The sequence below is a fragment of the Streptomyces sp. NPDC059679 genome (genome assembly GCF_042734105.1).
Taxonomy (GTDB): Bacteria; Actinomycetota; Actinomycetes; order Streptomycetales; family Streptomycetaceae; genus Streptomyces.
On record NZ_JBHWES010000045.1, the window covers coordinates 1 to 54,256 of the forward strand.

The 54,256-nt window shown below is 71.5% G+C and carries 55 protein-coding genes, 2 tRNA genes and 1 riboswitch (1 of these 58 cut by a window edge); of the genes, 28 read left to right on the forward strand and 29 right to left on the reverse strand.

The window, feature by feature from the left end; translation table 11 throughout:
• The 3 genes from ACFV2X_RS35500 to ACFV2X_RS35510 all read left to right on the forward strand — a co-directional run.
• On the forward strand, window positions 1-1,107 hold a 1,107-nt coding region (locus tag ACFV2X_RS35500; RefSeq protein WP_385624682.1), incomplete at its 5' end, for an AIM24 family protein.
• A 10-nt stretch (window positions 1,108-1,117) separates the two neighbouring features.
• On the forward strand, window positions 1,118-1,801 hold the full coding sequence (locus ACFV2X_RS35505) for an AIM24 family protein (protein WP_089504942.1): 684 nt from the start codon (window positions 1,118-1,120) through the stop codon (window positions 1,799-1,801).
• A 17-nt stretch (window positions 1,802-1,818) separates the two neighbouring features.
• The gene (locus ACFV2X_RS35510) at window positions 1,819-2,577 is read left to right on the forward strand and encodes an AIM24 family protein (protein ID WP_385624685.1); all 759 of its coding nucleotides are present in this window, start codon (window positions 1,819-1,821) and stop codon (window positions 2,575-2,577) included.
• Between the two features lie 70 nt (window positions 2,578-2,647).
• On the opposite strand, the gene ACFV2X_RS35515 is transcribed toward ACFV2X_RS35510, so the two are convergent.
• Together ACFV2X_RS35515 and ACFV2X_RS35520 are read right to left on the reverse strand one after the other, a co-directional pair.
• A complete protein-coding gene (locus ACFV2X_RS35515; RefSeq protein WP_385624688.1) occupies window positions 2,648-3,175 on the reverse strand; it encodes an NUDIX hydrolase in 528 nt (175 codons plus the stop codon).
• Entirely contained in the window at window positions 3,172-4,629 is a 1,458-nt protein-coding gene (locus tag ACFV2X_RS35520) for a zinc-dependent metalloprotease (RefSeq protein ID WP_385624690.1), read from the reverse strand. Before ACFV2X_RS35520 ends, ACFV2X_RS35515 begins: the two co-directional genes overlap by 4 nt.
• A gap of 190 nt (window positions 4,630-4,819) precedes the next feature.
• On the opposite strand from ACFV2X_RS35520, the gene ACFV2X_RS35525 reads away from it, so the two are divergent.
• The 4 genes from ACFV2X_RS35525 to ACFV2X_RS35540 all read left to right on the forward strand — a co-directional run bounded on the left by ACFV2X_RS35525 (window position 4,820) and on the right by ACFV2X_RS35540 (window position 8,111).
• Complete coding sequence (locus ACFV2X_RS35525) at window positions 4,820-5,929, forward strand: SDR family oxidoreductase (protein WP_385624693.1); 1,110 nt, start codon at window positions 4,820-4,822, stop codon at window positions 5,927-5,929.
• Window positions 5,930-5,992: 63 nt separating this feature from the next.
• A complete protein-coding gene (locus tag ACFV2X_RS35530; RefSeq protein WP_385624695.1) occupies window positions 5,993-6,451 on the forward strand; it encodes a molybdenum cofactor biosynthesis protein MoaE in 459 nt (152 codons plus the stop codon).
• Window positions 6,452-6,786: 335 nt separating this feature from the next.
• Window positions 6,787-6,957 (forward strand): hypothetical protein, encoded by a 171-nt coding sequence (locus ACFV2X_RS35535; RefSeq protein WP_385624696.1) that lies wholly within the window; start codon window positions 6,787-6,789, stop codon window positions 6,955-6,957.
• Between the two features lie 65 nt (window positions 6,958-7,022).
• A complete protein-coding gene (locus tag ACFV2X_RS35540; protein WP_385624698.1) occupies window positions 7,023-8,111 on the forward strand; it encodes a PDZ domain-containing protein in 1,089 nt (362 codons plus the stop codon).
• 108 nt (window positions 8,112-8,219) lie between these two features.
• Here ACFV2X_RS35540 and ACFV2X_RS35545 read toward each other — a convergent pair whose 3' ends face one another.
• Entirely contained in the window at window positions 8,220-8,786 is a 567-nt protein-coding gene (locus ACFV2X_RS35545; RefSeq protein ID WP_385624699.1) for a PPA1309 family protein, read from the reverse strand.
• 133 nt (window positions 8,787-8,919) lie between these two features.
• On the opposite strand from ACFV2X_RS35545, the gene ACFV2X_RS35550 reads away from it, so the two are divergent.
• The 4 genes from ACFV2X_RS35550 (at window position 8,920) to ACFV2X_RS35565 (ending at window position 14,256) form a co-directional block, all read left to right on the forward strand.
• Window positions 8,920-11,916: a UPF0182 family protein gene (locus ACFV2X_RS35550; protein ID WP_385624883.1), complete on the forward strand. Its 2,997-nt coding sequence runs from the start codon at window positions 8,920-8,922 to the stop codon at window positions 11,914-11,916.
• Window positions 11,917-11,991: 75 nt separating this feature from the next.
• Window positions 11,992-12,065 (forward strand) — tRNA-Met (locus ACFV2X_RS35555).
• A gap of 183 nt (window positions 12,066-12,248) precedes the next feature.
• Window positions 12,249-14,054, forward strand: a complete 1,806-nt coding sequence (locus tag ACFV2X_RS35560) for a tetratricopeptide repeat protein (protein ID WP_385624700.1) — start codon at window positions 12,249-12,251, stop codon at window positions 14,052-14,054.
• Window positions 14,055-14,179: 125 nt separating this feature from the next.
• Window positions 14,180-14,256: transfer RNA gene (locus ACFV2X_RS35565), tRNA-Met, on the forward strand.
• Between the two features lie 81 nt (window positions 14,257-14,337).
• Here ACFV2X_RS35565 and ACFV2X_RS35570 read toward each other — a convergent pair.
• The 3 genes from ACFV2X_RS35570 to hisN all read right to left on the reverse strand — a co-directional run bounded on the left by ACFV2X_RS35570 (window position 14,338) and on the right by hisN (window position 16,529).
• Window positions 14,338-14,754: a Fur family transcriptional regulator gene (locus tag ACFV2X_RS35570; RefSeq protein WP_385624703.1), complete on the reverse strand. Its 417-nt coding sequence runs from the start codon at window positions 14,752-14,754 to the stop codon at window positions 14,338-14,340.
• Window positions 14,755-15,035: 281 nt separating this feature from the next.
• Window positions 15,036-15,437 carry a cyclic nucleotide-binding/CBS domain-containing protein gene (locus ACFV2X_RS35575; protein ID WP_385624886.1) on the reverse strand — a complete coding sequence of 134 codons (402 nt, stop codon included), beginning with the start codon at window positions 15,435-15,437 and terminating at the stop codon, window positions 15,036-15,038.
• A 297-nt stretch (window positions 15,438-15,734) separates the two neighbouring features.
• Window positions 15,735-16,529 carry a histidinol-phosphatase gene (gene hisN, locus ACFV2X_RS35580; protein WP_385624705.1) on the reverse strand — a complete coding sequence of 265 codons (795 nt, stop codon included), beginning with the start codon at window positions 16,527-16,529 and terminating at the stop codon, window positions 15,735-15,737.
• Window positions 16,530-16,685: 156 nt separating this feature from the next.
• On the opposite strand from hisN, the gene ACFV2X_RS35585 reads away from it, so the two are divergent.
• The gene (locus ACFV2X_RS35585) at window positions 16,686-17,309 is read left to right on the forward strand and encodes a TetR/AcrR family transcriptional regulator (RefSeq protein WP_385624708.1); all 624 of its coding nucleotides are present in this window, start codon (window positions 16,686-16,688) and stop codon (window positions 17,307-17,309) included.
• Here ACFV2X_RS35585 and ACFV2X_RS35590 read toward each other — a convergent pair.
• From ACFV2X_RS35590 to ACFV2X_RS35605, 4 genes are all read right to left on the reverse strand, one after another.
• Entirely contained in the window at window positions 17,306-17,629 is a 324-nt protein-coding gene (locus tag ACFV2X_RS35590; protein WP_319687125.1) for a multidrug efflux SMR transporter, read from the reverse strand. The two genes, ACFV2X_RS35585 and ACFV2X_RS35590, sit on opposite strands and share 4 nt — an antisense overlap.
• A gap of 111 nt (window positions 17,630-17,740) precedes the next feature.
• Entirely contained in the window at window positions 17,741-18,748 is a 1,008-nt protein-coding gene (gene rsgA, locus ACFV2X_RS35595; RefSeq protein WP_385624710.1) for a ribosome small subunit-dependent GTPase A, read from the reverse strand.
• Window positions 18,749-18,760: 12 nt separating this feature from the next.
• The gene (aroA, locus tag ACFV2X_RS35600; protein ID WP_385624712.1) at window positions 18,761-20,155 is read right to left on the reverse strand and encodes a 3-phosphoshikimate 1-carboxyvinyltransferase; all 1,395 of its coding nucleotides are present in this window, start codon (window positions 20,153-20,155) and stop codon (window positions 18,761-18,763) included.
• 121 nt (window positions 20,156-20,276) lie between these two features.
• Complete coding sequence (locus tag ACFV2X_RS35605) at window positions 20,277-20,990, reverse strand: M50 family metallopeptidase (RefSeq protein WP_385624714.1); 714 nt, start codon at window positions 20,988-20,990, stop codon at window positions 20,277-20,279.
• Window positions 20,991-21,109: 119 nt separating this feature from the next.
• Between ACFV2X_RS35605 and ACFV2X_RS35610 the strand changes: the two genes are divergently transcribed.
• From ACFV2X_RS35610 to def, 8 genes are all read left to right on the forward strand, one after another.
• A complete protein-coding gene (locus ACFV2X_RS35610; protein WP_385624717.1) occupies window positions 21,110-21,943 on the forward strand; it encodes an SOS response-associated peptidase in 834 nt (277 codons plus the stop codon).
• A 172-nt stretch (window positions 21,944-22,115) separates the two neighbouring features.
• Window positions 22,116-22,739, forward strand: a complete 624-nt coding sequence (locus tag ACFV2X_RS35615; RefSeq protein ID WP_385624889.1) for an alpha/beta family hydrolase — start codon at window positions 22,116-22,118, stop codon at window positions 22,737-22,739.
• Window positions 22,740-23,046: 307 nt separating this feature from the next.
• Window positions 23,047-23,736 (forward strand): sigma-70 family RNA polymerase sigma factor, encoded by a 690-nt coding sequence (locus tag ACFV2X_RS35620; protein WP_014176604.1) that lies wholly within the window; start codon window positions 23,047-23,049, stop codon window positions 23,734-23,736.
• Window positions 23,733-24,050: a mycothiol system anti-sigma-R factor gene (gene rsrA, locus ACFV2X_RS35625; protein ID WP_089504922.1), complete on the forward strand. Its 318-nt coding sequence runs from the start codon at window positions 23,733-23,735 to the stop codon at window positions 24,048-24,050. Before ACFV2X_RS35620 ends, rsrA begins: the two co-directional genes overlap by 4 nt.
• Before the next feature lie 189 nt (window positions 24,051-24,239).
• Window positions 24,240-25,760: an HD-GYP domain-containing protein gene (locus ACFV2X_RS35630; protein WP_385624720.1), complete on the forward strand. Its 1,521-nt coding sequence runs from the start codon at window positions 24,240-24,242 to the stop codon at window positions 25,758-25,760.
• Complete coding sequence (locus ACFV2X_RS35635) at window positions 25,757-27,244, forward strand: HD-GYP domain-containing protein (RefSeq protein ID WP_385624722.1); 1,488 nt, start codon at window positions 25,757-25,759, stop codon at window positions 27,242-27,244. Before ACFV2X_RS35630 ends, ACFV2X_RS35635 begins: the two co-directional genes overlap by 4 nt.
• A 233-nt stretch (window positions 27,245-27,477) precedes the next feature.
• Window positions 27,478-28,464: a tetratricopeptide repeat domain-containing protein gene (locus ACFV2X_RS35640; RefSeq protein ID WP_043486837.1), complete on the forward strand. Its 987-nt coding sequence runs from the start codon at window positions 27,478-27,480 to the stop codon at window positions 28,462-28,464.
• Window positions 28,465-28,594: 130 nt separating this feature from the next.
• The gene (def, locus tag ACFV2X_RS35645; RefSeq protein ID WP_089504921.1) at window positions 28,595-29,224 is read left to right on the forward strand and encodes a peptide deformylase; all 630 of its coding nucleotides are present in this window, start codon (window positions 28,595-28,597) and stop codon (window positions 29,222-29,224) included.
• Between the two features lie 88 nt (window positions 29,225-29,312).
• Here def and ACFV2X_RS35650 read toward each other — a convergent pair whose 3' ends face one another.
• From ACFV2X_RS35650 to ACFV2X_RS35665, 4 genes are all read right to left on the reverse strand, one after another.
• The gene (locus tag ACFV2X_RS35650) at window positions 29,313-30,335 is read right to left on the reverse strand and encodes a ribonucleotide-diphosphate reductase subunit beta (protein WP_385624724.1); all 1,023 of its coding nucleotides are present in this window, start codon (window positions 30,333-30,335) and stop codon (window positions 29,313-29,315) included.
• On the reverse strand, window positions 30,332-32,740 hold the full coding sequence (locus ACFV2X_RS35655) for a ribonucleoside-diphosphate reductase subunit alpha (RefSeq protein WP_385624726.1): 2,409 nt from the start codon (window positions 32,738-32,740) through the stop codon (window positions 30,332-30,334). The genes ACFV2X_RS35650 and ACFV2X_RS35655 overlap by 4 nt, the downstream gene beginning before the upstream one ends.
• 124 nt (window positions 32,741-32,864) lie before the next feature.
• Window positions 32,865-32,995: riboswitch (cobalamin riboswitch) on the reverse strand.
• A gap of 283 nt (window positions 32,996-33,278) precedes the next feature.
• On the reverse strand, window positions 33,279-34,757 hold the full coding sequence (locus tag ACFV2X_RS35660; RefSeq protein ID WP_385624729.1) for an FGGY family carbohydrate kinase: 1,479 nt from the start codon (window positions 34,755-34,757) through the stop codon (window positions 33,279-33,281).
• Window positions 34,758-34,808: 51 nt separating this feature from the next.
• Window positions 34,809-35,840, reverse strand: coding sequence for a 2-hydroxyacid dehydrogenase (locus ACFV2X_RS35665; protein WP_385624732.1), 1,032 nt, complete (start codon window positions 35,838-35,840; stop codon window positions 34,809-34,811).
• Window positions 35,841-35,950: 110 nt separating this feature from the next.
• Here ACFV2X_RS35665 and ACFV2X_RS35670 point away from each other — a divergent pair, with 110 nt between their 5' ends.
• The 3 genes from ACFV2X_RS35670 (at window position 35,951) to ACFV2X_RS35680 (ending at window position 38,992) form a co-directional block, all read left to right on the forward strand.
• Complete coding sequence (locus ACFV2X_RS35670; RefSeq protein ID WP_385624734.1) at window positions 35,951-36,580, forward strand: histidine phosphatase family protein; 630 nt, start codon at window positions 35,951-35,953, stop codon at window positions 36,578-36,580.
• The gene (locus tag ACFV2X_RS35675; protein WP_385624737.1) at window positions 36,577-37,413 is read left to right on the forward strand and encodes a DeoR/GlpR family DNA-binding transcription regulator; all 837 of its coding nucleotides are present in this window, start codon (window positions 36,577-36,579) and stop codon (window positions 37,411-37,413) included. The genes ACFV2X_RS35670 and ACFV2X_RS35675 overlap by 4 nt, the downstream gene beginning before the upstream one ends.
• 115 nt (window positions 37,414-37,528) lie before the next feature.
• Window positions 37,529-38,992 (forward strand): FGGY-family carbohydrate kinase, encoded by a 1,464-nt coding sequence (locus ACFV2X_RS35680; protein WP_385624740.1) that lies wholly within the window; start codon window positions 37,529-37,531, stop codon window positions 38,990-38,992.
• Window positions 38,993-39,027: 35 nt separating this feature from the next.
• Here ACFV2X_RS35680 and ACFV2X_RS35685 read toward each other — a convergent pair whose 3' ends face one another.
• Window positions 39,028-39,597, reverse strand: a complete 570-nt coding sequence (locus ACFV2X_RS35685; protein ID WP_385624743.1) for a hypothetical protein — start codon at window positions 39,595-39,597, stop codon at window positions 39,028-39,030.
• A gap of 190 nt (window positions 39,598-39,787) precedes the next feature.
• On the opposite strand from ACFV2X_RS35685, the gene ACFV2X_RS35690 reads away from it, so the two are divergent.
• Together ACFV2X_RS35690 and ACFV2X_RS35695 are read left to right on the forward strand one after the other, a co-directional pair.
• Window positions 39,788-41,023 (forward strand): alginate lyase family protein, encoded by a 1,236-nt coding sequence (locus ACFV2X_RS35690; RefSeq protein WP_385624746.1) that lies wholly within the window; start codon window positions 39,788-39,790, stop codon window positions 41,021-41,023.
• Between the two features lie 201 nt (window positions 41,024-41,224).
• Entirely contained in the window at window positions 41,225-41,620 is a 396-nt protein-coding gene (locus ACFV2X_RS35695; protein ID WP_385624748.1) for a hypothetical protein, read from the forward strand.
• Here ACFV2X_RS35695 and ACFV2X_RS35700 read toward each other — a convergent pair.
• The 7 genes from ACFV2X_RS35700 to ACFV2X_RS35730 form a co-directional block, all read right to left on the reverse strand.
• Complete coding sequence (locus ACFV2X_RS35700) at window positions 41,617-42,138, reverse strand: GNAT family N-acetyltransferase (protein WP_385624751.1); 522 nt, start codon at window positions 42,136-42,138, stop codon at window positions 41,617-41,619. The genes ACFV2X_RS35695 and ACFV2X_RS35700 overlap by 4 nt on opposite strands.
• Window positions 42,139-42,210: 72 nt before the next feature.
• Window positions 42,211-42,705, reverse strand: a complete 495-nt coding sequence (locus ACFV2X_RS35705; protein WP_385624753.1) for a hypothetical protein — start codon at window positions 42,703-42,705, stop codon at window positions 42,211-42,213.
• On the reverse strand, window positions 42,689-43,180 hold the full coding sequence (locus ACFV2X_RS35710; RefSeq protein WP_385624756.1) for an RNA polymerase sigma factor: 492 nt from the start codon (window positions 43,178-43,180) through the stop codon (window positions 42,689-42,691). Before ACFV2X_RS35710 ends, ACFV2X_RS35705 begins: the two co-directional genes overlap by 17 nt.
• A gap of 139 nt (window positions 43,181-43,319) precedes the next feature.
• Window positions 43,320-43,958, reverse strand: coding sequence for a class F sortase (locus tag ACFV2X_RS35715; protein ID WP_385624759.1), 639 nt, complete (start codon window positions 43,956-43,958; stop codon window positions 43,320-43,322).
• A complete protein-coding gene (locus ACFV2X_RS35720; protein WP_385624762.1) occupies window positions 43,955-44,341 on the reverse strand; it encodes a sortase-dependent protein in 387 nt (128 codons plus the stop codon). The genes ACFV2X_RS35715 and ACFV2X_RS35720 overlap by 4 nt, the downstream gene beginning before the upstream one ends.
• A gap of 139 nt (window positions 44,342-44,480) precedes the next feature.
• On the reverse strand, window positions 44,481-44,681 hold the full coding sequence (locus ACFV2X_RS35725) for a DUF397 domain-containing protein (RefSeq protein WP_385624764.1): 201 nt from the start codon (window positions 44,679-44,681) through the stop codon (window positions 44,481-44,483).
• A gap of 1 nt (window position 44,682) precedes the next feature.
• Window positions 44,683-45,543 (reverse strand): helix-turn-helix domain-containing protein, encoded by an 861-nt coding sequence (locus tag ACFV2X_RS35730; RefSeq protein WP_385624892.1) that lies wholly within the window; start codon window positions 45,541-45,543, stop codon window positions 44,683-44,685.
• Between the two features lie 151 nt (window positions 45,544-45,694).
• Between ACFV2X_RS35730 and ACFV2X_RS35735 the strand changes: the two genes are divergently transcribed.
• A complete protein-coding gene (locus ACFV2X_RS35735; protein ID WP_385624767.1) occupies window positions 45,695-46,195 on the forward strand; it encodes an ATP-binding protein in 501 nt (166 codons plus the stop codon).
• Window positions 46,196-47,052: 857 nt separating this feature from the next.
• Here the strand turns inward: ACFV2X_RS35735 and ACFV2X_RS35740 are convergent.
• Genes ACFV2X_RS35740 through ACFV2X_RS35750 form a run of 3 tightly spaced genes read right to left on the reverse strand, consistent with a single transcriptional unit; the run spans window position 47,053 to window position 48,491 of the window.
• On the reverse strand, window positions 47,053-47,820 hold the full coding sequence (locus tag ACFV2X_RS35740; protein ID WP_385624770.1) for an MBL fold metallo-hydrolase: 768 nt from the start codon (window positions 47,818-47,820) through the stop codon (window positions 47,053-47,055).
• A gap of 2 nt (window positions 47,821-47,822) precedes the next feature.
• Entirely contained in the window at window positions 47,823-48,023 is a 201-nt protein-coding gene (locus ACFV2X_RS35745) for a DUF397 domain-containing protein (RefSeq protein ID WP_385624773.1), read from the reverse strand.
• A 45-nt stretch (window positions 48,024-48,068) separates the two neighbouring features.
• A complete protein-coding gene (locus tag ACFV2X_RS35750; protein WP_385624776.1) occupies window positions 48,069-48,491 on the reverse strand; it encodes a winged helix-turn-helix transcriptional regulator in 423 nt (140 codons plus the stop codon).
• Window positions 48,492-48,577: 86 nt separating this feature from the next.
• Between ACFV2X_RS35750 and ACFV2X_RS35755 the strand changes: the two genes are divergently transcribed.
• The gene (locus ACFV2X_RS35755) at window positions 48,578-49,393 is read left to right on the forward strand and encodes an NAD(P)H-binding protein (RefSeq protein WP_385624779.1); all 816 of its coding nucleotides are present in this window, start codon (window positions 48,578-48,580) and stop codon (window positions 49,391-49,393) included.
• 143 nt (window positions 49,394-49,536) lie between these two features.
• On the opposite strand, the gene ACFV2X_RS35760 is transcribed toward ACFV2X_RS35755, so the two are convergent.
• The gene (locus tag ACFV2X_RS35760) at window positions 49,537-51,066 is read right to left on the reverse strand and encodes a DHA2 family efflux MFS transporter permease subunit (RefSeq protein WP_385624782.1); all 1,530 of its coding nucleotides are present in this window, start codon (window positions 51,064-51,066) and stop codon (window positions 49,537-49,539) included.
• Window positions 51,067-51,175: 109 nt separating this feature from the next.
• Here ACFV2X_RS35760 and ACFV2X_RS35765 point away from each other — a divergent pair, with 109 nt between their 5' ends.
• Entirely contained in the window at window positions 51,176-51,844 is a 669-nt protein-coding gene (locus ACFV2X_RS35765; protein WP_385624784.1) for a TetR/AcrR family transcriptional regulator, read from the forward strand.
• Window positions 51,845-51,943: 99 nt separating this feature from the next.
• Here ACFV2X_RS35765 and mctP read toward each other — a convergent pair whose 3' ends face one another.
• The 3 genes from mctP to ACFV2X_RS35780 all read right to left on the reverse strand — a co-directional run.
• Entirely contained in the window at window positions 51,944-53,572 is a 1,629-nt protein-coding gene (gene mctP, locus ACFV2X_RS35770) for a monocarboxylate uptake permease MctP (RefSeq protein ID WP_385624786.1), read from the reverse strand.
• A complete protein-coding gene (locus ACFV2X_RS35775; protein WP_385624789.1) occupies window positions 53,569-53,850 on the reverse strand; it encodes a DUF3311 domain-containing protein in 282 nt (93 codons plus the stop codon). The genes mctP and ACFV2X_RS35775 overlap by 4 nt, the downstream gene beginning before the upstream one ends.
• Before the next feature lie 202 nt (window positions 53,851-54,052).
• A protein-coding gene (locus ACFV2X_RS35780; RefSeq protein WP_385624895.1) for a GntR family transcriptional regulator crosses the window boundary here: on the reverse strand, window positions 54,053-54,256 show its 3' end. Its footprint extends 684 nt past the window's final position; the window shows 204 of its 888 coding nt (coding positions 685-888); its start codon lies off the right edge, out of view; the stop codon is at window positions 54,053-54,055.

Here is a 54,256-nt window from a genome sequence, read left to right on the forward strand (position 1 = left end):
GCCCCGGACTTCGGCCCGCCGCAGCCCGCGCCGCAGGCCCCGCAGCCCGCGCCCGCGCAGGGCTTCGCGCCGCCGCCCGGCAGTACGCCCCCTCCGTCGGCCCCCACCGCGCCCCAGGTGCACGCGGCGCCGACCATCGCCGCGCCGATCATGCCCCCCGGGCAGGTGCCGCCCCCAGGGCAGGTGCCGCCGCCCGGACAGGTGCCGCCTCCGGGCCAGCCCGCCCAGTTCCCCGGCCAGCAGCCGCAGTTCGGCCAGACCCCAGGCCAGGCGCCTCCCGCCCCGGCCCCGTACGGCCAGCCGGGCCAGCCCGCCCCGTATCCCGGCGCCCAGCCGGGCCAGCCGCCGATGAGCCCGTACGGCCAGCCGGGCCAGCCCGCCCCGTACCCCGGTGCCGCCCAGCCGGGCCAGCCCGGTCCGTACGGCCAGCCGCAAGGCGCCGCCGCACCCGGTGTCCAGGCGGCGCTCGCCAAGTACCGCGAGGCGCCCACCGGCCAGCGCTGGACGCCGCAGAACCCGCGGCTCATCCGGGCCGACCTCGGCGTCGGCGGTCAGCCGATCCTGGCCCGCCAGGGCACGATGGTGCTTTACCAGGGCAAGGTCGACTTCAGCTACAAGGGCGCCGGCTTCCGCGGCCGGATCGTCGGCAACGCGACCGGCCAGGAGATGCAGCTGATGCGCTGCTCCGGCCAGGGCCAGGTCTTCCTCGCGGAGAACGCCGCCGAACTTCACCCGATCGAGCTCCAGGGCGACGCCATCTGTGTGTCCGCCGAGAGCGTGCTCGCCTTCGACGAGGGGCTGCACCACGAGGTGCGCCGGATCGAGGGCCACGGAATCCCCGGCGGCGCGCTGTTCACCATGCAGTTCCAGGGCACCGGAACCGTCATCGTGAAGACCCTGGGCACGCCCGTCGTACTGCCGGTCACCCCCACGACCTTCGCCGACGCCAATGCCATCGTCGCCTGGTCCGCCGCCTCGCAGGTGATCATCTCCAGCCAGGTGCGGCTGCGCCGCAACGCCTACCCCGGCCACAGCGGGGAGACCGTGAACCTCCAGTTCCGCGGCGCGCCCGGCAACTTCATCGTCGTCCAGCCCTACGAGGTCTAAAGGGACCGCCATGGACCAGCAACTGATCACCGGTTACGCGCCGGCCCCGGTCTCCGCCCGGATGGAGAACCACGGCAGCAGCATGCTCAAGGTCGCCATGCAGAGCGGCCAGGACCTCTTCGCCCGCACCGGCTCGATGGTCGCCTACGAGGGCTTCGTCCAGTACGAGCCCAACCCGCCCGCGGTGCGCCAGATGGCCTCCCAGTGGCTCACCGGGGAGGGCGCCCCGCTCATGAAGTGCAGCGGCGACGGCCTGCTCTACCTCGCCGACTACGGCGCGGACGTCGTCTGCGTCAACCTCAACGGCGATTCGCTGTCGGTCAACGGGACCAATCTGCTCGCCTTCGACGCCCACCTCCAGTGGGGCGTCGAGCGGGTCAAGGGCATCGCCAAGTTCGCCGGGCAGGGCCTGTTCAACGTGGGCGTCTCCGGCACCGGCTGGGTCGCCCTGACCTCCCGGGGCACCCCCATCGTCGTCGACTGCGGCCGCGGCGAGGACGAGACGTACGTGGACCCGGACGCGCTCGTCGCCTGGTCCACCAACCTCAAGGTGAAGGGGAAGCGCAGCTTCAAGGCGTCGTCCCTGATCGGCCGGGGCAGCGGCGAGGCCTATCAGCTCGGCTTCTCCGGGCAGGGCTTCGTCGTCGTCCAGCCCAGCGAGGACAGCACTGACCGGCTCCGGGCGCGGGGCTGAGGGGGAGCGAAGACATCATGCAGAGCCCGCTTTTCGGCCTCACCGAGGCCCAGACCCAGGACCGCTACGCGCTGCAGAACCCGCAGCTGCTGCGGGTCACCCTCAGCGGCCACGAGGACGTACTGGCCCGCAAGGGCACCATGGTCGCCTACCAAGGGATGATCGAGTTCGACGGCGAATACCAGACGCAGGGGCAGCAGCGCGCCCGGGCCCGCACCGGGGAGGCGCTGGACCTGATGCGCTGCTCCGGGCAGGGCACGGTCTACCTGGCCAATCTGGCCCAGCACGTCCATGTCGTGGATGTGGACCACGAGGGGCTGACCGTCGACAGCTCCTATGTGCTCGCGCTCGACTCCACCCTGCACTGGGAGTCGATCGCGGTGGACAGCCAGTACGGCATCTCCGGCTCGGGGAAGTACAACCTCAACATCTCCGGCCGGGGCAAGGTGGCCCTGATGACCTCCGGCCAGCCGCTGATGATGCAGGTCACCCCCGACAAGTACGTCAACGTGGACGCGGACGCCATCGTCGCCTGGTCCACCTCGCTGCGGGTCCAGATGCAGGCGCAGACGCACTCCAGCGGGGTGTGGCGGCGCCGCGGCAACACGGGGGAGGGCTGGGAGCTCAGCTTCCTCGGCCAGGGCTATGCGCTGGTGCAGCCCAGCGAGCTGCTGCCACCGCAGAACGCGGTGATCGGCGGCGGGGCGGCCGCTCAGTTCGGCATGGGCCAGCAGGGCGCCCGCGGGCAGAACCAGGGCAACATCTTCAGCAACTGACGGCGGCGGCCGACGCCCCGGGCACGACGGCCCGGGGCGGCCCCGGGCGTACCGTACCCGCGCGCCTCCCTCACACCAGCGCGCGGGTACGGGTCACCAGGCGGCGCACCGACTCGTCGGCCACGCCCGCCACCTCGTCATAGCCGAACCAGCGCAGGTCCAGCGACTCCTCGCTGATCGCCGCCACCGCGTCCCGCGGGGCCAGCGCCGCGTACTGCACGTCGAGGTGCCAGGCGCACGGCGTCAGATGGCGGTCGAGGTTCACCGGGCCGGCCGGCAGCAGCGTCAGCCCCTCGATGCCCGACTCCTCGGTGGCCTCGCGCAGCGCCGCGTCCGCCAACGTGGTGTCCCCGGGCTCGCAGTGGCCGCCCATCTGGAGCCACATCTTCAGCTTGCGGTGGAGCGTCAGCAGAACGCGCCCCTGGGACGGGTCGATCACCAGCGCGCTGGCGGTGATGTGCCCGTCCTGGCACGCCTTCCACATCCCGTCCGGATACGCGGCCAGATGGTCGCCGTAATCCAGCCGCAGCCGCTCCTGCCCGTCGTCCGGCGCGGACCACTCGCGCAGCACCCGCGCCGCGTCCTCGTGCAGGCTCACCGGCCGCTGTCGCCCTTCCCGCCGTCTTCCCCGCTGTCCTTGTCGTCGTCCTTAAGGTCGCTGTCGTCGTCCTTACGGTCGCTCTTGGCGTCCTCTTCGCCGCCCGCGGCCTCGCCGAGCATCTTGTCCAGCTCGGAGAAGTCCAGCTGCTCGCGGTGGACGAAGCCGTCCGGGTCGTCCAGGTCCTCGGCCGTCGGCAGCATGTCGGGGTGGGCCCACAGCCCGTCGCGCCCGTCCAGGCCGCGGGCGTCGGTCAGCGAGGCCCACAGCCGCGAGGCGTCGCGCAGCCGGCGCGGCCGCAGCTCCAGGCCGATCAGCGTGGCGAAGGTCTGCTCGGCGGGGCCACCGCTCGCCCGGCGCCGCCGCAGCGTCTCGCGCAGGGCGTCGGCCGACGGCAGATGGGGCGCCGCGGCGGCGTGCACCACCGCGTCCACCCAGCCCTCGACCAGCGCCAGAGCGGTCTCCAGACGGGCCAGCGCGGCCTTCTGGGCCGGGGTGTCCTCCGGCTGGAACATGCCCTGCTGCAGGGCCTCCTGCAGCTGCTCGGGGTGGGTCGGGTCGAGCTGGCCGACCGCGTCCTCCAGCTTCGCGGTGTCGACCTTGATGCCCCGGGCGTACCCCTCGACCGCGCCGAACAGATGCGAGCGCAGCCACGGCACATGCGAGAACAGCCGCTGATGGGCGGCCTCGCGCAGCGCCAGGTACAGCCGGACCTCGTCCTCGGGGACGCCGAGGCCCGAGCCGAACGCCGCGATGTTGATCGGGAGCAGCGCCGCCTTGCCCACGGGCCCCAGCGGCAGCCCGATGTCCGTGGAGCCGACGACCTCGCCGGCCAGCACGCCCACCGCCTGCCCGATCTGGGTGCCGAACATCGCGCCGCCCATGGAGCGCATCATCCCGAGCAGCGGGCCCGCCATGGCCTGCATCTCCTCGGGGAGCACATCGCCCATGGCCGCGCCGACCCGCTCGGCGACCGGGTCCACCAGGTCCTTCCACACCGGCAGTGTGGCCTCGACCCACTCGGCGCGACTCCAGGCCACCGCGCTGCCCGAGCCCGAGGGCAGCGAGGTGACGCCGTCCAGCCACAGGTCGGCCAGGCGCAGGGCCTCCTGGACCGCCGCGCGCTCGGCCGGGCCGACGCTCGCGTCCTTGGTGCCGTCCGCGGTGCCGCGCGCCACCGTCTGCCGGGCGATGTCCTTGGCCATGTCCCAGTTCACCGGGCCGCCCTCATAGGACAGCATCTGGCCCAGCTGCTGGAAGGCCGCGCCCAGGTCGCCCGGGTTCAGCGACCCGAACATCGCGGCGAACGGGTTCTCCCCGCCGCCACCGCCCGCGCCGAACCCGAACGGATTCGCGGGGCCCTGACTGCCGCCGTGGCCGCCCTTCTGCTTGCCGTCGTCGCCGTCCTCCGGCTCCTCCGGCGGGAGGCCGAATCCGAATGGGGTGTCACTCACGGGTTCCCTCGGCTCGTAGGGCCGCCGGCCTGGCCGGCGGCGAATGCCCTTGCATCACCACCCAGCCTAGACACCTCGCCGGTTTGCGGGCTCAGTGCTTCGCTGATAGCGGGCCTGCGGCAGGATGGACGTCACCTGGTACGTATGCGTCAGTGCGCTGCGTACTGAAGACAACCGCTGGAGACGCCCGGTGAGTTCCCCAGACCGAGAAGTTCGCGCAGCGCGAAACGATCCGCCGCGCACCGCACGACGCCCTGTCGTCGCGGTCACCGGCGCCGCGTCGGGCGCCGGAGCCCTGCTCACGCAGAGGCTCGCCGAATCCGACGAGACCAAGCACGTCCTGGCCATCGACGAGCGCCGCGGCGATGTGACCGAGGCGCAGTGGCACGTCCTGGACGTGCGCGACCCGGCCATCGCCGACAAGCTGCGGGGCGTCGACGTCGTCGTCCACCTCGCCGTCGACCTCGACCTGGGCACCGACCCGGCCGCCCGTACGGCCTACAACGTGCGCGGCACCCAGACCGTCCTGACCGCCGCCGCGGCCGCCGGGGTGCGCCGCGTGGTGCTGTGCACCTCCGCGATGGTCTACGGGGCGCTGCCCGACAACGACGTGCCGCTCGCCGAGGACGCGGAGCTGCGCGCCACGGCGGAGGCCACCGGCGTCGGGGACCTGCTGGAGATCGAACGGCTCGCCCAGCGCGCCCCCAGGGCCCACCCCGGCCTGAACGTCACCGTCGTACGCCCGGCCATCCTGGTCGGCGGCACGGACACCGCGCTCACCCGCTACTTCGAGTCGCCGCGCCTCCTGGTGGTCGCCGGCTCCCGCCCCACCTGGCAGTTCTGCCATGTCGAGGACCTGGTCGGCGCGCTGGAGTACGCCGCCCTGGAGAAGGTCGAGGGCGAGCTGTCGGTCGGCTGTGACGGGTGGCTCGAACAGGAGGAGGTCGAGGAGCTGTCCGGCATCCGGCGCATGGAGCTGCCGTCGGCGGTCGCCCTGGGCGCTGCCTCCCGGCTGCACCGGCTGGGCCTGACCCCGTCCCCGGCGGGCGACCTGGCGTACACCATGCACCCCTGGGCGGTCAGCGGCAGCAGACTGCACGAGGCGGGCTGGCGCCCGCGATGGACGAACGAGGAGGTCCTTGCCGAGCTGCTGGAGGAGGTCTCCGGCCGCCGTACGGTCGCGGGGCGTCGGCTCGGCCGCAAGGACGCCACGACGCTGGGCGCCGCGGGGGCGACGGTGGCCCTGGTGGGCACCGCGGCGATCGTCCGCCGCGCCCGTAAGGCGCGCCGTAGGGCCTGAGCGGAAACGGGGTTCCGCCATCCGGCATTCCACGGAGTGAGCGCGTGGGGCACGATGGGGCGCATGGGACGTAGGTACGACCATCCGGGTGAGCTGGCGGCCGCCGATCCGATCCGCCTGCTCGCCATCCGTGACACCCCCCTGTCCGTCGACGAGGTGTTCGGGGCCGTCGGCGACCCCGCCGCGGGGGGCACCGCGCTGTTCGTCGGCACCGTGCGGGACCACGACGGAGGCACCGACGTGGGCGCCCTCGGCTATTCGGCCCACCCCACCGCCGAGGCGGAGCTGCGCCGGGTGGCCGAGAAGGTCGCGGCGGACTTCCCGGTGCGGGCGCTCGCCGCGGTGCACCGGGTCGGCGACCTCGCGGTCGGGGATCTGGCCGTGGTCGTGGCTGTGGCCTGCCCGCACCGCGCCGAGGCGTTCGCGGCCTGCCGCCGCCTGATCGACGACCTCAAGAGCGAGGTCCCCATCTGGAAGCACCAGACCTTCGCGGACGGTACAGAGGAATGGGTGGGCGCGTAGCGCCTCGTTGAGGGGTGGTGGTCGGGTGACGGGTGGGCGGGTGGGCGCGTAGCGCCTCGTTGAGGGGTGGTGGTCGGGTGACGGGTGGGCGGGTGGGCGCGTAGCGCCTCGTTGAGGGGTGGTGGTCGGGCGACGGGAGGGCGGGTGGGCGCGTAGGCGGGCGCATAGCACCTCGGGCGCCTGGCGCAAGGTGAGCGAGGCACGCCCGGGGGAGATGCCATGCGGACGGGTGTCCTCCGATTGCGTAACCCGCACCCTGCCCTGAGCGTTGAGCTGGCGGAGGATTAATCTGCTCATCTGTCAGTCGCGGTTGTGTCAGGGGACGGGAGGCCGCCGTGGGTGTGCTTCTGTGGTTGCTTATTCCGGTTCTCGCCGCGTTGGCCGCCGCGCTCTATACGGCATGGGCCTCGCGCACCCGTAAGACCGGGGATGTCGCCGAGCTGGCCGGGTACGCGCGGTTCCGTGCCGCGATGGAGCGCGCACATTCCGATTCGGATGCCGCCTAGCGGTCGTCGGCTCGTACGGACGGCCCGGGCGGTGGACTGACGGGCGTGTCCCGTACTGTCGTTCCATGCCACGCCGCACCGCGACGATGCTCGCTTCCCTTCTGATGTTGATCGCGCTGCTGTGCACGGGGGCGCTGCTTCCGGCGCCGTACGCGGAGATGTCGCCGGGCCCGACGTACAACACCCTGGGCTCGCACAAGGGCGAGTGCGTGCTGCAGATCTCCGGGCACAAGGGCTGTGCGACCACCGGCGGGCACCTGAACATGACGACGGTGAGCGTCACCGGCTCCGAGTACAAGATGAACCTCTTCGAGGCCGTCTACGGCTGGCTGGCCCACGACGACGTGGTGGTGCCGCACAGCACCCTCTACCCGGACGACAAGACGCCGGACGAGGTGAACCAGGAGAACGCCGAGGAGTTCACCCAGTCCCAGGAGGACGCCAAGGTGGCGGCGCTCAGGCAGTTGGGCAAGCGGGTCGACACCCACGTCATCGTGGGCGTCGTACAGCGGGACAAGCCGGCCCAGGGCCGGCTGCACGCGGGCGATGTGATCAAGGAGGTCGACGGCTCGGCGGTGCGCGCCCCGGAGGACGTCGCCAAGCTGATCACGAAGCACAAGCCCGGTGAGAAGGTGACCTTCTCGATCATCCCGGCCAAGGACGCGGCCTCCGCGGAGAAGAAGAACCAGGAAGCCACGGCCCGGAAGTCGGTCACCGTCACCACCGAGAAGGCGGAGGACGGCCGGGCCATCGTCGGCATCCAGGCCGGGGTCGACTACACCTTCCCGCTGAAGATCGACATCAAGCTGGCCGATGTGGGCGGGCCGAGCGCCGGGCTGATGTTCGCGCTGGGGATCGTGGACAAGCTGTCGGCGGGCGATCTGACCGGCGGGAAGTTCATCGCCGGCACGGGCACCATCGACGACAAGGGCACCGTCGGCCCGATCGGCGGGATCCAGCTGAAGACCATCGGGGCGCGGGATGCGGGCGCGGAGTACTTCCTCACGCCCCAGGAGAACTGCGCGGCGGCCGCGGCGGACAAGCCCGACGGCCTCACCCTGGTCAAGGTGCACACCCTCAAGGGGGCGATGAAGGCCCTGAAGCAGATCCGCGACGGGGACACCGCCGCGCTGCCCAAGTGCACCAAGAGCTGAACCGAGCGGAGAGCTGAACCGCACCAAGAGCTGAGCGGCGGCCCCCGCCCCGGCCACCCCGCGGAGGCGGGCCGGGGGCCCACAACGGTCACCCGACAAACACAGCCATCACTCGGCGAAGGTGGCGGACAGCGCCTCGGCAAGGCCCGGCACCAGGCCGGCGCCGGTGAGCACCTCGGTGGGCGAGTCCTTCTCGCGCAGCCGCACCGCCGCCTCGCGCCCCCCGTCCCGCAGCACCGCGACCGTCATACGGACCTCCTGGCGCTCCGGGTGCTTCGCGACCCACGCCGCCAGCTGCTTCTCGTTCAGGCCCTCGGGCATGGAGCCCTCGGCGGACGGCGGCAGCATCAGCCGCTCGACGGTCAGCGCGCAGCCGGCCACCGCGTCGGGCCAGGCGATGGTGGCCAGGAACTCGTCCAGGGGGGTGTTGGCGGGCAGCTCGTCCTGCTCGATGGGGGTGAGCGTGGCGGCGGGGGCGCTTTCGGCCTCCTCGTCGAGCCCGAGCTGAGCGGCGAGGCCCGGCTCCTGGGTGCGCAGCCGCGCGGTGTCGACGAGGGCGAAGAGACGGGCCGGGCGGTCCCAGCCGAGCCCGGCGGCGTACTCGTCGATTTCGAGGACGGCACGGGTCAGCGGATTGGCGGAGAGCGGCCCGGAGGCGGGGGGAACGTTCGACATGGGTCATATCGTGCCCTGATCGGACCCGGAAACGGGAACTGAGTAAAGCCTGAGTAAGTTGCTCCATTGGGTCCTACTGCCCGGACCCGCTCAGTCGACAGCGAACTTCGAGGTGCGCACCTTGGCTTTCCAGATGCCGGACCGCGGCGGAGGCCCGACAGGGCCGCGGATCAGAGTCGGCCGACCGTCCCGGCGAGTCCGGACCCTGCTCATGACCCTGGGTGTGCTGGCCGTGCTGGCCATGCTCTTCGTCATGTTCGCGGGGTACTGGACCGACTGGCTCTGGTATCGCTCGGTCCATTACTCCTCGGTCTTCACCACCACCCTGTGGACCAAGATCGGGCTGTTCTTCGTCTTCGGCTTCCTGATGGCCCTGGCCGTCGGGATCAACATCTGGCTGGCGCACCGGCTACGGCCGCCGCTGAGCGCGATGTCGCTGGAGCAGCAGAGCCTGGACCGTTACCGCATGGGTATCGCCCCCTACAAGAAGTGGGTGCTGCTGGCGGTCACCGTGCTGGTCGGGCTGATCGCGGGCGCGTCCGCGTCCGGTCAGTGGCGGACCTGGCTGCTGTGGGTCAACGGGGTGCCGTTCCACCAGTACGATCCGCAGTTCCACAAGGACGTGTCGTTCTACGCCTTCGATCTGCCCTGGTACCGCTTCCTGCTGAGCTTCGGCTTCGCGGCGACGGTGCTCTCGCTGGTCGCCGCCGCGCTGGTGCACTACCTCTACGGGGGGCTGCGCGTCACCAGCCCGGGCGCCCGCGCGACGGGCGCGGCCACCGGCCATCTGTCGGTGCTGCTGGGCATTTTCGTCTCCCTCAAGGCCGTGGCGTACTGGCTCGACCGGTACGGCCTGGCGGTGAAGTCGAGCGACTTCAAGGCGACGAGCAACTGGACGGGCCTGCGCTATGTGGACGCCCACGCCTATTTGCCCGCGAAGACGATCCTCTTCTGCATCGCGGCGATCTGCGCGGTGCTTTTCTTCGCGACGCTGTGGCGGCGCACCTGGCAGCTGCCGGTCATCGGCTTCGGCCTGATGGTGCTGTCGGCGATCCTGATCGGCGGGCTCTACCCGGCGATCGTGCAGAAGTTCCAGGTCCAGCCCAACGAGCAGGCCAAGGAAGCGCCGTACATCGAGAAGAACATCGAGGCCACGCGCAAGGCGTACGGCCTCGACGAATCCGAGGTGTCGCCCTACGAGGGCGAGGCGTCCAAGGACGCGGACCGCAAGCAGCTGCGCGCCGAGGCCGACAACACGGCGAGCCTGCGGCTGCTCGACCCGAATGTGGTGTCCCCGACCTTCCAGCAGCTTCAGAAGGTCAAGGACTACTACAGCTTCCCCCACACCTTGGACGTGGACCGCTACAAGACCCCGGACGGCAAGGAGCAGGACACCGTCATCGGTCTGCGCGAGCTGAACGCGGACGGTATCCCCGAGCACAACTGGATCAACGACCACTTCAAGTACACCCATGGGTACGGCGCGGTCGCGGCCAAGGGCACCACGACGTCCACGACACGGCGCGGCGCCCCGGACTTCATCGAGGACGACCTGCCCGCCAGGGGCCAGCTCCCGGATTACGAGCAGCGGATCTACTACGGCGAGAAGACCACCCAGTACTCGATCGTCGGCGGTCCGCAGAAGGAGCTGGACTACTCCAGCCGCGATGGTGAGAAGACCTACCGGTACCAGGGCGACAGCGGCGTCAAGCTGTCCAACCCGATCACCCGTGCCGCGTACGCGCTGACCTTCAGTGAGCCCCAGATCCTCTACTCCGGGGCCATAGGGGACGGTTCGCGGATCCTCTACAACCGCACGCCCAAGGAGCGCGTCGAGGCGGTCGCCCCGTGGCTGACCATCGACGGCGACGCCTATCCGGCGGTGGTCGACGGCCGGATCAAGTGGATAGTCGACGCCTACACGACGACGGACGGCTATCCGTACGCGTCCCGTACGACATTGGGCGACACGACCGCGGACTCGCTCAACGACCAGGACGGCGAGCGTTCGGTCGTCGCCCAGCAGAACAACGTCAACTACATCCGGAACTCGGTCAAGGCGACCGTCGACGCCTACGACGGCAAGGTCACGCTGTACGAGTGGGACACCAAGGACCCGGTGCTGAAGACCTGGAAGAAGGCGTTTCCGGGGACGGTCAAGCCGAAGAGCGCGATCAGCGACAGCCTGATGGAGCATCTGCGCTATCCGCAGGACCTGTTCAAGGTGCAGCGCGAACTGCTCACCCGCTACCACGTCACCAACCCGGTGACGTTCTACAGCGGCAGTGAGGTGTGGCAGGTGCCGGACGACCCGACCAACAAGGGCAACTCGGTGCCGCCGTACTACCTGAGCATGAAGATGCCGGACCAGAAGAAGCAGACGTTCTCCCTGACGACGACGCTCACCCCCAAGGGCCGGGACAACCTCGGCGCGTTCGTGGCGGTGGACGCGGACTCGGAGAGCGACAGCTACGGCAAGATCAGAATCCTGAAGCTGCCATCCGATACCGGTGTGCCAGGTCCACAGTTGGTGCAGGCCAACTTCAACTCCGATGACAAGATCGCCAATACGCTCAACATCCTCAAGAGAGGCGATTCGGAGATCGAGTACGGCAATCTGCTGACGGTCCCGCTCGGGGGCGGCCTGCTGTACGTCGAGCCGGTCTATCTGCGCGGCGCCAGTACCGACCTTCCGCTGTTGCGGCAGGTGCTGGTCAGCTACGGGAACAAGACCGCCCTCGAGAGCTCGCTCAGCAAGGCGCTGGACGTGGTCTTCGGCCAGAGCGAACCAACGGACTCCACGGACGACGGCCAGGACAACGGTGGCGGAGGCGGTGACGGTGGCGGCACGACCAAGCCACCGACAGATGACGCCACGGTCGCGCAGGCCCTGAAGGACGCCGCGGAGGCCTATCAGGACGCCCAGGACGCGCTCAAGAAGGACCCGCAGGACTGGACGGCCTACGGCAAGGCCCAGAAGGCCCTGAAGGACGCGCTGGACCGGGCCGCCAAGGCCGAGGCGGAGGCCGCCAAGAAGAAGGGCCAGAGCCAGGGCGCCGGGCAGCAGGACCAGAAGCAGAGTCAATCCGCCGACAAGGCCGACGACAAGGCCAGAAGAGAAGACACCTGAGGAAGCCCAGGCACCGCTCGGGCGAACACCCGAGCGGTGGCCACTCCGCGCCGTGGTAACGTAGAGGCACAACGACGCGGGGTGGAGCAGCTCGGTAGCTCGCTGGGCTCATAACCCAGAGGTCGCAGGTTCAAATCCTGTCCCCGCTACTGACAGACGAGGCCCGGATCCGAAAGGATCCGGGCCTCGTCGTGCGTCCACCGGGATGTCCACTCAAAGAATCGCGATACAAGCGTTTGGGTTGTCTCTCTGTGGGCATGTCGACAAAACGCTGAAGTGACCTCACCGGCTGCGGTATACCAAGGTGTACCCGGGTTGCAGGTGATGACACGATGGAATTTATGGGGGACAGGGTCAGTCTGTTGGAGACAGGGCGTTTTGCGCATCCGCACGACGGTGCCGAGGACGAGGAGGAGACCCGGCACCGCCGGGCCGCCGAGTCCGGCGACGTCGGGTCGATGAGCGCCCTGGGCTCGCTGCTGCTGCGCCGCGGCGACCTCGACGGCGCCGAGCCGCAGCTACGCGCGGCCACCGCGGCGGGCGACCGCGCCGCGGCCAACAACCTCGGCGTCCTCCTGCACCAGCGCGGCTACGCCGACGAGGCGGCCGGCTGGTGGCGCATCGCCGCCGTCGCCGGGTCCGCCGCCGCGGCCCACGCCCTCGGCCGCCACCACCGCGAGCGCGGGGACGAGCCCGCCGCCGAGTACTGGCTGCGCCAGTCCGCCGAGTCGGGGCATGCCCTGGGCGCGTACGCCCTCGCCGACCTGCTCGAGCACCGCAGCGACATCGGCGCCGAGCGCTGGTTCCGGTCCGCCGCCGAGCGCGGCCACCGCGAGGCCTCGTACCGGCTCGCCCGCATCCTCGACAAGCGCGAGGACGAGGCCGCCAGAGGGCGCGCCGGTCCCGGCGCCGAGTCGGAGGCCGAGAAGTGGTACCGGCAGGCCGCCGCGCGCGGCCACCGCCGGGCCGCCCTCCACCTCGGCACGCTCCTGGAGAAGCGCGGCGAGATCAAAGAGGCCGGCCGCTGGTATCTGACGGCCGCCAAGGACGGCGAGGCCCGCGCCGCCTGTGCGCTCGGCTTCCTGCTGCGCGACGCGGGCGACACCGACAGCGCCGCGGTCTGGTGGCACCGCGCCGCCCAGGACGGCGACGGCAACGCGGCCAACGCGCTGGGCGCCCTGCACGCCGACCGCGGCGAGACCCAGACCGCCGAGCGCTGGTACCGCAGCGCCCTCGACGCCGGGGACATCAACGGCGCATACAACCTGGGGCTGCTCTGCGCCGAGCAGGGCCGCACCGCGCAGGCCGAGCAGTGGTACCGCCGCGCCGCCTACGCCGGGCACCGCGAGGCCGCCAACGCCGTGGCCGTCATGCTGCTGCAGCGCGGCGACGCGGCCGGCGCCGAGCCGTGGTTCTCCAAGGCCGCCGAGGCCGGCAGCGTGGACGCCGCGTTCAACCTGGGCATCCTGCACGCCGGGCGGGGCGAGGAGCGGGCCGCCCAGCAGTGGTACGAGCGGGCCGCCGCCGCCGGGCACACCGACGCCGCGCTCCAGGTCGGCATCGCGCTGCTGCGGGAGGGCGACGGCCGCGAGGCCGAGCGCCATCTGCGCTGCGCCGCCGGGGGCGGCAGCGCGGAGGCCGCCTTCCGGCTGGGCGCGCTGCTGGACCGGCCGTCCGCCGACGGGGACGCGCCGCGCGGGTCCCTGGGGCGCGCCGAGCGCCCCGAGATGGAGCCGGCCGTGCCCGAGTACGAGGAGTGGTACGAGCGCGCCGCCCGCCAGGGCCACCGGCGCGCCCAGGTGCGCATGGGCATGCTCGCGGCGGCCCGGGGCGATGTGGTGGAGGCCGCCCGCTGGTACCGCGAGGCCGCCGAGGCGGGCAGCAGCAACGGCGCCTTCAACCTGGGTCTGCTGCTCGCCCGCGAGGGCAGCGAGCCGGAGGCCGCCCTGTGGTGGACCCGCGCCGCCGAGGCCGGCCACGGACGCGCCGCGCTGCGCCTGGCCCTGCTCTCGGCCCGCCGCGGCGCCCTGTCCGAGGGCCAGCGCTGGTGCGCCCGCGCGGTCGAGCTGGGCCCGGCGGAGGTGGCCGAGCGCGCGGCCCGGCTGCGGGACGCCCTGCAGCAGGAGCTCACGGCGTAGCTCCGGCGCATACGCGATACGCGCAGCTCCGCCGCGGAGACGTGGGCGGCGTCGCCCTCCCTGCGCCCCCTCTCCCCTCGATTTGCCCCAGCCGTCGCCGTGTGGTTACCATTGCGTCACATCGACGCGGGGTGGAGCAGCTCGGTAGCTCGCTGGGCTCATAACCCAGAGGTCGCAGGTTCAAATCCTGTCCCCGCTACCAAGGCGAAGGGCCCGGATCCACAAGGATCCGGGCCCTTCGTGTTGCGCCCGCGCGCCCCGGACGGGGCGGCCGCCCGAGGGCTCAGGCGGCCGCGCAGTCGGGGCAGAGTCCGCGGTAGGTGACCTCGACCTCCGAGACCGCGAAGCCGAAGCGCTCCTCCGCCGGGAGGTCGGCCAGCGGGTTGCCGGAGGGGTGGACATCGCGGATGGTGCCGCACCGCGCGCAGATCAGGTGCTGATGCGCGTGGTGGGCGTTCGGGTCGTAGCGCTTGGCCCGGCCGTCCGTGCTGACCTCGAGCACCTCGCCGAGCGAGACCAGCTCCCCGAGGGTGTTGTACACGGTCGCGCGCGAGATCTCCGGCAGACGGGCGGCCGCGAGGGCGTGCACCTCATCGGCGGTGTAGTGCACATGGTCCCCGTCGAGGACCTCGGCGACGACACGTCGCTGGGCAGTCAGTCGCCAGCCGCGTCCCCGGAGCCGTTCCAGCAGGTCACTCATGCCATTCACCTATCAGTCAGATAAGGCAAGAGTAGCAGCGGACCGGTCCATGACCAGACCTCGTATCACTCTCCAGTAGTTCTTGACTTAGACATTGTCCAATATGGGATCCGTTTTCGCCGAGGTCGAGCAGTCGATCTTCTCGTCCATTCCAGGCCCTGCGCGGCTGACGGACGCTTGCCGTACCGGCCCGAAGAGGCCGGATGCCGAAAGGCTCCGGCCTCTTCGGGCGCCCGGGGCCGAGGGCATCTCGCCTCCTCGCGCGCCCCGTTGCCCGGCTCTTACCCGGCCATCGCGGGCGCCGGCCGACGTGCGCCGGTCCAGCAGCGGATGATGTCGCGTACCGACACCACGCCCACCGGATCGCCCGACTCCAGGACGATCAGATGGCGGAAGCCACCGTGGGACATCGCGCGCGCCGCCTCGTCGAGCGTCCACTGAGGGGCGGCGAAGACGACGTCGGAGGTGGTGTGGGCATGGGCCCGCTCACGGTCCGGGTCCTGGCCCGCGCCCAGTGAGTTGAGGACGTCGCGCTCGGTCAGGATGCCGAGCCCGCTGGTATCGGGGTCCAGCACGATCGCCGAGCCGACGCGTCGGTCGGACATCAGCCGGGCGGCTTGGCGCAGGGTGTGGGCGGGGCCGATGGTGAGGACCACCGAACTCATGGCGTCGCGGACGAGCATGGGCGGGGACATGGTCGTGCCACCTCCTTGGCGAATCCTTACTGCGGGGGCCGCGCGCACTGCGGAACGGCGTGCGCCGCGGAAACTGCGTGCAATGCGGGACCGCGTGCATTGCGAACACCGCGGCGCCGCGCGGCGCCGCGCGACAGTACACGGCTGCACAAGTTCACAAGCGCGCGGATTCACATGTTCACATGGGGGCGCGGACGCCTACAAGAGGCGTGCGGAAGCCGATCTACCGCCTTACGCGCCCCCGTACCCCCTGATGCATGAGCCGGTCCGGGGACCGGACGGGCCCTAGCCGCCCAGGTAGCTCAGCAGTTCGCCGTGCAGCAGCCCGTTCGACGCCGCCGCGTTCCCGCTGAGCGGCCCCGGCACCCCGTCGAGCCCGGTGAAGCGGCCGCCCGCCTCCTGGACGATGATCGCGTTCGCAGCCATGTCCCACAGCGACAGTTCGGGCTCGGCACAGATGTCCACCGACCCCTCGGCGACCATCATGTACGGCCAGAAGTCGCCGTAGCCGCGCGTCCGCCAGCAGGCCCGGGTCAGATCGAGGAAACGGTTCAGCCTGCCGCGCTCCTCCCAGCCGCTGAGCGAGGCGTACCCGAACGACGCGTCCTCCAGCCGCGCCACCTGCGACACCGCCAGCCGGCTCGCGGACGACAGGCTCCGGCCGGTGTACGCCCCCAGCCCCTCGGCCGCCCACCAGCGGCGGCCGAGCGCCGGTGCCGACACCACCCCGACGACCGGCCGGTCGCCGCCCTTGCCGCGCTCCATGAGCGCGATCAGCGTGGCCCAGACCGGCACCCCGCGCACATAGTTCTTGGTGCCGTCGATCGGGTCCACGACCCAGCGGCGCGGACCGCTGCCCTCGCTGCCGAACTCCTCGCCCAGGACGGCGTCCCGCGGCCGGGCGCGCTGGAGCGAGGTGCGGATCAGCTCCTCGGCCGCCTTGTCGGCTTCGCTGACCGGCGTCATATCGGGTTTCGTCTCGACCTTGAGGTCGAGGGCCTTGAATCGCTCCATGGTGGTGGCGTCGGCCGCATCGGCGAGTACATGGGCGAGGCGCAGGTCATCGTGGTAGTCGGGCATGGCCGAACAGTATCGACACGGAATCGGCCGATCCACACGACCACGGCCGGACGGGGGCGCCGGGGGCGTACGCCGTGGCTATTGACACTACCTGGCGGTGCGTCAATTCTGTCCGCACGTGCCGCTGAATAGGGACGCATGGCCTGGGAGGCGACGATGCCCGCAGCACGTGAATCCTTACTCGACGCGGCCTTCACCGCGCTCGCCGACCGCCCCTGGGCGGTGGTCCGCATGGTCGATGTGGCCGTGGCGGCCGGAGTCTCGCGGCAGACGCTCTACAACGAGTTCGGCAGCAAGGACGGTCTCGCGCGCGCTCTGGTGCGCCGCGAGGCCGAGGCGTATCTGATCGGGGTGGAGCGGGCGCTGTCCGGAGCGACCGGTGCCGCAGGCCCGAACGAGCGGCTGGTGGCCGCGGCGGGCTGGACCGTACGGGCGGCGGCCGCGAACCCCCTGGTGCGGGCGGTGCTCACCGGCTGCTGGAGCGAACGGCTGCCCTCGCCCGTACGCCTGGGAAGCCCAGGAACCCTTTCGCGGCGCCCTGGCATCCCGGATCCGCTGCCCTCGCCCGTCGATCTCCTGGCGCAGATCCGGGACCGGGCGGTGCGCCTGCTGGCCGGGGAGTGGCCGCGGGGCGGGGCGGCGGATCTGGGTCAGGCCTGCGAGACGGCCGCGCGCCTGGCGCTGTCGTACGTGGTCGCGCCCGTGTCCGAGCCTGTGTCCGAGGAGGAGGTGGAGGGCCTGGTGCGCGGGGCGTTGGCCCAGGGCCCTGGTCGTGCCTAGTGCGCCGAGCCGGAGAGCTGGAGCCCGATCACGCCGACGATCACCAGCGAGATGGAGATGAGCTTGAGCGTGGAGACCAGGTCGCCGAGGAAGACCATGCCGTAGATCGCGGTCCCGGCCGCCCCGATGCCCGTCCACACCGCGTACGCCGGGCCCACGTCCAGCTTCTTCAGAGAGAGCGTCAGCAGGCCGAAGCTGCCCAGCGCGAAGGCGCAGAAGGCGATGGTGGGCCAGAGTCGGGTGAAACCGTGCGAGAGCTTGAGGCAGACGGCGAAGCCCGTTTCGAGTAGCCCGGCGACCACGACCAGCAGCCACGCCATACAAGTCCTCCCGTGCCGGTGTCGGCTGCTTCCGCCTCGCTCGTGTGATTATCCATTTACCGCACGTGGCGGGTGGCAAACGTCACCGTCGGCGGGCGGGTCGGTCGCGGGTCAGTCACCCTCTCGCCGCTCCCGCGTGGCCAGCAGCCGCCGCAGGGAGTAGAGCCGGGCCGGATCGGCGTGGCCGTCGGCGACCCACTGGTCCAGCGCGCAGTCCGGCTCGTCGTGGCTGCAGGCGCGCGGGCAGCCCTCGGTGCCCGGCTCCAGGTCAGGGAAGGCGTGGATGACCCGCGCGGGGTCCACATGGTGCAGTCCGAAGGACCGTACGCCCGGGGTGTCGATCACCCAGCCGTCGCCGTCGGGCAGCGGCAGCGCGAGTGCGGAGGTGGTGGTGTGGCGGCCGCGGCCGGTGACCGCGTTGACCCGGCCCGTGGCCCGTTTGCGCTCCGGCACCAGGGCGTTGACCAGGGTCGTCTTGCCGACGCCCGAGTGCCCGACGAAGACCGTGACCTGGTCCGCGAGACGTTCGCGCACCCGGTCGGCCGCGCCGCCGTCGGTCAACTCCTCGCGGTTGGTGACGACATAGGGGACGCCCAGCGGCTCGTAGGTCTCCAGCATGGGGGCCGCCGGGGCCAGGTCGGACTTGGTGAGGACCAGCAGCGGGGAGAGACCGGCATCGAAGGCGGCGACCAGACAGCGGTCGATCAGCCGCGGGCGCGGCTCGGGGTCGGCGAGCGCGGTGACGATGGCCAGTTGGTCGGCATTGGCGACGACCACCCGCTCGAACGGGTCGTCGTCATCCGCGGTACGGCGCAGCACCGACGAGCGCTCCTCGACCCGTACGATCCGCGCGAGGGTGTCCTTATCGCCCGACAGATCCCCGACCACCGCGACCCGGTCCCCGACCACCACGCCCTTGCGGCCCAGTTCGCGGGCCTTCATGGCGATGATCGTGCGCTCCTCGACCAGGACCGTCAGCCGGCCGCGGTCGACGGTCAGCACAAAGCCTTCGGCGGCGTCCTCGTGCTTGGGGCGGATGCTGGTGCGAGGGCGGTTGCCCTTGCGGTTGGGGCGGACCCGGACGTCGTCCTCGTCGGTGTGCTTGCCGTAGCGGCGCATGGCGGCGGCGCCTCAGGCTCTCCGCGCGGGGGCCGTCGCCGCGTCGAGCATGCCGGTCCACAGCCCGGGGAAGTCGGGCAGGGTCTTGGCCGTGGTGGCCACGTTCTCGATCTGTACGCCCTCGACGACCAGGCCGATGACCGCGCCCGCGGTGGCCAGCCGGTGGTCCTCGTAGGTGTGGAAGACCCCGCCGTGCAGCGGGCGGGGGCGGATCCGCAGCCCGTCGGCGGTCTCGGTGACATCGCCGCCGAGCTCGTTGATCTCCTTGGCCAGGGCCGCGAGCCGGTCGGTCTCGTGCAGCCGCAGATGCGCGATGCCGTGCAGCGAGGACTCGGAGTCGGCCAGCGCCGCCACCGCAGCGATCACCGGGGTGAGCTCGCCCACCTCGTGCAGATCGGCGTCGATGCCGGTGATCCGGCCGGTGCCGGTGAAGGTCAGACCGGCGTCGGTGAGCTCGCAGGTCCCGCCCATGTCGGTGAAGATCCGGCGCAGCGAGTCGCCGGGCTGGGTGGTGCGCTCCGGCCAGTCCGGGATCGTCACCCGGCCCCCGGTGACCAGCGCGGCCGCCAGGAACGGCGCCGCGTTGGACAGGTCGGGCTCGACCACCAGGTCGCGGCCCAGCAGGGCGCTGGGCGACACCCGCCATACGTTCGGCTCGCCGCCCGCCTCCGGGGCGTCCACGGCCGCGCCCGCGGCCCGCAGCATGTCGACGGTCATCCGGATGTGCGGCAGCGAGGGCAGCGCGGCGCCCACATGGCGCACCTCGACGCCCTGGTTGAAGCGCGGCGCGGACAGCAGCAGCGCGCTGACGAACTGCGACGAGGACGAGGCGTCGACGCGCACCGGGCCGCCGTCCAGCGCCCCGCCGCCGTGCACGGTCATCGGCAGTGAACCGCGGCCGTCGTCGTCGATCCGGGCGCCGAGCGTGCGCAGCGCGTCGATCACCCCGTGCAGCGGACGCTCGTGCGAGCGCTTGTCGCCGTCGAACCGCACCGGGCCGTCGGCCAGCGCCGCGACCGGCGGCAGGAAGCGCATCACCGTGCCGGCGTTGCCGACGTCGACCGTGGCCGGGCCGTGCAGGCCCGCCGGGATGACCCGCCATGCCTCGCCGCCGCCCGCGGAGCCCGGCGCGCCGTGGGAGCCCTGGGCGCCGGGGGAGTGGTCGGGCACCGTTTCCTCGATGCCCACGCCCAGGGCGCGCAGTGCCTCGGCCATCAGAAGGGTGTCGCGGGAGCGCAGCGGGCGGCGCAGCCAGCCCGGCTCGGCGGCGAGCGCGGCCAGGATCAGGCCGCGGTTGGTGACCGACTTCGATCCGGGCACGGTGACGGTCGCGTCGACCGCTCCGTCGGCGAGCGGAGCGGGCCAGAGGGCGGTGTGCGCGCCCGAGGGGGTCTCAATGCCGGTCATGGCTCTCACTTTAGTGGCTCGCCGAGAGTGAGATTCTTGATCAAAAACGGCGAAACCCAGTCGAAACACGCCGCTGGTATGGACACCTTACGGGTGGCTCATGGCCCGAGGGGGCAGTGGATCACAGCCCCAGCAGCCAGCGACCGCCGCCGATCAGCGAGCTCAGCGAGACCACGTGGAAGAGCAGCAGCCAGATCGTGGCCGGGACGTTGGTCAGGCGCGCGAGCTGGTCGGGGTCGGAGTCGTGCGCCCCCGAGTAACGGCGCTTGCGCTGCAGCTCGAACGGGGGGCGTACGCCGCCCAGGAGCAGAAACCACACCACGACGTACGCGAAGGCCGCCTGCACGTCCGGCTCGGTCAGCCAGGAGACGAGGAAGAAGGCGGCCCCGGAGACGACCACGGTGAGCACGCCGTACGCATTGCGGATCATGACGAGCATCAGCGCCAGCAGCGCCGTCGTCCCCCACAGCAGCGCGGTGATATGGCCCGCGGCCAGCAGCCACGCGCCCGCCAGCCCGAGCAGGGACGGCGCGGTGTAGCCGGCGGCCGCGGTGAGGATCATGCCGAGGCCGGTGGGCTTGCCGCGCGAGACGGTCAGCCCCGAGGTGTCCGAGTGCAGCCGTATGCCCTCCAGCCGCCGGCCGCTGACCAGCGCCACCAGGCCGTGGCCGCCCTCGTGGGCGATGGTGATCGCGTTACGGGCGATCCGCCAGGCGATCTGGGAGACGACCACCGAGAGCGCGACCAGCCCGGTGGCGGCGACCAGCCAGGTGGTGGGGTCCGGCTGGGTGCCGACGACGCGGTCCCACAGATCGGCGGCGTTCGTGCTGTCCATGTGCGGGAGACTCCTCGCGTCCGTCTTCGGTGCTTCTGCTCTTCAGTACGTCGTTCATGGCCGCTCGGTTTCGACGGCCTCGCGTCACCGGCCGTGGGCGTCGTGGCAGTGTGGCACCTATGTGCGGTCGATACGCAGCGAGCCGGAAGCCCGAGGACCTCGTCGGCATCTTCGGGGTGCAGCAGTGGGAGCCGGAGGAGACGCTGGCCCCGGACTGGAACGTCGCGCCCACCAAGGGCGTGTACGCGGTGCTCGAACGCCCCGTCAAGGACGCCGACGATCCGAGCCCGGTCCGCCAGCTGAGGGCGCTCAAGTGGGGACTGGTGCCGTCCTGGGCCAAGTCACCGGACACCGGCGTGAAGATGATCAACGCACGGGCGGAGACGGTGCACGAGAAGCCCTCCTACCGCCGCCCCTTCGCCTCGCGCCGCTGTCTGCTGCCCGCCGACGGCTACTACGAGTGGGTCACCGGCTCGGGGGAGCGGCAGCTGGAGGAGCAGGGGAAGCGGAAGCGGCCGCGTAAGCAGCCCTACTTCGTGACCCCGGTGGACGGCTCGGTGATGGCCATGGCCGGGCTGTACGAGTTCTGGCGCGACCGGACGCTGCCGGACGACCACCCGCGGGCCTGGTGGGTGACCTGCACCGTCATCACGACCGAGGCGGAGAAGGAGCCGTTTCCCCTGCTGGGCAAGGGCGGGGACGAGGGTGGCGCGGGGCCGCGGTCGCTGGCCGACATCCATCCGCGGATGCCGCTGGTGCTCACCGAGGACCGCTGGGCGGACTGGCTCGACCCCTCCCGCACCGACCCCGACGAGCTGCGCCCGCTGCTCGCCCCGCCGCCCGCGGGGCTGCTGCGCGCCTACCCGGTGGCCACGGCCGTCAGTGACGTACGTAACAACGGCCCGGAGCTGGTGACCGAGCTGGAGGCACCCGAGACGAGCACGCTCTTCTGAGGTTCTGGCTTCTGAACTTCTGAGCGGCCTTCCGGGCGCGGTGGCCCGTAAGCGGCAGGATGGGCATGTGAGCGCCGAGCAGACCGAGCAATCAGCCAAGAGCGAAACGACCGAGAGCGGCACAACCGGAAAGACCGGAAAGACCGGAAAGACCGGAAAGACCGGGGAGACCGTGCCGACCCCCGCCGGGGACGCCAGGATCATCTGGCACCGCGCCCCCCGAGCCCGCGCCGTGCTGGCCGTGAGCCACGGCGCCGGGGGCGGGATCGAGGCACGGGACCTACAGGCGCTGGCCGCCGCGCTGCCGCCGCTGGGCGTCAGCGTCGCGCTGGTCGAGCAGCCGTGGCGGGTGGCGGGCAAGAAGGTCGCGCCCGCGCCGAAGACCCTGGACATCGGCTGGCGCGCGCTGTGGCCCGCGCTGGAGAAGCCCGCGCTGCCGGTCGTCGCGGGCGGCCGCAGCGCCGGGGCGCGGGTGGCCTGCCGTACGGCGCGCGAGCTGGGCGCGAGCGCCGTGCTGGCGCTGTCCTTCCCGCTGCACCCGCCGGGCAAGCCGGAGCGGTCCCGGGCCGACGAGCTGCTGGGCGCCGGTCTGCCGACGCTGGTGGTCCAGGGCGGCCGCGATCCGTTCGGCCGCCCCGAGGAGTTCCCCGAGCTGCCCGCCGGGACGGAACTGGTCGGGATCCCGCACGGCGACCACAGCTTCGTCGTGCCCAAGAAGGCGGACATCGGCCAGCAGGAGGCGCTGGCGCGGATCACCGGCGCTGTGGCCGAATGGCTGGCCCGCGTACCGCTCTGAGCTGCGCGGATGCGCCGTATAGGGGTGGCGGGGACGCTCGGGAATGCGGCGGGGCCGCGATCTGTTGTAGCGGGCGTATATGGATCAGGAACACCAGGAACAGGCTCAGGTACCCGCACCAGCAGAAGGAGTCCCCAGTATGGGTTCGCTCGCTTGCCCGGCCCGTCCGCGCGCCGCTGACCTGGACTGGTCGCAGCCGCAGACGGGGTGGACTGCCCGGAACGAAGCGGCGGGCGGACCGGATCGTCGTCTATTCTCCGATTCGAGCGGGTCCGCATTCGGCGGCCTCGCCACGAAGGCGGAGGAGGTGGGTCAGGTCACTGGCACCGACGCGGGGACCGACGGCGTGACTGAGGGCCGGCCGGTCGGGCAGCCGCAGGAGACGGACGTCGAGCGCAATGCGCGCTTCGAACGGGATGCCCTTACCTTCCTCGACCAGATGTACTCCGCCGCATTGCGTATGACGCGCAATCCGGCCGACGCCGAGGACCTGGTGCAGGAGACGTACGCGAAGGCGTACGGGTCCTTCCACCAGTTCCGTGAGGGCACCAACCTCAAGGCGTGGCTGTACCGCATCCTGACCAACACCTTCATCAACTCGTACCGCAAGAAGCAGCGGGAGCCCCAGCGCAGCGCGGCCGAGGAGATCGAGGACTGGCAGCTGGCGCGCGCCGAGTCGCATATGTCGACCGGTCTGCGCTCCGCGGAGTCGCAGGCGCTCGACCACCTGCCGGACTCGGACGTCAAGGAAGCGCTCCAGGCCATTCCCGAGGAGTTCCGCATCGCGGTCTATCTCGCGGACGTCGAGGGGTTTGCCTACAAGGAGATCGCAGACATCATGGGGACACCCATCGGTACGGTGATGTCGCGGCTGCACCGTGGGCGCCGCCAGCTGCGCGGTCTGCTCGAGGACTACGCCCGTGGGCGCGGACTGGTCCCGGCCGGCGCGCCCGCCGCGGCGGACGAGTCGAACGATCGGAAAGGCGCGGACTCATGAGCTGCGGAGAGCCGCACGAGACGGATTGCTCCGAGGTCCTCGACCACCTCTACGAGTTCCTCGATCGGGAGATGCCCGACGTCGACCGCGCCAAGCTCGAGGTGCACTTCCACGAGTGCTCCCCCTGCCTGGAGAAGTACGGCCTGGAGCAGGCCGTGAAGAAGCTGGTCAAGCGGTGCTGCGGCCATGACGACGTGCCCAGCGACCTGCGCTCGAAGGTCATGAACCGCATCGAGCTGATCCGCTCCGGCGAGGTCGCGCCGGAGCGGGAGGTCGTCGCGGAGGCGAACGCGCCGACGCCCGCGCAGGACTGACCCCTTGCCTCGTGCGGGACTGACCTCTCGCCTCGTGCAGGGCCGGCGCCGCCCGTCGTAACCCGCCCGATCATCACCCGAAGGTGTGGAATCGGGCGGAGCATACGGACGAACCCCGCGTGCCGGGCTCTATCCTCCCCAATCTGACGGCCCCGACCGGGGCCGTTCGACGGACGGGGAGGAGGGGGTATGCGGGCGGTTCCTCTGGCGGCGCGCGTCTACGTGGTGAGCGCCGCGCTCCTGGTCGCGGTGTGCGCCGCCCCGGCCCTGACGCCTGCGGCGGACGTCCCATGGGCCACGGCCGCGCTGCTCGCCGCGCTCTACGCGGCGGGGGCCCGCAGGCCCCCTTCCCACGCCTGTCCACCCCTGTCACCCCCGCCGCCCGCCGTCGCGCCTGCTGTGACGGCGTCGCCGGACTGGTGCGGCCCCGCGCTTCTGGCCGGGGCTTTTCTGCTGCCCGCGCCCGCCGCCGCGCTCGTCGCGGTGCCCGGCGCGCTGCTCGGCGCCGTGGAGCGGCGCCCCGCCGGGGTGCGGCGGCTGTGGCGCGCCGCGCGGCTCGCCCTCGCCGCGTACGCCGCCTCGCTCGTCTTCGGGCTCTGCGGCGGCGGGGAGGCCCTTGCCGCCACCCTCGCCGACCCCGCCACCGCCGGTGAGCCGGGCTTCTTTCCGTACGCCCTGGTGCCCGCGGCCGTCGCCGCGCTCGCCCTCGGCCTGACCGCCGCCGCCCTGGAAGGCGGCGTGCTGATGGCGGCCGAGGGCCGCTCGCCCCGCGCCGCCTGGCGCGGCCGGGTGCTCTGCTCGCTCGTGCCCCACCTGGTGCACGGCCTGGCCGGGCTGGCCATGGCGGTGCTGTGGCGCAGCCCGTACGGGCCGCCCGCCGCGCTTCTCGTACTGCCGCCGATGTACGTCTGCGCCCGCGTCTTCGCGCTGTGCCACCGGGAGCGCGCCGCTCATCAGGCCACCGTGCGCGCCCTCGTCCAGGCCGTCGACATCAAGGACCGGTACACCCGCGGCCACAGCGAGCGCGTCGGCCGCGCCTCCGCCATGATCGCCCGCGAGCTGGGGATGAACGGCGACCGGCTCGAGGCGTTGCGCATCGCGGGCGTCCTGCACGACGTCGGCAAGCTCGGCGTCCCCACCCGGCTGCTGCGCAAAAACGGTCCGCTGACCCCCGAGGAGCGCCGCGCCATCGAGCTCCACCCCGAGTACGGGCACGAGATGGTGCGCGGCATCGGCTTCCTGAGCGAGGCGCGGGAGGCCGTCCTCCACCACCACGAGCGGCTGGACGGGAGCGGCTATCCCTATGGGCTCGCGGGAGCGGACATCCCGGAGGCGGCGAGGGTGGTGGCGGTCGCCGACGCCTTCGACGCGATGACCTCGACCCGGACCTACCGACGGGCCCGGCCGGTGCCCGCGGCGGTGGAAGAGCTCGAACGGTGCGCGGGGGCGCAGTTCGACCCACGGATGGTGGTCGCCCTGGCCCGCGCCCTGGACCGCCACGGCTGGCCCGCCACGCCCCAGGAAGAGGCCCGCCCGGTCCGGGACCATGTACGGGGCCGTACAGCGGGCCACGCACCGGACCGAGTGCCTGCCCACGCACCGGACAGCGGCCCGGACCGCGCAGCGGACCAGCGCGGAAACGTCCCGTCTGGGCGGGCTTCCGCGCGACCGCCGGAGGCCGCGCGGCCCGGCCGGGGTGGTGGCGCATGAGCCTGTGGCGGTGTGCCGTGCCGTGGCCCGGCGCGGGCCGGCCTCGGGTACGGCGCTGGGCGCCCTCTGGTGCGCCCAGCGGGCGGGGAGGGTTCACCTTTGTCGCGGTGTACGGGGCGGCGGGAGCGCTGGTCGTGGCCGCTCTCGTATGGACGCAGCGGGTGGGCGTGCGCCAGCCAGGGGTGGCACTCGCGTTTGGGGCGCTTGTCGCGCTGGGGGAGGCCATGCGGTGGGACGGGCGCCCGGCCGTGCGCGCGGGCGCGGGCGCGGACAGGGGCGCGGCCGGGGCGCGCGGGCGGCCCGGCGAGCCGGAGGCCGGGGAGCGCGAGCCCGCGCCCGTCGCCGCCGCGGCGGCCCTCGGCTATGCCGCGCTGGGACCGCCGGCCGGTGCGCCGACCACGAACGGCGTCCTCCAGACCGTCGCCGTCGTCGGGGCGGCATCCCTCCTCGCCCTGGTGATGCGCGCGGCCCTCGGACACCCGGCCGACCTCGACCGTGCCGCGCGCCGGGTGCTCACCGTCGCCTTCGTCGCGATCTGCTGCCAACCGCTTCACCACACCGGCCGGTTGTCCTCCTGGTTCGGCCGGCCCGGTCACGGTCCGTGCCTCGTCGCGGCCTTGTTGCTCGTCCTGGCGCTGGCCGCGCTCGGCGACGCGGCCCTGGCCGCGGCGCTGGCCCGGGCGGGTACGGGCCGCCCCTGCGCGCCCCTGCTGCGCGACGAGCCGCGCGCGCTGCCCGGCGTGGGGGCCGCGGTCTGCGCGACGGCGGCGGTGACGGCCCCGGCGGTCGCCGTGGCCGGGCTGTGGGTGCTGCCGGCGCTCTGTGTGCCGCTGCTGCTCGTCCAGTACTCCTTCCGCCGCTGTGCCGGGATACGGGCCACCTGCCGCCAGACCGTCGCCTCGCTGGCGAGGACCACGGAGATAGCGGGCTACACCCCCGCGGGCCACGCCCGCCAGGTCGCCGGCCTCAGCCGCGCCGTCGGCCGTGAGCTGCGGCTGTCCGCTCCGTCGCTGACCGTGCTCGAGTACGCGGCGCTGATGCACGACGTCGGGCAGCTGTCGCTGCTCGACCCGGTGCCGGCCGGGGCCACCGAGCCGCTGCCGGAGGCCGAGCAGCGGCGGATAGCGCTGCTGGGCGGCGCTGTCGTACGGCAGACCGGGGTGCCGGAGGAGGTCGCGGAGATCGTGGAGCGGCAGGCGGACCCGTATCGGGAACAGCCGCTTCCGGCCCGTATCGTGCGGGCGGTAAACGCCTACACCGAATTGGTGGGAGGTTCCTCGGGCACCTCACTGGGAAACCCTCAGAAGGGCCGGGGCGCGGTCGGGCCCGGGGCTCTGGAGCGGTTGCGGCGGGGCACGGCCCGTGACTTCGACCCGGCGGTGGTGGAGGCCCTGGCCACGGTCGTGTCGCGGCCGGAGCACGACCCGGAGCACGATCCGGCGCATGACCTGGTGCACGACGAGGTCCGTGGTCACCCGAAGTGAGAACTCGCGGGTAATGAGCGGCTGCCCCGAGGGGCATGGTTGGATGCGAAGAGAGGGGGTGTCGGGCCTATGGCCGGCGGCAAGGAGGAGTGGTGGGCATCGTCCCCAGGCCGAACCGTGAGGGGCCGGGCTGAGATGTCCGCGAATGTGTGGCAGGTTGTCGTCGAGGGAGGGCTACGCCGTCCGCGAGGACATCTGGTTCGGTACTACTTCGATACCGGCAGGCGGGAATGGTGAAGATCTTCGGCAAGGTGCGGCACCGGCCGTCCGCGTCATGGCGGCAGGCCACGGACCGCGCGTTCACGCTCATCGGTGACGGCCGGTACGAGGACGCGGGCGCGTTGCTGACCCGCGCCGCCGACCTGGAGCCGTGGCTGTCGGAGTCCTGGTTCAACCTGGCGCTGCTGCACAAGTTCCGGCACGACTGGGAGCAGGCGCGCGCGGCCGGGCTGCGCGCGGTCGCGCTGCTGGACCGCGAGACCGGCGCCCCTGACTGGTGGAACGTGGGGATCGCCGCGACCGCCCTGCAGGACTGGCCGCTGGCGCGCCGCGCCTGGCAGGCGTACGGCCTGAAGGTGCCCGGTGAGGCATCCGCGTCCGGTGAGCCGTTGGGCATGGAGCTGGGCAGCGCGGCGGTGCGGCTGTCGCCGGAGGGCGAGTCGGAGGTCGTCTGGGGCCGCCGCCTGGACCCGGCCCGGATCGAGGTGCTGTCCATCCCGCTGCCGTCCTCCGGGCGGCGCTGGGGCGAGGTGGTGCTGCACGACGGCGTTCCGCACGGCGAGCGCGTCACCTCCGCCGGTCCTGCCTACCCGGTCTTCGACGAGATCGAGCTGTGGGCGCCGTCCCCGGTGCCGACCTGGGTGGTGCTGCTGGAGGCCGCGACGGAGGCCGACCGGGACGCGCTGGAGCGGCTGGCGGCGGACGCGGGCTTCGCCGCCGAGGACTGGTCGTCCTCGGTGCGGCTGCTGTGCCGCTCCTGTTCGGAGAGCCGGATGCCCAGCGACGAGGGCGAGGGCGAGCACCTGGACCCGCATGACCACAGCGAGCCCGGCCAGCCCGGCCCGCTGGGGCACCGGATGGCGGGCTCGGGTTCGCTGTGGGTGGCGGAGCGGGAGTGCGGGATCGCCGCGCCGAGCGGGCTGGTGCGCGGGCTGCTGGACGGCTGGGTCGCGGACAGCCCGGACACCCGCGAGTGGCGGGACCTGGAAGAGGTCTGCTGACATTCCCGCCAGAGGTCTCTGACATACCCGCCAGAGGTCTCCAGAGGTCTGCTGACATACCCGCCCATCCCGCGCGGGCCTTACCCTGTAGGGCGACGAGTCTGGTTTTGAGGAAGGCGTGCGGCGGACGATGGCGCAGCAAGGGACTGAGCAGCGGGTGGACGACGAGTTCATCGTGGACACGGAGGACTGTGAGGAGCGCGAGCGTGCGTACCGCGAGCGCGGCACGGCCCGTCCGATCACGGTCGTCGGCAATCCGGTGCTGCACAAGGAGTGCCAGGACGTCACGGAGTTCGACGACAAGCTCGCCGCGTTGATCGACGACATGTTCGCCAGCCAGAAGGCGGCCGAGGGCGTGGGCCTGGCCGCCAACCAGATCGGCGTCGGCCTGAAGGTCTTCGTCTACGACTGCCCGGACGACGACGGCGTCCGCCACGTCGGCGTGGTCTGCAATCCGGTGCTGGACGAGCTGCCGGCCGACCGCCGGGTGCTGGACGACTCCAATGAGGGCTGTCTGTCGGTGCCCACCGCGTACGCCTCGCTGGCCCGCCCCGACTACGCGGTGGTGCGCGGCCAGGACGCCGAGGGCAAGCCGATCGCGGTCCAGGGCACCGGCTACTTCGCCCGCTGCCTGCAGCACGAGACCGACCACCTCTACGGCCGTCTCTACATCGACCGCCTCTCCAAGCGCGACCGTAAGGACGCGCTGCGGCAGATGGCGGAGGGCACGCCGCGCTACGAGACGGTGCCCAACGACTGACGCCTGCCACGTAACGAAGCGCGGCGCGGCGCCCCCGGGAGATCCCAGGGGCGCCGCGCGCGCATGTCGGGTTTGAATCAGAAACGGCTCAGAAGTCGTCGTCGAAGGAGACCGAGCCCTCGACCGCCACCTGGTACGCGGAGGCGCGGCGCTCGAAGAAGTTGGTCAGCTCCTGGACGTTCTGCAGCTCCATGAAGGAGAACGGGTTCTCCGAGCCGTAGACCGGGGCGAAGCCCAGGCGGGCGAGCCGCTGGTCGGCGACGCACTCCAGGTACTGGCGCATCGACTCGGTGTTCATCCCCGGCAGCCCGTCGCCGCACAGGTCGCGGGCGAACTGCAGCTCGGCCTCGACGGCCTCCCGCAGCATGTCGGTGACCTGCTGCTGGAGTTCGTCGTCGAAGAGCTCGGGCTCCTCCTCGCGGACCGTGTCGACCACCTGGAACGCGAAGTTCATATGCATGGTCTCGTCGCGGAACACCCAGTTGGTGCCCGTCGCCAGGCCGTGCAGCAGGCCGCGGGAGCGGAACCAGTAGACGTACGCGAAGGCGCCGTAGAAGAACAGGCCCTCGATGCACGCCGCGAAGCAGATCAGGTTGAGGAGGAAGCGGCGGCGCTCCTCCTTGGTCTCCAGCCGGTCGATCTTGTCGACCGAGTCGATCCAGCGGAAGCAGAATTCCGCCTTCTCCCGGATGGACGGGATGTTCTCCACCGCGGCGAACGCGGCGGCCCGGTCGTCCGGGTCGGGGAGGTAGGTGTCCAGCAGCGTCAGATAGAACTGGACGTGCACGGCCTCCTCGAAGAGCTGCCGGGACAGATACAGCCGCGCCTCGGGCGAGTTGATGTGCTTGTAGAGGGTGAGCACCAGGTTGTTCGCGACGATCGAGTCGCCGGTCGCGAAGAAGGCGACCAGGCGGCCGATCAGGTGCTGCTCGCCGGGGGAGAGCTTGGCGAGGTCGGCGACGTCCGAGTGGAGGTCGACCTCCTCCACGGTCCAGGTGTTCTTGATCGCGTCGCGGTAGCGGTCGTAGAAGTCCGGGTACCGCATCGGCCGCAGGGTCAGCTCGAACCCGGGGTCCAGGAGGTTCTTGACGCGGTCGGGGGCGGTGGTCACTGGCAGGCCTCGCAGGACTCGGGGTTTTCCAGGGAGCAGGCGATGACCTCGGGATCGGCGGGCGCCTGCTGTACGGGGATGGTGGCGGGAGCGGCGGCGCGCGCGGACTGGGCGATCCGGGTCGCCGGGCGCGAGCGCAGGTAGTACGTGGTCTTGATGCCGCGCTTCCAGGCGTACGCGTACATCGAGCTGAGCTTGCCGATGGTCGGCGAGGCCATGAAGAGGTTCAGCGACTGGCTCTGGTCGAGGTACGGGGTGCGGGCGGCGGCCATGTCGATCAGGGCGCGCTGCGGGACCTCCCACGCGGTCCGGTACAGCTGCCGTACGTCCGCGGGCACCCAGGAGAAGTCCTGGACCGAGCCGTTGGACTCGCGCAGCGCCTCGCGGCTCTGGGCGTCCCAGACGCCGAGCTTCTTCAGGTCGTTCACCAGGTAGGAGTTGACCTGAAGGAACTCACCGCTGAGCGTTTCGCGCTTGAAGAGGTTGGAGACCTGCGGCTCGATGCACTCGTACACGCCCGCGATCGAGGCGATCGTCGCGGTCGGGGCGATGGCCAGCAGGAGCGAGTTCCGCATGCCGGACTTGGCCATCCGCTCGCGCAGCGCCGCCCACCGCTCGGGCCAGGTCGCCACCGCGTCCGTGTAGTGGTCCGGGTGCAGCACACCGCGCGCGGTGCGGGTGGCGGACCAGGCCGGGTGCGGGCCGTGGCGCTCGGCGAGCGCGCAGGACGCCTCGTACGCCGCGAGCATGATGCGCTCGGAGATCTGGGTGGACAGCCGCTGCGCCTCGGGCGAGTCGAAGGGCAGCCGCAGCCGGAAGAAGACGTCCTGGAGGCCCATCAGGCCCAGACCCACCGGCCGCCAGCGGGAGTTGGACGCCCCGGCTTCCTGGGTGGGGTAGAAGTTGATGTCCACCACACGGTCGAGGAAGGTGACGGCGGTACGGACGGTCGCGTCCAGCCGCTCCCAGTCCATTACTTCTTCCCCGGCGCCGCCGTCTTTGCCCAGGTGCGCGGCCAGGTTGACCGACCCCAGGTTGCAGACGGCCGTCTCGCCGTCGTCCGTGACCTCCAGGATCTCGGTGCACAGGTTGGAGGAGTGCACGACCCGGCCGGACTCGGCGGTCTGGTTGGCGGTGCGGTTGGCGGCGTCCTTGAAGGTCATCCAGCCGTTGCCGGTCTGCGCGAGGGTGCGCATCATCCGGGCGTACAGCTGGCGCGCCGGAACGGTCTTGACGGCAAGACCCTCCGCCTCGGCCTTCCGGTACGCGGCGTCGAACTCCTCGCCCCACAGGTCGACCAGCGCGGGCGCGTCGACCGGCGAGAACAGCGACCAGTCGGCGTCGGCCTCGACCCGGCGCATGAACTCGTCCGGGATCCAGTGCGCGATGTTGAGGTTGTGGGTGCGGCGGGCCTCTTCGCCCGTGTTGTCCCGCAGCTCCAGGAACTCCTCGATGTCCGCGTGCCAGGTCTCCAGGTAGACACAGGCCGCGCCCTTGCGCCGACCGCCCTGGTTGACGGCGGCGACGGAGGCGTCGAGCGTGCGCAGGAACGGCACGATGCCGTTGGAGTGCCCGTTGGTGCCGCGGATCAGCGAACCGCGGGCGCGGATGCGCGAGTACGACAGGCCGATGCCGCCCGCGTGCTTGGAGAGCCGCGCGACCTGGTGGTAGCGGTTGTAGATCGAGTCCAGCTCGTCCAGCGGCGAGTCCAGCAGATAGCAGGACGACATCTGCGGGTGCCGGGTGCCGGAGTTGAACAGGGTGGGGGAGCTGGGCAGGTAGGACAGCGTGCTGGTGAGCCGGTAGAGCTCGGCGACGTCGTCGAGCGCCCGCTCCGAGTGGTCCTCGGCCAGCCCGCAGGCCACCCGCAGCAGGAAGTGCTGCGGGGTCTCGATCACCTGGCGGGTGATCGGGTGGCGCAGCAGATAGCGGCTGTGCAGCGTGCGCAGCCCGAAGTAGCCGAAGCGGTCGTCGGCGCCGTCGGCCAGCGCGCGGTCGACCAGGGCGTCCAGGCGGGCGGCGTGGGCGGTCACGAACTCGGCCGTGCCGTCCGCGATCAGGCCCTCGCGGTGCCCCACGGCCACCGAGGCGGAGAAGGAGACCGCGCCCTGCCCGGCCGCCTCCTCGGCGATGGCGAGAGTCAGCAGCCGCGCGGCGAGCTTCGAGTACTCCGGCTCCTCGGCGATCAGCCCGGCCGCCGCTTCGGTCGCGAGAGTGCGCAACTCCGCCTCGTCCGAACCGGGATGGCGGCCGCGCAGGGCGGCGGCCGCGACCTTGCCGGGGTCGGTGGCGGGCAGGTCGGCGGTGAGCTCCGTCAGGGTCCGCAGCAGGGCGGTCCCGGGCGCGTCGTCCGCTCCCTGAATAGCCGCTGCCTCTGAAACCGGATCGGCTGGCGCGATGGTCACTGAAGTGCTCTCCCTCGCTCGGCTAGGGGCCTTGCGGGGCGGTCAGCGATGGGCGCGTACGGGCATGCCGAAACAGCGGACGGCATACCGCGCAGCGTCCACCGGCCCAACCCGCGAGGCCCGGACGTATGAGACGGCTGTCGGCAGGTCCTCGGACTTGCGGGTACGCAAAAGCGTACGCGTACACCGTTGCGGGACAGTTCCGGATTCCCACCGGATTCCCCTGCGGCGACAGCGAGCATGAGCATACATCTTGTGGTGGCGAGCGCACGCGCCCCCACATGTTGTGTCGCGAGGTGGAGTGTTTCGTACGAATGTGCTATTCAGTGCCGGACTTGGCGCAGTCTTGACGCGCACTTGGCACGAGCCGGACGCGGGCCCGAGGCGGCCCTTGTGCGGGCCCGATACGGGCCCTGGGGCGGTCCTGGCGAGGGTCCGGCGCGGACGGCCGGGCGCGAGCCTGACAGGGCCCGGCACGGCCCGGCAAGGGCTCGTCATCGGGGCCGGCGCGGCGCCGGGTCGAACTCCGGGTCGAACTCTAAGCGGGCGTCGTTGCCCGCCACTCCGTGAGGGTACGGGCCAACCTGGCCCGGTAGTCCGCGTAGCCGCGCTCGTATGCCTCGGCGCGGTCCGCGTCCGGTACGACAGTACGCGAATCGGCTCGCCATTGTGACGCGTCCACCGGGTCACCGAGCGCCCGCCAGGCGACCGCGACCGCGCCGCGCGCCCCCACCTCGGGCTCGTCGGGGATGCGCACCGGCCGCCCGAGAACGTCCGCGAACAGCTGGGTCCAGGCGGCGGATCGGGTGCCGCCCCCGCACGCCGCCAGGCTCGCCGTCAGCCCCGCGGCCTCCAGGCAGTGCCGGGCCGCGTACGCCACGGCCTCGCAGACGGCCCGTACGGCGTCCGCGCGTGTCGTCGCGAGGGTCAGCCCGTCCAACCGGCCGCGCGCGGCGGGCTCCACGAACGGGGCGCGCTCGCCCGCGTCGGACAGGAAGGGCAGCGCGGTCACCCCGCGCGCCCCTGGCGGGCTCGCGGCGAGCAGCGCGTCCAGGTCGGCGGTGGTGGCCCCGGCGAACTCCAGGACCCACTCCAGGGCCGCCGTGCCCACCATGGCGGGCATACCGCGCAGCCAGCGGTCCCGGTCGGGTACGCACAGCCACATGCCCGCCGGGTCCGCGGCCGGGTCGATCCGCGCGCTGTCGGTGAGGACTTGGCTGGCCAGCGTGGTGCCGACGATCAGCAGGCCGTCGCCCACCTCCTCGACCCCGCTGCCGATCGCGCAGGCCGGAAGGTCGTACGGGCCCGCCGTGACGGGCAGTCCGGCCGGCAGCCCGAGCAGCTTCGCGCCCGCCTCGTCCAGCCGCCGTACGGTGCCGGGCGCGGCGGGCGGCGGCAACAGCCGGGCGTATTCGGCGATTCCACACGCTTCCAGGGCTTTGGGGACATACTCGCGCGTGGTCACGTCCAGGAAGGGCATCGACGCGTCCGAGGCGTCCACGCCGATGACGCCGGTGAGCCGCTGCGCCACCGCGTCCACGCAGTAGCCCGCGACCTCCGCGCGCGCCAGTGCCTCCGGCTCGTGGTCGGCCAGCCAGCGCAGCAGCGGCGCATGGCAGCCGGGGAACACCCCGGAGCCGGTGAGCCGGTAGAGCTCGCGGATGGTGCCGTCCTCGCCCCAGCGGGTCACGGTGTCGTTCGCCCGGCCGTCCATCCACGAGATCGGCGGGCGCACCGCCCGGCCCGCCGCGTCGCGCAGCCACAGCCCGTCGCCCTGCCCGGTGAGCGCGAGCGCGACCGGGGCCGCCAGGCCGCCCGCGGCCAGGGCGGCGGTCACCTCGCGGACCACCTCGGCGACCGTGCGCAGCACGTCCTCCAGGTCCTGCTCGACCCGCCCGCCGGGCAGGCGGTCGAGCCGGCTGGGGCGGCTCGCGGCGGCCAGGGACCGGCCGTCGCGGCCGAAGGCGACGGCCTTGGTGACGGAGGTGCCGACGTCGACTCCGAGGACGATGCTCATGCGTACGGCCCTCCTTGGGGCATCGGCTGTGGCGCTGGGCTGATGATGGCGCTAGTTCGCGGGGTGGGCGAGCTTTTCGCCGCGCGCGTAGCGGCCGACCTCGGCGGCGGTGATGGCGGCGGCGCGGTGGGCGGTCTGCCGGGTGGCGCCGGCGAGGTGCGGGGTGGTGACGACATTGGGCGCGGAGTGCAGCGGCCAGTCGGCGGGCGGCGGTTCGAGGTCGTACACGTCGAGGGCGAGGGCCCCGAGGCGGCCGGTGCGCAGCGCCTCGGGCAGCGGCGCGTAGTCCAGCAGGCCGCCGCGCGCGGTGTTCACCAGGACCGCGCCGGGCCGCATCCGGGCGATCCGGTCGGCGTCGATGAGCCCCTTGGTCTCGGGGGTGAGCCGGGCGTGCAGGCTCACCACGGAGCTGCGGGCGAGGAGTTCGTCCAGCTCGACCGGTTCGACGCCGTCCGCGCGGGCGGTCTCGGGGTCGGTGTACGGGTCGGCGATCAGCACCCGGGCGCCGAACGCGCGCAGCACCCGGGCGACGATCCGGCCGATGGCCCCGTAGCCGACCAGGCCGACGGTCGCGCCGTCCAGCTCGATGCCGCCCTCCTCGTACGCGTAGAAGTCCCCGCGCCAGCGGCCCGCGCGCAGCTCGGCGTCGGCGGTCGGGATGCGGCGCATCGCGGCGAGCATCATGCCGATCGCGAACTCGGCGGCGGCGGTGGCGTTACGGCCGGGTGCGAAGCTGACGGCGACGCCCGCGCGGGTGGCGGCGGGCAGGTCGACGTTGACCGGGCCGCCGCGGGAGACCGCGACCATGCGCAGCTCGGGGCGGGCGGCGAAGACCCCGGCGGTGAACGGCGCCATCTGCGTCACGCAGACCTCGGCCCCCGCCAGCGCCTCGATCAGCTGCTCCTCGGTGCCGCTGGCCTCGATCACCCGGCTCTCCCGGCCGCCCACGGGGCCGAACGGCTCGTGTGGCCACGGCAGCGTCAGCTCGGCGACGTCGACGTCCGCAAGACCCGGCTCGTCGCGGAGCGCGGCGATGATGAGGTCGGGGCGTACGAAGTGGTCTCCGGCGGCGAGGACGCGCATGGGTGGCCTTTCTTCGGCGTTCCATCACAGAGGCGACGCTAGATTTAACATCGTTGACGTGACAAAGCAATGGTCCGCGCGTCATACAGGCTGAGGAGAGGAAACGTCCTGTGACGGCTCGTCTACTGCTCGTTCGCCACGGCGAGACGGTGTGGCACGCGGAGAACCGGTACGCGGGGATCTCCGACGTGGCCCTGACGGAACGAGGATTCCGGCAAGCGGAAGCGCTCGCCCATTGGGTGAGCGGACGCGACGTACACGCGGTCGCCTGCTCCCCGCTGAGCCGGGCCCGGCTGACCGCGCGCCCGGCTGCTGATGCGCTCGGGCTCGTCCCCGAGGTCGTCGAGGATCTGCGTGAGATCGACTTCGGCTGGGGCGAGGGCCGCACCATCGCCGAGATGGAGGCGGAGGACCCGGCGGCCGTACGGGCCTTCCGGACGGACGCGGAAGCGGGCGCCTTCCCCGGCTCGGAGCCGCCCGCCACCGCGGCGGCCCGTGCCGCGGCCGCCCTGCGCGGCCTGGCCGCCGCGCACCCGGACCGCACGGTGCTCGTCGTGGCGCACAACTCCCTGCTCCGGATGGCGCTGTGCGCGCTGCTGGGCATCCCCGTCGGCCGCTACCGGCAGGTGTTCCCGCGGCTGGACAACGCGGCGGTGAGCGAGATCGAGGTGGCGGGGGAGGGGACGGCGCTGCGTTCGCTCAACGTACCGACGACCCGTGGGGGAGAATCCGGCTCATGACCACGACCGGCGCGTCCGACGTCCCGCCCCGCTCCCAGTCCGCACGCAGGCAGACCATCACCGAGTACGTGCTCGCGCACTCCACCGCCACCGCGGCCGAACTCGCCGAGCTGACCGGCGTCAGCCTGATGACCGTGCACCGGGATCTGGACGAGCTGGCCAGGCTCGGTGTGGTGCGCAAGTTCCGGGGCGGCGTCTCCGCGCTGCCGTCCTCGGTCTTCGAGTCCAGCCTGGACTACCGGATGGGCGTGAACCGGGCCGAGAAGGAGGCGGTGGCCGTGGCCGCCGCGGAGCTGGTCGAGCCCGGCATGTCGATCATGCTGGACGACTCCACGACCGCCCTCGCCCTGGCCCGGCTCCTGGTCGACGCCGCCCCGCTGACCGTGGTGACCAACGCCCGGCGCGTGGAGGAGGTCTTCGCCGGGGTGCCGCAGACCCGGCTGATCGGCCTGGGCGGGGAGTACTCGCACACCCATGACTCCTTCCTCGGCGTGCCCTGCGTGGCGGCGATCGAGGCGCTGTCGGTGGACATGGTGCTGGTCTCCACCTCGGCGGTGGACGCGCACACCACCTACCACCAGGAGCAGGACGTGGTCCTCGTGAAGCGCGCCATGCTCGCGGCCGGCAGCCGCAAAGTGCTCCTCATGGACGCGTCGAAGACCCGGCGCACGGCTCTGCACCGGCTGTGCCCGGTCGACGAGTTCGACCATCTGGTGGTCGACGACGGCGTGGACGTGGGGCTGCTGGCGGAGCTGCGGGAGCGTACGGATGTGAGGGTGGCGAAGGCTACGGAGGCCACGGGGGCGACGCGGGCTACGGGGGCGCACTCTTAACGCCATCCGTGTTAACTTCACTTCGCACATGGGGCTGGTGGGCCTTGGGCGCGCCGGGGAGCCCCCAAGGCCCACCGTTGTACGGCCGCGCTGCGCACCGAAGGAGCCGACCCCTATGAGCACAACGTCGTCCTCCCCGGAGGTCGTGGCGGGCATCGACATCGCCACGGCGGCGGTCCGTGTGGTCTGCGTCGACGCGCGGGGACAGGTCCGAGCGGAGGCCCGCGAGCCGCTGCCCCCGCCGCGCCGCGGCGCGGGCGGCCACAGCGAGCAGGACGCCCGCGCCTGGTGGCCCGCCGTCGCCGCCGCGTTGCGGCAGGCGACCGCGGCGCTCCCGGCGGGCGGCCGGGAGGTCGTGGCCGTCGCCATGTCGGCGACCTCCGGCACGGTCGTCCTGGCCGACGCCGCGGGTGAACCGCTCGGCCCCGCCCTGATGTACGACGACCGCCGCGCGGCCGAACTCAATGCCCAAGCCCAGCGCATCGGCGCCCCCCGCTGGCAGGCCCTCGGCCTCTCGGTCGGCCCGACGGCGGCTCTCGGCCGTATCGCGTGGCTGGCGGGGGAGGACACCCCCGACCGCGCGGTGACCCGCCACCTGCTCCACACCCCCGACCTCATCGCCTGGCGGCTCACCGGAGGCCCGGTCGCCACCGACTGGAGCCACGCCCTCAAGAGCGGCTACGACGCCCGCGTCGGCGAATGGCCCGCCGAGGTCCTGGACGCGCTGGGCGTACCGCCCGAGTGGCTGCCGCCCGTACAGGCGCCCGCCACCGAGGCGGGCACGGTGTGCGCGGCCGCCGCGGACGAGACGGGGCTGCCGGCCGGCTGCTCGGTCCGGCTCGCGATGACGGACGGATGCGCCGGGCAGATCGCCACCGGGGCGGTCCGGCCCGGCCAGTTCGTGGGCGTCCTCGGCACCACGTACGTCCTCAAGGGCGTGACCCGCGAACTGGTCACCGACCCGACCGGTGCGCTCTACAGCCATCGCCACCCCGACGGCTGGTGGCTGCCGGGCGGCGCGTCCAACACCGGCGGCGAAGCCCTCGCACACGTCCCCGCCGACCGACTCCCCGCCCTCGACCGCGCCGCGGCCGCCCGCGGACCCGCGTCCGCGGTCGCCTACCCCCTGCGCCGCGACGGCGAGCGCTTCCCCTTCGTCAGCGGCGAGGCCCGCGGCTTCCTCCTCGGCACCCCGGCCGACGAGGCCGACCGTCACCGCGCCGAGCTGGAGGGCGTCGCCTTCCTGGAACGCCTGGCCATTGAGCGCGTACGGGAGTTGGGCGTACCTGTCGAAGGACCCCTATGGGCCGCGGGCGGCGGCAGCCGCAGCCCCCTGTGGACCCGCATCCGCGCCACCGCCCTCGGTATGCCCCTACGCGTCGCCGACCACGCCGAAACCGCCTTCGGCGCCGCGCTTCTCGCTGCCTCCGGCACGCTCCACCCCGACCTCGAGGCGAGCGCCGCGGCGATGGTCCGTACGGGCCGGGACATCGAGCCGGACGAAACGGAACGCGCGGCGCTCGACGAGTCGTACGCCGCTTTCACCGCCGCCCTGCGCGAACGCGGCTGGCTCGGCTGACGCGTGTCTCTTTGACGCTCTGAGCGGTTGAAACCTCAGAGCGATATCCGGAGCATGTCCTCGACCACGCCTTCGCCCGTGAACCGCCCCAGCCATGTGCCGAACTGCGGGGCAAATGCCTCCATGGCCGCCTTGAACAGGGCTTCTTCCTCGTCTTCGTCGGGCGGGGCGAGGCCGAAGTTCCGGTTCAGCCAGGCGAGGTATTCCTGACGCGCGGGGAAGAGCTCGTCCAGGTCCTCGTCCTCGTACGCCATGTCGCGTTCGATGGGAAGCAGCCGGAACAGCTCTCGTAGGTTGCTCGCGTGGACCCAGACGTCGCCCTCGTCGCCGAGGAACACGACGGGGAGGTCGGCGAGGTCGGCCCGGTCGTCGCACCGCCACAGCGCGTAGACCGAACCACTGCCGGTGGCATCCGCGAAGGGGATCAGACCGGCGAAGAACTCGGCGCGGTCGGGGTTCTCCGGATCGCGCAGCCAGCCGTCGAGCCACTTCTTGTCGTCGTAGTCGCGCAGTTCGAAGCCGTCGGCGTAGCCCTCCGCCCCGAACTTGTCGTCGAACTCCTTGAGGAGGTTGAGCTCGGGGATGGGCGAGTACGCGTTGCTCATGGACGCCGCCGTGAGGGAGAGGTGTGGTCGGGTGAACGCATCGTAGGGCCACCGGCGGCGGGTGTCAGGTCTCTTGACGGCGACTTGGTCTATACCTATCTTCTCCCCCGCGCCCACTCATCACATATGTGATCGGTATTCGGGTCCACAAACAGATGCCCGGGCATCTGCCGCCGGAAGGGAACCCCCCATGCCTGCAACTCCTGACCGATCGACCCACCCGCGAACCCCCCACAACCGAAAGGTCCTCACGCTCACCGCCGCCGCCCTGCCAGCCGCCTGCCTGGCCGGGGCCCTCGTCGGCCCGGCGCAGGCCCAGGTCCAGACCCAGACCCGGGCCCAGGCCGCGTTCACCCACCCCGGTGTCCTGGTCGGCAGCTCCCAACTCGACTTCATACGAGGCAAGGTGCAGGCGGGCACGGCGCCGTGGAAAGGCGCGTACGACCAGATGATGGCGAGCAAGTACGGCTCGCTGTCGTACACGCCTAAGCCGCGGGCAGTGGTGGAGTGCGGCCCGTATTCCGACCCCAACTACGGCTGCACCGATGAGCGGCAGGACGCCATCGCCGCGTACACTCACGCGCTCGCCTGGTACGTCACCCGCGACGATCGCTACGCGAAGAAGGCGATCGAGATCATGGACGCCTGGTCGGCAACGATCAAAGACCACACCAACAGCAACGCACCCCTCCAGACCGGCTGGGCCGGATCGGTGTGGCCGCGCGCCGCGGAGATCATCCGCTACACCTACACCAGCTGGCCGAACGTCAACCGCTTCGCGACGATGCTGCGCAACGTCTACCTCCCCAAGGTCATCAACGGCTCCAACAGCAACGGCAACTGGGAGCTGTCCATGATGGAGGCCGCCGTCGGCATCTCCGTCTTCCTCGACGACCGCACCAGCTACGACAAGGCGGTCGCCCGCTATCTGAACCGCACCCAGGCGTACGTCTACCTCGAATCCGACGGCGCGCTGCCCAAGACCGTGCCGGGCAGCGGCCTGGACACCAAGGACAAGATCGTCAAGTACTGGCAGGGCCAGTCCACGTTCGTGACCGGGCTGACCCAGGAGACCTGCCGGGACTTCACCCACACCGGATACGGCATCTCCGCCATCTCGCATATCGCGGAGACCTCGCGCATCCAGGGTGAGGATCTCTACCCCCAGGTCGGCGAACGTCTCCGCCAGGCGCTGGGCTTCCAGTCCAAGTACGAACTGGGCACGGCCCCGCCCTCCTGGCTGTGCGGCGGGACGGTCAAGCGCGGCCTGGGCCCGATCACCGAGGTCGGGTTCAACGCCCTGCACAACCGCCTCGGCTACCCCATGGACAACACCCAGAAGCTCACCGAACAACAGCGCCCCGCCGGCACCAACAACCTCTTCGTGGCCTGGGAGACCCTGACCCACGCCAACAACACCAACTGAGCCCACCCAAGCTCGCCGCCCCCTCAGGAATAACCCGGTCCTCTGCGACCCATCGCGGAGGACCGGGCCTTTGCCCGGTGACACCAACATGCCCCGGCGGACCCGGGGGTTGACGCCCACCGGGCCGGGAGCCTTTAGTGATCGCGACCGCCCTGGAACGATCACTCGTGTAGTGATGTGCGACCACCCTTGGGGGAATTGATGCGCACTCTCATATCCGCCGGAGCCACCCTCGCCGCCGCCGGCCTCACCTTCGGTCTGATGTCCGCCCCGGCATTCGCGGCGCCCGCCCCGACCGCATCGGCGGCACAGGCCGCCCCGCCGAAGTCGGGGAAGGACAGCATCAAGTGCAATGAGTCCAATGCGCGGGTCAACTTCTCGTGGAAGACCGGCTGGACGACCACCACGGTGTACTACAACAACCACTGCCTGGGAGGCACGCGCATCACCGCTGCTTTCAAGTTCTACAACGACGGGTCGAAGCCGTTTTACAAGTGCGTCACCTTCCAGGGAATGACCCAAGGAAAGTACAAATTCGGGCACATCAACGAGATCATGGACGTCAACAAGGACACCAAGAAGTGCGAAGAGGACTAGGGGAGCGGCGTCGGCTCGGCCAGCTCCACGGTGAACGCCCACAGCGTGATCCCCGGTACCGGCTCCCAGTCCCGCTCCGGGGCCCGTACGAAACCCAGCCGCCCGTACAGCCGGTGCGCGGCGGCCATCTTCTGCTGGCTGGAGATCACGATCCGCTCCAGGCCCAGCTCCCGCGCCCGGTCCAGACACGCCCGCACCAGCGCCTCCGCCGCCCCGCGCCGCCGCGCCTCGGGCCGTACGGCCAGCATCCGGAACTCCCCCTCGCCCGGCCGGGCGAGATCCACGTAAGCCCCGCCGTACACCGCGAAGGCCACCGTGCCCAGCACCTCGTCGCTCTCCGCGTCCGCCGCGACCAGCAGCTCCGCCAGCTCGGCGCGCCGTCGCGCGTCGCGCAGCTGGGCCAGATACCCGTCGCTCTCGCCGAACTCCAGCAGCCCGTCCCCCAGGTACGCCTGCGCGGTGAGCTCGCCGACCCCGTCCAGCTCCTCGTCCCGCGCCCGCCTGATCGTGATATCCATACCGGCAGTTTCCCGCATGTCAGCTGAAGGTGCGGCGGTAGGGGTGCGGGCTGACGCCGGTAGTGCCGTGGATCACTGAGCCTTCCTCTTGGGTACGTCGACGGGGCCGGTCCGCTGCTTCGACGGTGCGTCCCGTGGCGAGACCGGTGTCGCCGACGGTACGCGGGTGGAGACGGCGGGCCCGGGCTCCTGGGTGGGGCGGGGGCTGACGCGTCCGGGTGCCTCCGACGGGGTGGAGGTTGCCGTCGGGGTCGGCGGATTCGGCTTCGGGTTCGGGTGTGCGGTACGACCGCTCGTGGCCGGCGGGACGAGGGGGACCGTCGGGGGTGCGGGTGACTCGTGTGTCTCGCGAGTCACCAGGTTGAGCGGCAGCGCGACGAGAGCCGCGGCGGCACAGGCCAGGCCGACTCCGGCCGCGGTACGGAGCAGTCGGCGGCGGGCGGCGGTGCGGCGGATGGTCTCGTATCGGCCGGGGGGCGGGCTCAGGTGGTCGGTGGTGGGGCGCAGGATCACCGTGAGGGGGTCGTCGGGTTCGTACTCCGAGCCGTCGTCAAGGCGTGTGGTCAAGGCTTCTCCTCAGGTGGGCGCGGAGCAGTTCGCGGGCTGCGTGGAGGTCGGCCTTGACGGTTCCTTCCTTGCGCCCGGTCAGTACGGACACCTCCCGGACCGGCATGTCAGCGTAGTAGTGCAGCAGGATCGGGACGCGCAGTCGCTCCGGCAGGGACTGCACGAGCAGGCGCACCGACGGGTCGGCCTGTTCGGTGTGGGGGCGGGTGGCGGCTTCCGCGGTGGCGCGGCGCAGGGCCTTGCGTTCGCGCTCCAGCTTGCGCCAGTGGTCCCGGACGAGGTTGGCCGCGGTGACGTAGAGGAAGCCACGGGGTTCCTCCACGGACGTCCAGCGAGCCCAGAGCCGGGTGAACGCCTCCGAGGCGATCTCGTGGGCCGTCTCGTCGTCGTCGACGAGCCGGCGGCACCAGCCGGCGAGGCGCGGATAGAGGGCGACGAACAGCTCGGACGCCGCCTTGTCACGGGACCGTTTCAACACTCTCCATTGCCGTGGCGGCACGTGTCGGGAGGGATCCCGGGCCGTGGGCGTACGTTTCCGTCGGCATACGTTCCGTCGGGCGTACGATCCATCGGCCCGGGATCCAGTGGGGGGTGGGTGCGTCAGGGGTGGCTGGTCAGGGGCTGGTGGAGCTCAGCGCGGCGAAGACGATCACGTTGTCGCGGTACGCGTCGCCGCTGCGGGGGCCACCACATGTGATCAGCCGCAGCTCCGGCCGGTCCACGTTCCCGTAGACGTCGTCCGCCGGGAAGTCCGCCTTGGCGACTGTCCGTACGGAGCTGACGGTGAACACCGCAGTCTTGCCGTTCTCCAGGCGCGCCTCGATCCTGTCTCCCCGGTTCAGCCGCGAGAGGTGACGGAAGACCCCGTCCCCGTAGGCGCCGACCGTGACATGGCCGAGGATGACCGACGGGCCGACCTGCCCCGGTGTCGGCGAGTGCCGGTACCAACCCGCCCGGTCGTGCGCCGCGATCGGGGGCACCTGCACGGTCCCGTCCGCCGCCAACCCCAGCCGCATGACCGAGGTGTCCACTCCGATGGCCGGGATCAGCAGCCTGACCGGGACCGAACGCCCAAGGGCACGCGCCGCCTCCACGGGGTTCGAAGAAGGCGACGGCGTACTCCCGGAGCGTCCGCCGGTCCGCGCGTCCTGCGCGGCCTGATTGGCCTGTTCGGCCTGGTGGCCGCCGCCGCACCCCACGAGCAGCGAGGCCATCGCCGCCGTGGCGAACGCGCGCCTGGAGACCAGGGTCATGCCCCGGTCGCCCGCCGGCGACGTACGACGAACACCGCCGCGCCACCCGCGACGAGCACCCCGGCAGCGCCGCCGCCGATCAGCCCGGCGCCAACCCCGGAATCCGAGGACTCCTCCGCCACCCCGGTGTTCGGCGCGCCCTTCGGCACCGCGCGGACCTGGGGGTCGGCCGGCTTCTGGCGCGATTCGTCGCGGGGGGTCGGGACGGCGGTGGCGGGCGCGGCGGTTTCCGGGGTCTTGGTGGGCTCCTCGCGGGGGGACGGGACGGTGGAGGCCGGGGTCTTGCTCGGGACCGGGGTCGCCTCGTCGGCGAACGCGGGCCCCGTGCTCGCCAGCACGGCGGTGCACGCGAGTGCCACGGCACTGAGGACGGTTCGGCGCATGGGATCGCTCTCTCTCGTCGGTCCGCCCGGCCGGTACGGGTACGTGTACGGGTACGCGGCGGGCTGAGTTACGGATCGAGCGGAGAGACGAGGGGGCGGTGGGGCGGGTTGTAAAGAGAAGGCAAAGTGTGTTTTTGGCTCACACCTTGCCGATGTGGTCGAGGTGGCCGGCCTTGGCGCTGCGTATGAGGGAGCGGAGGGCGGTGGGGGTGGTGGTGAGGATGGTGTCGGGGGCGTCGCTTTCGCGGAGCCGGATGGTGGCGTCGGTGGTGGAGGAGACGTAGAGGCAGGCGTTGCCTTGGGCGCTGTACGAGGACTTCTGCCAATCGCGGGCGGACATCTCATTCCCCTTTCAGGGTGCGGATGATGTTCTGGATGAGGTCGCGCGACTTCCGCTCCGTGAGGGCGACCGTCTCCATGCGGTCCAACACGACGCGGTACCTCTCCAGTTGGGCGGGCGCATCGAGCAGTTCGGAGCCATACTCCGTATCGAGCTGCACGGTGTCCAGCTGTGGGACGGGACCGACTGCGTAGAGGATCGACTGCCCCGAGCCGGGGAACGATCCGGCCTCGAAGGGAATCACCAGCACCTTGATGTGGGGCTGTTCGCACATGTCGAGGATGTGCTGCAGCTGCCCTCGCGCGGTTTCCGGTCCGCCGAAGCGCATCCTCAGGGCGGCCTCGTGGACGATCGCCGTATACGGGGTGGGCTTGTCCCGATACAGAACGGCCTGCCGCTTGACCCGATGCGAGACATGGTGTTCGACGTCTGGCGGCGACAGCGGCGGCACGGCCTGCCGGAAGATCTCACGGGCGTGATCGATGGTCTGCAGCAAGCCCGGCATATGCGCGACGTAGGCCGTGCGCAGCTCGATGGCGTGGTGTTCGAGTTCGGCCAGGTTGAGCAATCCGGCATGAAGGGTCTCGCGGTACTCCTCCCACCATCCTCGTTTGCGCTCTGCCGCCATGTCGATGAGCGCCGTGATCAGCGCTTCGTCCGCGCAGCGGTAGTTGCGTGCCAACGCGCGCAACCGGTCGGCGCTGACTCCGAAGCGGCTCGCCTCGATGTTGCTGATCGTCGTCTGGTTGGTGCCGAGCAGGCGCCCTGCCTCGGTTGACGACAATCCGGCGCGCTCCCGGAGCCTGCGAAGTTCGATGCCGAGACGGAGCTGACGGGCTGTCGGAACACTTCTCTGGGGCATTTGCCGATTCTCTCTGCTCACGTGCAACAGGCGCGTCACTCACACGAGTGGAATTCCAAGCACTTCAATGGAATCATCGAATACCTTATGCGGCCAGAGCTACGGTGTGAGACAGGGCACAGCCAACTCCTCCTCCAGACAGGAGACTTCCGTGCCGACCGTATCCCCGGAGGATCTGGAAAACCCCTGGTCGTACTCCCTCCGCCTGCCCCATGACCCCCGCGCCGCAGCCATCGCCCAGACCACCCTGCGGGCCGTCCTCACCCGGCACGACATGGGTGAACTCACCGACCCAGCCACGCTCGTGACCAGCGAAATGGTCACCAATGCCTACCGTCACACCACCGGCCCGGCGGAGATGCGTATCCGGGCCGTCGAAGAGGGCCGCCTCCGTGTCAGCATCTGGGACACCAACCCCGATATCCCGCCGCCGTTCGACAAGCCACCGGCCCTCTTCGACCGCTCGGCCGCCCTCGCCGAAGCCGCTGCGAACACCGAGGCCACGTACGGGCGCGGGCTGCTCATCGTGCGGATCTGTGCGGACAACTGGGGCGGCTACGCCCTCGCCGACGAGCTCTTCGGGATCAGCGGCAAGCTGCTCTGGTTCGAACTCGCGCCGACGCCCCGCGATGCCTTCGGCATCGCGGCTTGAGCGCTCCGCTCCGCTCCGCGTGGGCTCCGCTTCGCTTCGCCTGCGCCTATACGCCGTCTCGCGGCATTCGGCTCACGCGGGCGCGGGTTTCGTCTCGGACCCTCCGGGTCCAAAGCGCCGGCGAGAAGGGGGGAAGGGGGACGGCTGGCCCGTTGTCCCGATTCCTGGGCCCGGCGGGTGGCTGGGCTCAAAGAGGCTCCGCTGCGCTCCGCCGCAGCTGCTGCCGCGCGGTGGCCGATCAAGGGGACCAGCGGTGCGCTAGATCGGGGGCGTGGGAGCGCGACGGATGGGCGGGCACCGGGGGACGGGATCGCCTCTCCCCCCACCTGCTCTAAGAAAAACACTTGATGCAGTACTTGATGCAGAGCAAGCATTTTTTTAAGAGCAGGTGGGTGGAGGGCCCGAACCGGACCGGCACCCACCGCTTCGGGCGACCCTCCTTCCCGCTGCCGGTTGCTGTGCGCCGAAGGCGCGAGACGATGCCCGCACGCGGCGTCCGGACCATGCCGTCCAGCGTTCGCCGGCCCGTTCGTCGCGCTCGCGCGCCCCCGGTCCAGCGCACCGCTGGACTGACCGGTCGGCCACCGCGCGGCAGCAGCTGCGGCGGAGCGCAGCGGAGCCAGTCCTGAGCTCAGCCGCCCGCCGGGCCGAGGAACCAGAACAACGGGTCGGCCGCCCCCTTCCCCCCTTCTCGCCGGCGCTTTGGACCCGGAGGGTCCGAGACGAAACCCGCACCCGCGTGAGCCGAATGCCGCGAGACGGCGTATAGGCACAGGCGAAGCGCAGCGAAGCCCACGCGAAGCGCAGCGCGCCCACTCGCAACGCGCAGCGAAGCTGCGGTCCGCGGCGCGGGCGAGTCAGCCGACCACAAACGTGGCGCCGGGTGCGGCGTAGTCGACGGGACCGGTGAAACGGGCCGAGGCCCGGGCCACCGCCTGCTGCGGGGTGAGGAAGCGGCCGACATGCGTGACGATCAACCGTCCCGCCCCGGCCGCGCGGGCGGTGTCGCCCGTGTCTTCGGGCGTGTGGTGGACCTGTTCCCCCGAGCTCGGCCGCTCCGCGCTCTCGGCCTCGCACAGCAGCACATCGCACCCCTCGGCCAGGCTGGTCAGGTTGGGGCACGGGGCGGTGTCCCCGGAGTAGACCAGCGACCTGCCGTCGGCCTCGGCACGCAGGGCGAAGGCCGGGATGCCGTGTGCCACCGTACGGCTGGTGAGGGTGAGCGCGCCGACGCGCACCTGGTGTCCGTCGTGCAGTTCGTCGATGGCGAAGGCGGACTCGACCGGGCTGCGCTCTGAGGTGTTGGTGAGGAAGTGCGCGAGCCGGTCGGCGATACCCGGCGGGCCGTACAGGGGGATGGGCGCGGCGAGCTGGATGTCCGCGAAGAGCGCGCCGTAGTAGGCGGTCAGCAGGTCCGCGCTGTGGTCGGCGTGCAGATGCGAGATCCAGATCGCGTCCAGCTCGTCGAGCCGGACATGACGTTGCAGCGGCGACAGCGTCCCGGTGCCCGCGTCCACCCATATGCGGGTGTCGCCACTGGTCACGAGGTAGCCGGAGCAGGGGTTGTCCACGCTGGGGTAGGGCGTGGCGCACCCCAGGACGGTGAGACGCAGTTCTGCGGACATGGTTACGCCTTGTCGAGATGGTCGAGGCGGCCCGCCTTGGCGCTGCGTAGGAAGGCGCGCAGGGCGGTGGGGGTGGTGGTGAGGATGGTGTCGGGGGCGTCGCTCTCGCGGAGCCGGATGGTGGCGTCGTCGGTTGACGAGACGTAGAGGCAGGCGTTGCCTTCCCCGCTGTACGAGGACTTCCGCCAGCAGTGTGTGCGCATGCGTTCCCTCCCAGGTGTCGTATGCGATGCCGCGCATCAGCCCGATCAGCGCATGTCGTGATCAGGGTGCTTGTGGTCGTAGTCGCGTCGGGCTTCGGCGATGACGGGTCGGTGGGCCAGGGACCACTCGGCGAGAGCCCTGATCAGGTGGGTGAGGCTCGCGCCGGTTTCGGTGAGGCGGTAGTCGACCTGGGCGGGGACCGTGGGGTACACGGTGCGCAGGACGAGCCCGTCACGCTCCAGTCTGCGCACCGTGAGGGTCAGCATGCGCTGGGAGATGCCGTCGATCCCGCGTTGCAGCTCTCGGAAGCGCCGTGGCCCGCCGGCGAGCTCGACGACGACGAGGACCGACCACTTGTCGCCGACCCGGTCCAGCACATCCCGGATGCCGCAGTCGGGGTGGTCCTTCTGGCCGCAGGGGCTGAGTTCGGCGGGCCCAGGGGTTACACCGGTGTGCGTGAGTGACATCGAAGTGCCTTCTTGTGGCCGATTTGCGGGCGGGTCAGGATCCGATCGTAGTTACTGACGAGAACCACGAAGGAGGCTTCGGCCCCATGATCTTGGTGACCGGCGCGAACGGAAACCTCGGCTCACTCACCCTCGCGGCGCTGCGTGCCCGCGGTGTGGAGGCGATCGGCGGTAGCCGTACGCCCGGCGAAGGAGTACGGCTCCTCGACTTCGACCAGCCGTCCGGCATCGGCCTGACCGGTGTCTCGACGCTCGTGCTGGTCTCCGCGGGCTACGCGGAGGACGATCAGGTGATCCGTCGGCATGCGGCGGTGCTTGACGCCGCCGCTCGCGACGGCGTCAAGCACGTCATCTACACGAGTCTGACCGGCGCCGGCGACCACCTCGGCTTCGCGCCGGCGCATCGCGCGACGGAGCGACTGGTCAGGGGCAGTGGCATGAGCTGGACGATCCTGCGCAACGGCCTGTACGCCGAACTCTTCGGCGCCCTCTTGATGTGGAACGGCGATGCGGTGGAGTCCGCGTTCGGTGAGGGCGCGCTGTCCGCCGTGGCGCGTGAGGACCTGGCCGACGTGGCGGCGATCGTCGCGGGCGATCCGGAGCGACACGGTGAGCGCGTCTACGACCTCGTCGGCGCGCCGATCACGGCGCCCGCTGTCGCCGATGGCCTTGGAGTGGCCCACCGGACCATCGGATTGGGCGAATACCGGAGCAGGCTCCTGGGCGCCCCTGGACTGTTGCCGTTCCAGCCGCCGATGCTCTCCTCGATCGCCACCAGCATCCGCCACGGCTTCCTGGGCGACACCGGTACGGATCTTCAAGACCTGCTCGACCGCCCTTCACACGACCCACTCGCCGTCGCTGTCGCCGCCGCGGCCGCCGCGCGCCCGGGCGAGAGCTGAACGGCACGGCTCAACGCCGCCCTCGCATGTGTGCAGGCGCCACGCGAACGGGCCGCCGCTCCCCGGCGGAGCGGGCGGTCCGTGACGCAGCGGCCCGGCGGCGGGTGGCGGGTGGCGGGCGGCGATGGTCGACCGCCGCCTGACTACGCGCGGCGCCGCGACAGCAGCACCACCGCCGAGACCGCGCCCAGGACGACGACCGCGATGCCGCCGAGCAGCGCGTTGGCCATGCCGCTGTTGAACGCCTCGCGGGCCGCGTCGGCCAGCCGGGCTCCAGTCCGGCCGTCCAGTTCGGCGGCGGCGCGCAGCGCGCCGGCCAGGGAGTCGCGGGTCGAGTCCGCCGCCTCGGTCGGCAGGCCGTGGGTCGTATCGGCGACGTCGGAGCGGTAGGTGGCGTTGAAGACGCTGCCGAGGACCGCGATGCCGAGGACTCCGCCCAGTTCGCGGGTGAGGTCGTTGAGCGCGGAGGCGACGCCCTGCTTCTCGGGTGGCAGTGCGGCGACGATGGCCTCGGTGGCGGGGGTCGCGGCGAAGGCGATGCCCGCGCCGAGGAGGGTGGTGCTGGCGAGGAAGGGCCAGAGGCCGCCGCCGTCGACCGTGGCGGCCAGGACGCCGAGGCCGGCCGCGATCAGGGCCATGCCCACCCCCATCACGGCGCGCATGCCGTACCGCTTGGCGAATCCGGGGGCGACGGGGGAGAACAGGATCGCGCCGAGGGCCATGGAGACGAGGGCGAGCCCGGAGCGTATGGGGGAGTAGCCGAGGATCTGCTGCAGATACTGCAGGCCGAGGAAGAAGAAGCCGAACATGGCGATCGACTCGGCCGTGATGATGAGCGAGCCCGCCGAGACTCCCGGCAGCCGGAAGACCCGTACGTCCAGCAGCGGGTGCGCGGTCCGCAGCTCCCAGCCGACGAAGGCCGTGAGCCCGACGGCGCCCAGGGCGAAGCCCGTGATCACCGCGCCGTCGGACCAGCCGAGCTCCGGGCCCTCCACGATGCCGAAGACCAGCGCCCCGATGCCGACCACTGACAGCAGGGCGCCCACGACATCGAGCCGCAACGGCTCCGACTGCTTCGAGGCCGGGGCGATCACGGCGGCGACGATGAGGGCGAGGGCGGCGAGCAGGGCGTTGGTCAGGAACACCGAGCGCCAGGAGTACGCCTCCAGGAGCCCCCCGGCCAGCAGTACGGCGAGCAGGCCGGATCCGAAGCTGACGCCGGACCAGATGCCGACGGCGCGGCCGCGCTCCTCGGGCGGGAAGACATGGGTGATGATCGACAGGGTCATCGGCATGACCAGGGCCGCGCCCACGCCCGCCAGGCCGCGCAGGCCGATCACCAGCGTCACATCGTCGGTCCAGACGACGGCGCCCGAGGACAGCGCGAAGAGGGCGAGTCCCGCGAGCAGGACGCCCTTGCGGCCGTAGCGGTCGCCGAGGGCGCCGCCCAGGAGCAGCAGACCGGCGAAGGCCACACCGTACGCGTTCATGATCCATTGCAGCTCGGACTCGGTGGCCCGCAGGTCGCGGGCCATGTCGGGGACGGCCACCAGGAGCGAGGCGAGCATCCCGACCACGACGGCGAGGGCCAGGCACATCACCGTCAGGACGGCTGTCCGTTGGGCGGCGCCGGGGCGAGGCGGTGCGGCTGGCGGGGCCGTGGACTGGTGCATGGCGATCACTCCGTCTAAGCGAGCGTTTCAATTGAGCGTTTCAAACGGTCGTTTCAAGTGGAGCATGGACCGCTTGCTTGAATCAAGCGCTCGTTTTACTTTGGTGCCGATGAATGAGCCCCAGCCCGCCCCGACCCGGGACCGTCTCCTCGACGCCGCCGAGCGGCTTTTCGGCGAGCACGGCTTCGCCGCCACCTCGCTGCGGACGGTGACGGTCGCGGCCGAGGCCAATGTGGCCGCGGTCAACTACCACTTCGGATCCAAGGAGGGGCTGCTGCGCGCGGTCGTCGAGCGCGCCATGGCCGCGGTCAACGGCGAGCGTCTGCGCCTGCTGGAGGAGTTGCGCGCATCCGGCGACCGGCAGCCCACCGTGGAGGAGTTGGTGCGCGCCTTCGTCATGACGGGCGCGCGGCTCGTGGAGCGGAGCGGGGAGCGGGGTATGTCGGTCGCGCGGTTCCTGGGTCAGGTGATGTCCGAGCCCGACCCCGCGATCCGGCGCCTCTTCGCCACGGAGGTCGGCCCGGCGGAGGGTCAGTACCTCGATGCGCTGCGGGCCGCGTTGCCTCAACTGCCGGCGGCGGAGGTCGCGTTCCGCTTCCGGGCCATGGTCGGGCTGCTGGGCCTGTATCAGTCGAGCGCCCTGGGTGATCTCCATCCGGGCGGCGCCGCCGAGGGCGTGGTGCCGGGGGATGACGACGCCGGGCGGCTGGTCACCTTCCTGACCGCGGCTTTCCATGCGGCGGCCACCACCGGCGAAGGCGCTGTGTCGCCCGGCTGATGCTGGTGCGTATGCATACGAACGGGCCGCCGCCCCCTGGTGGTGGGGAGGCGGCGGCCCGTCGTTGTGAATAAGCCGAGGCGCGAAGAAGCCGAGGCGTCAGTGGCCGCCGGGGGCGCCCGCCGTGGCCGGGGGGAGCTCGGTCTTGACGCCCGGTTCGCCCGAGTCCGCCTGGTAGTCGGCGGGGGAGGTCTCGTCGATGCCGTCCGGGGCCTTGAGGGCGCGCAGGACGAAGGTGAGGACGACCACCACGACGACGTTGAGCACAAAGGCGGTGAAGCCGATGTAGCCGATCTCGCCGATGCCGGGTATCTCGGCGGTGTTGCCGAAGTGCTTCTGGGTGGCGGCCGGGGTGTCGTACGCCTTCCAGGTGCCGTAGATCATGCCGACCGCCCAGCCGCCGAGCAGCGCCCAGCGGTGGAACCAGCGGGTGAACAGGCCGCCCACCAGGGCCGGGAAGGTCTGGAGGATCCAGACGCCGCCCAGCAGCTGGAAGTTGATCGCGACCGTCTTGTCCATGCCGAGGACGAAGATCAGCGCACCGACCTTGACCAGCAGCGAGACCAGCTTGGAGACCTTGGTCTCCTCCTCGGGCGTCGCGTTGGGCCGGATGAAGTCCTTGTAGATGTTGCGGGTGAACAGGTTCGCCGCGGCGATGGACATGATGGCCGCCGGGACCAGGGCGCCGATGCCGATGGCGGCGAAGGCGACGCCGGTGAACCAGTCCGGGAACATGTCCTCGAACAGCTGCGGGATGGCGAGCTGGTTGTTGTCCACCTTCACACCGGCCGCGATCGCCATGAAGCCGAGCAGCGCCAGCAGGCCCAGCATCAGCGAGTACAGCGGCAGGATGGTGCTGTTGCGGCGGATCACCTCGCGGCTGCGGCTGGAGAGCGTCGCGGTGATCGAGTGCGGATACATGAACAGCGCGAGCGCCGAGCCGATGGCCAGGGTGGCGTAGGCCCATTGCGCCTTCTCGCCACTGGCCAGGGCGCCGCGTGGCGCCCCGGTCTTCGGGTTCGGTTCGGAGAACCAGTGGCCCGCCTTGGCGAAGATGTCGTCGAAGCCGCCGAGCTTGATCGGGATGTAGATGATCGCCACCACGATGACGATGTAGATCAGCGTGTCCTTGACGAAGGCGATGAGCGCGGGGGCGCGCAGACCCGAGGAGTAGGTGTACGCGGCGAGCACGCCGAAGGCGATCAGCAGCGGCAGGTCCTTGATGAACCAGTTGGTGTTCTCGCCGCCGCCGACGCCCATCACGTCCAGCACGGCCTGGATGCCGACGAGCTGGAGGGCGATGTACGGCATGGTGGCGAGGATGCCGGTGACCGCGACGGCCAGCGACAGGCCCTTGGAGCCGAACCGGCCGCGGACGAAGTCCGAGGTGGTGACGTACCCGTGCTTATGCGACACCGACCACAGCTTGGGCAGGAAGAGGAAGATCAGCGGGTAGACCAGGATGGTGTACGGCACGGCGAAGAAGCCGGACGCACCCGCCGCGTAGATGGCCGCCGGGACGGCGACGAAGGTGTACGCGGTGTAGAGGTCGCCGCCGAGCAGGAACCAGGTGACCCAGGTGCCGAAGCTACGGCCGCCCAGACCCCACTCGTCGAGGTTGTTGGCGTTCTCGGCCCGCCGCCAGCGCGCGGCCATGAAGCCCATGACCGTGACGGCCACGAAGAAGAAGATGAAGACGGCGAGTGCGACGCCGTTGACGTCCTTCATTCCGCCGCACCTCCCTTCTGTGCCTGCTCCGCCGCGCGCAGCGCCCGCTTCTCACGGCGGACCAGGATGTACGCGACCGTCGTCAGCAGGGCCGACACGGGCACCCAGAGCATCTGGTACCAGTAGAAGAAGGGGATGCCGATGAAGGTGGGCTCGATCTTGGCGTACGAGCCGACCCACAGCATCGCCACGAAGGGGGCGATCAGGCACAGACCGGCCACGACGCGCGAGGGCGTGACGGCCGGTCTCCTGCCTTGCGTACCGGATGTTCCTGACATTGGCGGCTGCTCCGTCCCGCGGCTGAGCACCTGCGTAAGCTGCGTAAGTGACTGATCATTTGCTTAATGCGCAGGAAATCTAAGCCAGAGGTCAGGCGGACGTCACTACCCGTCCGTATATCGGTATGGGAAAGATAAGGACGTCGGCCGTGGTTCGGGTGGCGTGGGCGGAGCCGTCAGGCGTCGTTCCGGCGGCGTGGGTTCAGCCGTTCGGGCGCTTCAGCCGGGCCACGAACTTGTAGCGGTCCCCGCGGTAGACCGACCGCACCCACTCCACCGGCTCGCCCGCCGCGTCCAGCGAGTGGCGCGAGAGCATCAGCATCGGCAGCCCGACGTCCGTGCCCAGCAGCCCCGCCTCGCGGGGGGTGGCCAGCGAGGTCTCGATGGTCTCCTCGGCCTCGGCGAG

What these genes read in the sequence shown, in the direction of transcription:
- ACFV2X_RS35505 (WP_089504942.1), top strand. Translation starts at nt 1,118, where the DNA reads ATGGACCAGCAACTGATCACCGGTTACGCGCCGGCCCCGGTCTCCGCC.
- ACFV2X_RS35510 (WP_385624685.1), top strand. Translation starts at nt 1,819, where the DNA reads ATGCAGAGCCCGCTTTTCGGCCTCACCGAGGCCCAGACCCAGGACCGC.
- ACFV2X_RS35530 (WP_385624695.1), top strand. Translation starts at nt 5,993, where the DNA reads ATGGGACGTAGGTACGACCATCCGGGTGAGCTGGCGGCCGCCGATCCG.
- ACFV2X_RS35540 (WP_385624698.1), top strand. Translation starts at nt 7,023, where the DNA reads ATGCCACGCCGCACCGCGACGATGCTCGCTTCCCTTCTGATGTTGATC.
- ACFV2X_RS35545 (WP_385624699.1), bottom strand. Translation starts at nt 8,786, where the DNA reads ATGTCGAACGTTCCCCCCGCCTCCGGGCCGCTCTCCGCCAATCCGCTG.
- ACFV2X_RS35550 (WP_385624883.1), top strand. Translation starts at nt 8,920, where the DNA reads ATGCCGGACCGCGGCGGAGGCCCGACAGGGCCGCGGATCAGAGTCGGC.
- ACFV2X_RS35560 (WP_385624700.1), top strand. Translation starts at nt 12,249, where the DNA reads ATGGAATTTATGGGGGACAGGGTCAGTCTGTTGGAGACAGGGCGTTTT.
- ACFV2X_RS35570 (WP_385624703.1), bottom strand. Translation starts at nt 14,754, where the DNA reads ATGAGTGACCTGCTGGAACGGCTCCGGGGACGCGGCTGGCGACTGACT.
- ACFV2X_RS35575 (WP_385624886.1), bottom strand. Translation starts at nt 15,437, where the DNA reads ATGCTCGTCCGCGACGCCATGAGTTCGGTGGTCCTCACCATCGGCCCC.
- hisN (WP_385624705.1), bottom strand. Translation starts at nt 16,529, where the DNA reads ATGCCCGACTACCACGATGACCTGCGCCTCGCCCATGTACTCGCCGAT.
- ACFV2X_RS35585 (WP_385624708.1), top strand. Translation starts at nt 16,686, where the DNA reads ATGCCCGCAGCACGTGAATCCTTACTCGACGCGGCCTTCACCGCGCTC.
- ACFV2X_RS35590 (WP_319687125.1), bottom strand. Translation starts at nt 17,629, where the DNA reads ATGGCGTGGCTGCTGGTCGTGGTCGCCGGGCTACTCGAAACGGGCTTC.
- rsgA (WP_385624710.1), bottom strand. Translation starts at nt 18,748, where the DNA reads ATGCGCCGCTACGGCAAGCACACCGACGAGGACGACGTCCGGGTCCGC.
- aroA (WP_385624712.1), bottom strand. Translation starts at nt 20,155, where the DNA reads ATGACCGGCATTGAGACCCCCTCGGGCGCGCACACCGCCCTCTGGCCC.
- ACFV2X_RS35605 (WP_385624714.1), bottom strand. Translation starts at nt 20,990, where the DNA reads ATGGACAGCACGAACGCCGCCGATCTGTGGGACCGCGTCGTCGGCACC.
- ACFV2X_RS35610 (WP_385624717.1), top strand. Translation starts at nt 21,110, where the DNA reads ATGTGCGGTCGATACGCAGCGAGCCGGAAGCCCGAGGACCTCGTCGGC.
- rsrA (WP_089504922.1), top strand. Translation starts at nt 23,733, where the DNA reads ATGAGCTGCGGAGAGCCGCACGAGACGGATTGCTCCGAGGTCCTCGAC.
- ACFV2X_RS35630 (WP_385624720.1), top strand. Translation starts at nt 24,240, where the DNA reads ATGCGGGCGGTTCCTCTGGCGGCGCGCGTCTACGTGGTGAGCGCCGCG.
- ACFV2X_RS35635 (WP_385624722.1), top strand. Translation starts at nt 25,757, where the DNA reads ATGAGCCTGTGGCGGTGTGCCGTGCCGTGGCCCGGCGCGGGCCGGCCT.
- def (WP_089504921.1), top strand. Translation starts at nt 28,595, where the DNA reads ATGGCGCAGCAAGGGACTGAGCAGCGGGTGGACGACGAGTTCATCGTG.
- ACFV2X_RS35660 (WP_385624729.1), bottom strand. Translation starts at nt 34,757, where the DNA reads ATGAGCATCGTCCTCGGAGTCGACGTCGGCACCTCCGTCACCAAGGCC.
- ACFV2X_RS35665 (WP_385624732.1), bottom strand. Translation starts at nt 35,840, where the DNA reads ATGCGCGTCCTCGCCGCCGGAGACCACTTCGTACGCCCCGACCTCATC.
- ACFV2X_RS35675 (WP_385624737.1), top strand. Translation starts at nt 36,577, where the DNA reads ATGACCACGACCGGCGCGTCCGACGTCCCGCCCCGCTCCCAGTCCGCA.
- ACFV2X_RS35680 (WP_385624740.1), top strand. Translation starts at nt 37,529, where the DNA reads ATGAGCACAACGTCGTCCTCCCCGGAGGTCGTGGCGGGCATCGACATC.
- ACFV2X_RS35685 (WP_385624743.1), bottom strand. Translation starts at nt 39,597, where the DNA reads ATGAGCAACGCGTACTCGCCCATCCCCGAGCTCAACCTCCTCAAGGAG.
- ACFV2X_RS35690 (WP_385624746.1), top strand. Translation starts at nt 39,788, where the DNA reads ATGCCTGCAACTCCTGACCGATCGACCCACCCGCGAACCCCCCACAAC.
- ACFV2X_RS35695 (WP_385624748.1), top strand. Translation starts at nt 41,225, where the DNA reads ATGCGCACTCTCATATCCGCCGGAGCCACCCTCGCCGCCGCCGGCCTC.
- ACFV2X_RS35700 (WP_385624751.1), bottom strand. Translation starts at nt 42,138, where the DNA reads ATGGATATCACGATCAGGCGGGCGCGGGACGAGGAGCTGGACGGGGTC.
- ACFV2X_RS35715 (WP_385624759.1), bottom strand. Translation starts at nt 43,958, where the DNA reads ATGACCCTGGTCTCCAGGCGCGCGTTCGCCACGGCGGCGATGGCCTCG.
- ACFV2X_RS35720 (WP_385624762.1), bottom strand. Translation starts at nt 44,341, where the DNA reads ATGCGCCGAACCGTCCTCAGTGCCGTGGCACTCGCGTGCACCGCCGTG.
- ACFV2X_RS35725 (WP_385624764.1), bottom strand. Translation starts at nt 44,681, where the DNA reads ATGTCCGCCCGCGATTGGCAGAAGTCCTCGTACAGCGCCCAAGGCAAC.
- ACFV2X_RS35730 (WP_385624892.1), bottom strand. Translation starts at nt 45,543, where the DNA reads ATGCCCCAGAGAAGTGTTCCGACAGCCCGTCAGCTCCGTCTCGGCATC.
- ACFV2X_RS35740 (WP_385624770.1), bottom strand. Translation starts at nt 47,820, where the DNA reads ATGTCCGCAGAACTGCGTCTCACCGTCCTGGGGTGCGCCACGCCCTAC.
- ACFV2X_RS35745 (WP_385624773.1), bottom strand. Translation starts at nt 48,023, where the DNA reads ATGCGCACACACTGCTGGCGGAAGTCCTCGTACAGCGGGGAAGGCAAC.
- ACFV2X_RS35750 (WP_385624776.1), bottom strand. Translation starts at nt 48,491, where the DNA reads ATGTCACTCACGCACACCGGTGTAACCCCTGGGCCCGCCGAACTCAGC.
- ACFV2X_RS35755 (WP_385624779.1), top strand. Translation starts at nt 48,578, where the DNA reads ATGATCTTGGTGACCGGCGCGAACGGAAACCTCGGCTCACTCACCCTC.
- ACFV2X_RS35760 (WP_385624782.1), bottom strand. Translation starts at nt 51,066, where the DNA reads ATGCACCAGTCCACGGCCCCGCCAGCCGCACCGCCTCGCCCCGGCGCC.
- ACFV2X_RS35765 (WP_385624784.1), top strand. Translation starts at nt 51,176, where the DNA reads ATGAATGAGCCCCAGCCCGCCCCGACCCGGGACCGTCTCCTCGACGCC.
- mctP (WP_385624786.1), bottom strand. Translation starts at nt 53,572, where the DNA reads ATGAAGGACGTCAACGGCGTCGCACTCGCCGTCTTCATCTTCTTCTTC.
- ACFV2X_RS35775 (WP_385624789.1), bottom strand. Translation starts at nt 53,850, where the DNA reads ATGTCAGGAACATCCGGTACGCAAGGCAGGAGACCGGCCGTCACGCCC.